At 55.9% G+C, this 57671-nt stretch carries 48 protein-coding genes, 2 tRNA genes and 1 pseudogene (2 of these 51 cut by a window edge); 30 read left to right on the top strand and 21 right to left on the bottom strand.

Going from position 1 to position 57671, the window contains the following annotated elements:
• The 5 genes and pseudogenes from B1C80_RS10370 to B1C80_RS10350 all read left to right on the top strand — a co-directional run.
• Positions 1-133 carry the final stretch of a DUF5367 family protein gene (locus B1C80_RS10370; RefSeq protein ID WP_077921017.1) on the top strand. 524 nt of this gene lie to the left of the window's left edge, so only the last 133 of its 657 coding nucleotides appear in the window; its start codon lies off the left edge, out of view; the stop codon is at positions 131-133.
• 4 nt (positions 134-137) lie between these two features.
• Positions 138-1268 (top strand): sensor histidine kinase, encoded by a 1131-nt coding sequence (locus tag B1C80_RS10365; RefSeq protein WP_077921016.1) that lies wholly within the window; start codon positions 138-140, stop codon positions 1266-1268.
• On the top strand, positions 1265-2026 hold the full coding sequence (locus B1C80_RS10360; RefSeq protein WP_077921015.1) for a LytTR family DNA-binding domain-containing protein: 762 nt from the start codon (positions 1265-1267) through the stop codon (positions 2024-2026). The genes B1C80_RS10365 and B1C80_RS10360 overlap by 4 nt, the downstream gene beginning before the upstream one ends.
• A 121-nt stretch (positions 2027-2147) precedes the next feature.
• Positions 2148-3121, top strand: a pseudogene (locus B1C80_RS10355) (TonB-dependent receptor); the annotation flags it as partial.
• Positions 3122-3224: 103 nt separating this feature from the next.
• Positions 3225-3665, top strand: coding sequence for a glycerophosphodiester phosphodiesterase family protein (locus tag B1C80_RS10350; protein WP_317126250.1), 441 nt, complete (start codon positions 3225-3227; stop codon positions 3663-3665).
• Positions 3666-3819: 154 nt separating this feature from the next.
• On the opposite strand, the gene B1C80_RS10345 is transcribed toward B1C80_RS10350, so the two are convergent.
• Positions 3820-3901: transfer RNA gene (locus tag B1C80_RS10345), tRNA-Leu, on the bottom strand.
• A 151-nt stretch (positions 3902-4052) separates the two neighbouring features.
• Here B1C80_RS10345 and B1C80_RS10340 point away from each other — a divergent pair.
• The gene (locus B1C80_RS10340) at positions 4053-4475 is read left to right on the top strand and encodes a DUF3127 domain-containing protein (protein WP_077921014.1); all 423 of its coding nucleotides are present in this window, start codon (positions 4053-4055) and stop codon (positions 4473-4475) included.
• 70 nt (positions 4476-4545) lie between these two features.
• On the opposite strand, the gene B1C80_RS10335 is transcribed toward B1C80_RS10340, so the two are convergent.
• Positions 4546-4621: transfer RNA gene (locus tag B1C80_RS10335), tRNA-Lys, on the bottom strand.
• 118 nt (positions 4622-4739) lie between these two features.
• Here B1C80_RS10335 and B1C80_RS10330 point away from each other — a divergent pair.
• The gene (locus tag B1C80_RS10330; protein WP_129602275.1) at positions 4740-5414 is read left to right on the top strand and encodes a hypothetical protein; all 675 of its coding nucleotides are present in this window, start codon (positions 4740-4742) and stop codon (positions 5412-5414) included.
• 25 nt (positions 5415-5439) lie between these two features.
• Here the strand turns inward: B1C80_RS10330 and B1C80_RS10325 are convergent, their stop codons facing one another.
• Both B1C80_RS10325 and B1C80_RS10320 read right to left on the bottom strand, forming a co-directional pair.
• On the bottom strand, positions 5440-6249 hold the full coding sequence (locus B1C80_RS10325; RefSeq protein ID WP_077921012.1) for an SDR family oxidoreductase: 810 nt from the start codon (positions 6247-6249) through the stop codon (positions 5440-5442).
• A 28-nt stretch (positions 6250-6277) separates the two neighbouring features.
• Positions 6278-8524, bottom strand: a complete 2247-nt coding sequence (locus B1C80_RS10320; protein ID WP_077921011.1) for a gliding motility-associated C-terminal domain-containing protein — start codon at positions 8522-8524, stop codon at positions 6278-6280.
• A 70-nt stretch (positions 8525-8594) separates the two neighbouring features.
• Here B1C80_RS10320 and rlmD point away from each other — a divergent pair, with 70 nt between their 5' ends.
• A complete protein-coding gene (rlmD, locus tag B1C80_RS10315; RefSeq protein WP_077921010.1) occupies positions 8595-10028 on the top strand; it encodes a 23S rRNA (uracil(1939)-C(5))-methyltransferase RlmD in 1434 nt (477 codons plus the stop codon).
• Positions 10029-10058: 30 nt separating this feature from the next.
• Here the strand turns inward: rlmD and B1C80_RS10310 are convergent, their stop codons facing one another.
• Positions 10059-11054 (bottom strand): helix-hairpin-helix domain-containing protein, encoded by a 996-nt coding sequence (locus B1C80_RS10310; RefSeq protein WP_077921009.1) that lies wholly within the window; start codon positions 11052-11054, stop codon positions 10059-10061.
• A 224-nt stretch (positions 11055-11278) separates the two neighbouring features.
• Between B1C80_RS10310 and B1C80_RS10305 the strand changes: the two genes are divergently transcribed.
• Positions 11279-12787 (top strand): glycine--tRNA ligase, encoded by a 1509-nt coding sequence (locus B1C80_RS10305; protein WP_077921008.1) that lies wholly within the window; start codon positions 11279-11281, stop codon positions 12785-12787.
• A gap of 113 nt (positions 12788-12900) precedes the next feature.
• Here the strand turns inward: B1C80_RS10305 and B1C80_RS10300 are convergent, their stop codons facing one another.
• Positions 12901-13299, bottom strand: a complete 399-nt coding sequence (locus B1C80_RS10300; protein ID WP_077921007.1) for a LytTR family DNA-binding domain-containing protein — start codon at positions 13297-13299, stop codon at positions 12901-12903.
• Positions 13300-13500: 201 nt separating this feature from the next.
• The gene (locus tag B1C80_RS10295; RefSeq protein WP_077921006.1) at positions 13501-17493 is read right to left on the bottom strand and encodes an ATP-binding protein; all 3993 of its coding nucleotides are present in this window, start codon (positions 17491-17493) and stop codon (positions 13501-13503) included.
• A gap of 157 nt (positions 17494-17650) precedes the next feature.
• On the opposite strand from B1C80_RS10295, the gene B1C80_RS10290 reads away from it, so the two are divergent.
• The 5 genes from B1C80_RS10290 to B1C80_RS10270 all read left to right on the top strand — a co-directional run bounded on the left by B1C80_RS10290 (position 17651) and on the right by B1C80_RS10270 (position 22507).
• Positions 17651-18091, top strand: a complete 441-nt coding sequence (locus B1C80_RS10290) for a hypothetical protein (protein WP_077921005.1) — start codon at positions 17651-17653, stop codon at positions 18089-18091.
• Between the two features lie 184 nt (positions 18092-18275).
• Positions 18276-19520 carry a dicarboxylate/amino acid:cation symporter gene (locus B1C80_RS10285; protein ID WP_077921004.1) on the top strand — a complete coding sequence of 415 codons (1245 nt, stop codon included), beginning with the start codon at positions 18276-18278 and terminating at the stop codon, positions 19518-19520.
• 102 nt (positions 19521-19622) lie between these two features.
• Positions 19623-20042 (top strand): RDD family protein, encoded by a 420-nt coding sequence (locus B1C80_RS10280; protein ID WP_077921003.1) that lies wholly within the window; start codon positions 19623-19625, stop codon positions 20040-20042.
• Positions 20043-20207: 165 nt separating this feature from the next.
• Positions 20208-21119 (top strand): ABC transporter ATP-binding protein, encoded by a 912-nt coding sequence (locus B1C80_RS10275; protein ID WP_077921002.1) that lies wholly within the window; start codon positions 20208-20210, stop codon positions 21117-21119.
• A gap of 56 nt (positions 21120-21175) precedes the next feature.
• Complete coding sequence (locus B1C80_RS10270; protein ID WP_077921160.1) at positions 21176-22507, top strand: ABC transporter permease; 1332 nt, start codon at positions 21176-21178, stop codon at positions 22505-22507.
• An 80-nt stretch (positions 22508-22587) separates the two neighbouring features.
• Here B1C80_RS10270 and B1C80_RS10265 read toward each other — a convergent pair whose 3' ends face one another.
• Together B1C80_RS10265 and B1C80_RS10260 are read right to left on the bottom strand one after the other, a co-directional pair.
• The gene (locus B1C80_RS10265) at positions 22588-25536 is read right to left on the bottom strand and encodes a hypothetical protein (RefSeq protein WP_077921001.1); all 2949 of its coding nucleotides are present in this window, start codon (positions 25534-25536) and stop codon (positions 22588-22590) included.
• Positions 25537-25620: 84 nt separating this feature from the next.
• The gene (locus B1C80_RS10260; protein WP_077921000.1) at positions 25621-27051 is read right to left on the bottom strand and encodes an aldehyde dehydrogenase family protein; all 1431 of its coding nucleotides are present in this window, start codon (positions 27049-27051) and stop codon (positions 25621-25623) included.
• Positions 27052-27183: 132 nt separating this feature from the next.
• Here B1C80_RS10260 and B1C80_RS10255 point away from each other — a divergent pair, with 132 nt between their 5' ends.
• The 6 genes from B1C80_RS10255 (at position 27184) to B1C80_RS10230 (ending at position 33550) form a co-directional block, all read left to right on the top strand.
• Complete coding sequence (locus B1C80_RS10255; protein WP_077920999.1) at positions 27184-28353, top strand: helix-turn-helix transcriptional regulator; 1170 nt, start codon at positions 27184-27186, stop codon at positions 28351-28353.
• A gap of 126 nt (positions 28354-28479) precedes the next feature.
• Positions 28480-28992, top strand: coding sequence for a pyridoxamine 5'-phosphate oxidase family protein (locus B1C80_RS10250; RefSeq protein ID WP_077920998.1), 513 nt, complete (start codon positions 28480-28482; stop codon positions 28990-28992).
• Between the two features lie 93 nt (positions 28993-29085).
• Complete coding sequence (gene truA, locus B1C80_RS10245) at positions 29086-29853, top strand: tRNA pseudouridine(38-40) synthase TruA (protein WP_077920997.1); 768 nt, start codon at positions 29086-29088, stop codon at positions 29851-29853.
• Between the two features lie 110 nt (positions 29854-29963).
• Positions 29964-30569 (top strand): NTP transferase domain-containing protein, encoded by a 606-nt coding sequence (locus B1C80_RS10240; protein ID WP_077920996.1) that lies wholly within the window; start codon positions 29964-29966, stop codon positions 30567-30569.
• 69 nt (positions 30570-30638) lie between these two features.
• Entirely contained in the window at positions 30639-31229 is a 591-nt protein-coding gene (locus B1C80_RS10235; RefSeq protein ID WP_077920995.1) for a DinB family protein, read from the top strand.
• A complete protein-coding gene (locus B1C80_RS10230) occupies positions 31229-33550 on the top strand; it encodes a glycoside hydrolase family 65 protein (RefSeq protein WP_077920994.1) in 2322 nt (773 codons plus the stop codon). The genes B1C80_RS10235 and B1C80_RS10230 overlap by 1 nt, the downstream gene beginning before the upstream one ends.
• A 110-nt stretch (positions 33551-33660) precedes the next feature.
• Here B1C80_RS10230 and B1C80_RS10225 read toward each other — a convergent pair whose 3' ends face one another.
• Positions 33661-34200, bottom strand: coding sequence for a DUF3828 domain-containing protein (locus B1C80_RS10225; RefSeq protein ID WP_077920993.1), 540 nt, complete (start codon positions 34198-34200; stop codon positions 33661-33663).
• 142 nt (positions 34201-34342) lie between these two features.
• Between B1C80_RS10225 and B1C80_RS10220 the strand changes: the two genes are divergently transcribed.
• On the top strand, positions 34343-35008 hold the full coding sequence (locus B1C80_RS10220) for a trans-aconitate 2-methyltransferase (RefSeq protein WP_077920992.1): 666 nt from the start codon (positions 34343-34345) through the stop codon (positions 35006-35008).
• Between the two features lie 5 nt (positions 35009-35013).
• On the opposite strand, the gene B1C80_RS10215 is transcribed toward B1C80_RS10220, so the two are convergent.
• From B1C80_RS10215 to B1C80_RS10205, 3 genes are read right to left on the bottom strand one after another with little or no spacing between them, the layout of a single operon-like run.
• Positions 35014-35766 carry a hypothetical protein gene (locus B1C80_RS10215; protein ID WP_077920991.1) on the bottom strand — a complete coding sequence of 251 codons (753 nt, stop codon included), beginning with the start codon at positions 35764-35766 and terminating at the stop codon, positions 35014-35016.
• 26 nt (positions 35767-35792) lie between these two features.
• A complete protein-coding gene (locus B1C80_RS10210) occupies positions 35793-36872 on the bottom strand; it encodes an AMP-binding protein (protein WP_077920990.1) in 1080 nt (359 codons plus the stop codon).
• A 59-nt stretch (positions 36873-36931) separates the two neighbouring features.
• The gene (locus B1C80_RS10205) at positions 36932-37399 is read right to left on the bottom strand and encodes a ubiquinol-cytochrome c reductase iron-sulfur subunit (RefSeq protein ID WP_077921159.1); all 468 of its coding nucleotides are present in this window, start codon (positions 37397-37399) and stop codon (positions 36932-36934) included.
• A 116-nt stretch (positions 37400-37515) separates the two neighbouring features.
• Between B1C80_RS10205 and B1C80_RS10200 the strand changes: the two genes are divergently transcribed.
• Positions 37516-37974, top strand: a complete 459-nt coding sequence (locus B1C80_RS10200; RefSeq protein ID WP_077920989.1) for a DUF2452 domain-containing protein — start codon at positions 37516-37518, stop codon at positions 37972-37974.
• Between the two features lie 21 nt (positions 37975-37995).
• Entirely contained in the window at positions 37996-38820 is an 825-nt protein-coding gene (menB, locus tag B1C80_RS10195) for a 1,4-dihydroxy-2-naphthoyl-CoA synthase (protein ID WP_077920988.1), read from the top strand.
• Positions 38821-38951: 131 nt separating this feature from the next.
• Here menB and B1C80_RS10190 read toward each other — a convergent pair whose 3' ends face one another.
• The 3 genes from B1C80_RS10190 to B1C80_RS10180 are packed head-to-tail and all read right to left on the bottom strand — an operon-like array spanning position 38952 to position 41890.
• Positions 38952-39461 (bottom strand): PPC domain-containing DNA-binding protein, encoded by a 510-nt coding sequence (locus tag B1C80_RS10190; RefSeq protein ID WP_077920987.1) that lies wholly within the window; start codon positions 39459-39461, stop codon positions 38952-38954.
• 56 nt (positions 39462-39517) lie between these two features.
• Positions 39518-40525, bottom strand: coding sequence for a GRP family sugar transporter (locus B1C80_RS10185; protein ID WP_077920986.1), 1008 nt, complete (start codon positions 40523-40525; stop codon positions 39518-39520).
• 48 nt (positions 40526-40573) lie between these two features.
• Entirely contained in the window at positions 40574-41890 is a 1317-nt protein-coding gene (locus B1C80_RS10180; RefSeq protein WP_077920985.1) for a sensor histidine kinase KdpD, read from the bottom strand.
• Between the two features lie 342 nt (positions 41891-42232).
• On the opposite strand from B1C80_RS10180, the gene B1C80_RS10175 reads away from it, so the two are divergent.
• The gene (locus tag B1C80_RS10175) at positions 42233-43549 is read left to right on the top strand and encodes an aminotransferase class V-fold PLP-dependent enzyme (RefSeq protein WP_077920984.1); all 1317 of its coding nucleotides are present in this window, start codon (positions 42233-42235) and stop codon (positions 43547-43549) included.
• Here B1C80_RS10175 and B1C80_RS10170 read toward each other — a convergent pair.
• The 3 genes from B1C80_RS10170 to B1C80_RS10160 all read right to left on the bottom strand — a co-directional run bounded on the left by B1C80_RS10170 (position 43512) and on the right by B1C80_RS10160 (position 47409).
• On the bottom strand, positions 43512-44585 hold the full coding sequence (locus B1C80_RS10170; RefSeq protein WP_077920983.1) for a hypothetical protein: 1074 nt from the start codon (positions 44583-44585) through the stop codon (positions 43512-43514). The genes B1C80_RS10175 and B1C80_RS10170 overlap by 38 nt on opposite strands.
• Positions 44585-45217, bottom strand: a complete 633-nt coding sequence (locus B1C80_RS10165) for an ATP-binding cassette domain-containing protein (protein WP_077920982.1) — start codon at positions 45215-45217, stop codon at positions 44585-44587. Before B1C80_RS10165 ends, B1C80_RS10170 begins: the two co-directional genes overlap by 1 nt.
• A 65-nt stretch (positions 45218-45282) precedes the next feature.
• Entirely contained in the window at positions 45283-47409 is a 2127-nt protein-coding gene (locus B1C80_RS10160) for a TonB-dependent receptor (protein ID WP_077920981.1), read from the bottom strand.
• Between the two features lie 142 nt (positions 47410-47551).
• Here B1C80_RS10160 and B1C80_RS10155 point away from each other — a divergent pair, with 142 nt between their 5' ends.
• On the top strand, positions 47552-48157 hold the full coding sequence (locus B1C80_RS10155) for a cysteine hydrolase family protein (RefSeq protein ID WP_077920980.1): 606 nt from the start codon (positions 47552-47554) through the stop codon (positions 48155-48157).
• A 278-nt stretch (positions 48158-48435) separates the two neighbouring features.
• Positions 48436-49893, top strand: coding sequence for a DEAD/DEAH box helicase (locus B1C80_RS10150; RefSeq protein WP_077921158.1), 1458 nt, complete (start codon positions 48436-48438; stop codon positions 49891-49893).
• 62 nt (positions 49894-49955) lie between these two features.
• On the opposite strand, the gene B1C80_RS10145 is transcribed toward B1C80_RS10150, so the two are convergent.
• Positions 49956-50693: a hypothetical protein gene (locus tag B1C80_RS10145; RefSeq protein ID WP_077921157.1), complete on the bottom strand. Its 738-nt coding sequence runs from the start codon at positions 50691-50693 to the stop codon at positions 49956-49958.
• Positions 50694-50861: 168 nt separating this feature from the next.
• Between B1C80_RS10145 and B1C80_RS10140 the strand changes: the two genes are divergently transcribed.
• The 4 genes from B1C80_RS10140 to B1C80_RS10125 all read left to right on the top strand — a co-directional run bounded on the left by B1C80_RS10140 (position 50862) and on the right by B1C80_RS10125 (position 57535).
• Complete coding sequence (locus B1C80_RS10140; RefSeq protein ID WP_077920979.1) at positions 50862-53921, top strand: amidohydrolase family protein; 3060 nt, start codon at positions 50862-50864, stop codon at positions 53919-53921.
• A gap of 29 nt (positions 53922-53950) precedes the next feature.
• Positions 53951-55252, top strand: coding sequence for an amidohydrolase family protein (locus tag B1C80_RS10135; RefSeq protein ID WP_077920978.1), 1302 nt, complete (start codon positions 53951-53953; stop codon positions 55250-55252).
• A gap of 112 nt (positions 55253-55364) precedes the next feature.
• Complete coding sequence (locus B1C80_RS10130; protein WP_077920977.1) at positions 55365-56102, top strand: YqjF family protein; 738 nt, start codon at positions 55365-55367, stop codon at positions 56100-56102.
• Positions 56103-56248: 146 nt separating this feature from the next.
• Positions 56249-57535: a hypothetical protein gene (locus tag B1C80_RS10125; protein WP_077920976.1), complete on the top strand. Its 1287-nt coding sequence runs from the start codon at positions 56249-56251 to the stop codon at positions 57533-57535.
• Positions 57536-57545: 10 nt separating this feature from the next.
• On the opposite strand, the gene B1C80_RS10120 is transcribed toward B1C80_RS10125, so the two are convergent.
• On the bottom strand, positions 57546-57671 hold the final stretch of the coding sequence (locus B1C80_RS10120; RefSeq protein ID WP_077920975.1) for a peptidoglycan DD-metalloendopeptidase family protein. Its footprint extends 945 nt past the window's final position; only the last 126 of its 1071 coding nucleotides appear in the window; its start codon lies beyond the right edge, outside the window — the gene reads right to left on this strand; the stop codon is at positions 57546-57548.

Below are 57671 nucleotides of genomic sequence, written 5' to 3'. Positions count from 1 at the left end.
TTTTCCGAATATGCCCGCATCGGCGGTCCGACCCGAAGCCGATTCGCTGTTTGCCGCCTGGTTGTTTTGCGGATACAGCTTCATCATCCTTAGCGGCTTGATCACCATCAGAAAACCCAACCGACCTGCCTGATGCCATGACTTCTTTCACGAAATGGTTCCGGTTAGTGGGCACGCCTTTGTTTGGCCTGTTGCTGTACCTCATTATTTATTACATCGACCCGCAGTCGTTCAACCACGCCAGCTACCAAGGGCCCGATGCGTGGCAAACCTACTGCGTTGATATCTGCGTGGCGCTGGGTGGTGCCTATTTACTGTCGGAAAGCAGCCTTTGGACAACCCACTGGTTAAATAGACGTATGCCCTGGGACCAGAAGCCCATGCTGCGCTTTATAACCCAGTTTGTCGCGCTGGTATTCGATAGTGTACTGATTGTCGGCTTGCTCGTCTGGCTGTTGGTTTTTCTCGAAGACCCGACTTATCAATTTACGGAGGCCGACTGGCTGAGCATTCGCCAAACGGTGGTTTTTGGCAGTCTGATGGCGCTTTTCCTTAACGCCATTCATACGGGGGCCTACTTTTTCGGGCGGTGGCAGGCATCCCTGCTGGAAACGGAACGACTCAAACGGGAGTCGGTCGAGGCTCGCTACGAAGCGCTGAAAAGCCAGCTCGACCCCCATTTTCTGTTCAACAACCTGAATACGCTGACGGCTATTGTCGAAGAAAGCCCCCGGCAGGCCGTCGATTTTATCGAGAACTTATCGCTGGTGTACCGGTACGTCCTGCAAAAACGCGATCAGACGCTGGTAACCCTGGATGAAGAACTTGATCTGGCTCAGGCCTATCTGTACCTGCTCGACAAACGATTCGGGGCCAATCTACAAGCCGAGATCACGATACCGGATCGGTATCGGTCCTGGCAACTCCCGCCCATGACGCTTCAGTTGCTGCTCGAAAACGCCGTTAAACACAACATCGTCGACCGAACCCGGCCGCTGCGTATTCAACTGACAGTAACCGATGGGGGCGAACTGCTCGTTGTGAACAACAAACAAAAGCGCATGACAAGCCCAATGGCCGTTTCAGCCGGGGCTGATTCGCCCGTTGCCGACGACGTACCTGTCCCGTCAACGCTGCCCAAGGGCATGCCCTCGGGTGTTGGGTTACGCAACATTCACAACCGCTACCGGCTCTTGGGTGAAAAGCCGCCCGTTGTGACCGAGACGGACGAGTTTTTTACCGTTCAACTGTTTTTGTTCAGGCCATGACCGCACTCATTATCGAAGACGAACAACCGGCTGCCCGGCGGCTGGCCCGTCTGTTGGCCGATGCGGATTCGACGATTCTGATCGGCCCCGTACTGGAAAGTGTGACCGAGGCTGTGACCTATTTGCAAACCAGCGCCCACCCGGACCTGTTGTTCAGTGATATTCAGCTGTCCGACGGACTCAGCTTCGAGGTGTTCCGGCAGGTCGAGCCGCGCTGCCCTATCATCTTTACCACAGCCTACGATGAATATGCCGTGCAGGCGTTCAAACTCAATTCGCTGGATTACCTGCTCAAACCCATTGTGCCCCGTGAGCTGGAAGCGGCTTTGACCAAGTTCAGAAAGACAATCGGTCCGGCCGCGCCTTCAGCCCTCGACTATGGCCAGTTGGTTCAGGCACTCAACCAATCACAGCGGACGTATCGCCAGCGGTTTCTCGTTACCTACCGCGATATGTACCGAGCCATTCCGACCCGTGAAGTGGCGTACTTTTATTCGGAAAACAAGATTACCCGGCTCGTATGCCCCGATAACAAATGGTTTCCCATCCCGGAAACCCTGGAAAAACTAGTCGATCAGCTCGACCCCCGCCTGTTCTTTCGGGCCAGTCGGCAGTGCATTGTCGGTATCGAAAGCATCACCGCCATCCATAAACATTTCAACGGTCGGTTGAAACTCGACCTAACGCCCTCCGCCCCGGAAGAGGTATTTATCAGCCGCGACCGAGCCGAAGCGATAAAAGTATGGTTGAATCAATGAGCGATGAATTCAGTACCCATTTCGGCCGACTGGCAAATCAGTGACTACTATTGGGAGCACGAGCTACGGGTATACTTAACGGGGCGAGGCCTGTCAAAATGCGCGTGGTCCTGGTCTCTTCTACGTTGACCGGAACATGGTGGCCAATCCGTTTTTCCGGCTGGCTAATGAAGACAGCCGGGGCGTGTACGTGCCCCCCTGGCATCGATGCCATCGAGTGGCGTGGGCGACTGGCAGCAAGGGCGTATCAGTACCGACTGGGTCGGGTGCTGGAGCTGAACAGCGACGGCAAAGTAAGTCAGTTTGCCGTCGTGGCCGATGCTACCTGGCAGTACTTCCGCGATGGCGAAATTACGGCCAGCTACACCTGGAACGACACCCGCGACAACACGTCTTTTCACGGAAACGTGGCCAACACGGCTACGTTGGTACAACTCGTAAAAGATGATCCGCGAAACCTCGGTACCCTTACGTATTCCGACAATCACTTCCGGAACAAAGTCGTATTCTACGGCACATTGCCGTCTTTCTTCGGCATCACGCTGGGCGTTCGCTATACGGGTATTGGTGGAACGCGCTACTCGCTGCTGTCGGGTGGTAACACCAACGCCGATTTTGTGAGAACCAATGACCTGGCCTACGTTTTTGACCGCAACAGCCCGGAATTGCCGGCCAACGTGCGCGCCGACCTGCAGGCACTGCTTGATAACCCCGACGCCAGCCAGAGCCTGAAAGACTATATCAACACGTATTCGGGTCGGATTGCCCAGCGCAACGGAGGTATCAACGGTTTCTTCGGCGTAGTCGACATTCGGGCGCTGAAGCGGTTCCGGATTCACAAAACCCACGCCATCGAGGTATCGGCCGATATCTTTAACTTCGCCAACCTGCTCAACCGAAACCGGGGTACCAACCGGTCGCTGGGTTCGCAGGTCCTGTATGCACTGGGCGTTCCGGCGGCTACTGGCAATGCGGCCTTACCAGGTTTTTCTCAGGCTACCCAGCAATACAACTACCGGGTCAACAACTCGGGGGGCCGTTACGCCCTCGGGCGATCCATTCCAGGTTCAGCTGGGCGCCCGCTATAGTTTTTAGTCGTTACCTGTTACCCATTACGAATTCACCAAAGCCGTCTACCGCCCCTGACTTAGCGGCCCGGGGCGGTAGACGCTTTGACTGACGAACCAGCCAGCCAATCATGAAAACCGGATTAATTGCCAGCCTTCTTTTCTGGACAAACTTACTCTGGGCGCAGCCCAAACTCGAGCGGCAGGGGCACCGGGGCGCGCGGGGGCTCGTGCCGGAGAATACCATCCCGGCCATAAAAAAAGCCCTCGACCTGGGCGTGCAGACGCTCGAACTCGATGTCGTTATTTCGAAAGACAATCAGGTGCTCGTATCGCACGACCCCTACATGTCGGCTGATATAGCCACCAAACCTGACGGAACCCCCGTAACGGCCGGCGAGCAGAAGTCGATCAACCTGTACCAGCTTACCTACGACCAGATCAAACCGTTCGACGTGGGCAGTAAACCGCACCCGCAGTTTCCGGACCAGCAGAAAATACGAACCTACAAGCCCCTGCTGGCTGAACTGATCGACTCGGTAGAGACCTACGCGATTTCGGAAAAGAAGTAGACTCATTCACAGATCTCTAAGTAGCGTATTAACTTCATTATGCGGCTATCTATCTGAGAAAAGCGAATACAGGATTGGTCTATGCAGTTGTTGTAACCCCCTATAAACAGACAAGCACTTACAAATAAATGTAAGTGCTTGTCTGTTTACTTTGTGACCACGGGGAGACTCGAACTCCCATGCCTTGCAGCACCACCCCCTCAAGATGGCGTGTCTACCAGTTTCACCACGTGGCCAAAACGTGATTGCGGGTGCAAAGATAGCTTTTTACTAATTCGAAGCAAAAGACAGCTCTGAAAGTTTCTCTTTTTTAGGCCGATTCAAGGCATTTACCGCCTTTTTTCGTAAATTTATCCTTCTAAATCAATTGTAATCGCCTACGACATTATGGCACTTGAATTAATAGGAAAACTCGTCAAAGTCCTGCCCGAAGTAACGGGTCAGGGCAAAAATGGCCCCTGGAACAAGCAGGAATTTGTAATCGAAACCCTTGACAGCCAATATCCTAAAAAAGTATGTCTGACAGCTTGGGGAGAGAAGGCCAGCGATCTGAAGCAGTTTGCGGATGGCGATACGCTCAAGGCGACCTTCAGTGCCGAATCGCGCGAGTACAATGATCGCTGGTACACCGAATTGCGGGCTTTCCGGATCGAGTTGACCGAGGGTGATGGCGCTGGGGCGCCCGCTCCTGGTTACGCTGCTCCGGCGTCTCGCCCGGCGCAGGCGTCTCGTCCGGCTCAGCCATCCCAGCCCGCCGGTATGCCGTTCAACACCACATTCGACGACGAAAGCAACGATCTGCCCTTCTAAGTGTAGTCAAGAAAAACGGGGAGAAAAAGAAAGGAAGTCTGGACTTCCTTTCTTTTTCTCCCCGTTTTTTTGGTGATCCGGCTGGGATTCGAACCCAGGACCCATACATTAAAAGTGTATTGCTCTACCAGCTGAGCTACCAGATCGGATGCCAGAATCGACCTTGTTCGACCAACGCCTTTTCCTTTATCGCGGTGCAAAAGTATGGCCTTATTTGATTCAATACAAGCCCTGCTCCTAAAAATAAGCCTATTCCTGGCTGTAATGGCGTATTCGTGCCTGACCCGGGCCGATTCATTACACCAGGCTGATTCGCTGTTTGCCGCTGGCGATCAGGCCGCTGCGGCTGTTCAGTACGAAAGTGCGCTGGCCGATGGACACACGGCAACAGATGCCATGTTATTGAAATTAGCGAGTGCGTATGAGCAGCAACAGGACGTATCCCGGTTGTTGTACTACCTGCAGGTTTACTTTGATCGGCACCCCGACGATGCCGTTTTGCTCAAGATGAACGAAATTGCCCGGGCCAACAACCTGCATGGGTACGAGACTGACGATCTGAACTATTTTTATCTCTTCTACCGAAAATACAGTCTCTACGTCCTGCTGTTTCTGCTGGTTCCCGCCGGGTATGTGTTCGGGGTTATCCTGGTAAAGGCACTGCGTCGGCAGCCCACCCCGCAACGGCAGAAATGGGTTCTGACGGGGTATCTGTTGATACTACTGGCTTTTGTAAACCTGCCCGAAGGTGTTCAGTCGGGTATTACCAGTACCGATCGGGTATTGCTCCGGACAGCCCCGTCGGCCGCAGCTTCGGTTGCCGAAGTCATTGGGCGGGGCCATAAGGTCAACATCCTGGGGCAAAAAGATATCTACCTGCGGGTGTTCTGGAACAACCAGCTCTATTACATCCGGCGCGATAACGTCTGGATCATTTAACTGCCCGCTTTCGCGCACCACCCAGTTACTTTTTCAGGGGCGAATCTTTCTCTTTGGCCAGGGTATTGTAAACCAGCTTGTCCATTAGGCTGGGTAGCCATTTATTCAGAAATACGGTGAATTTGCCCTGGGTTGTCAGGATCAGCTCGCGCTTCCGTTGCCGGACGGCCCGCAGAATATGTTCAGCGCATTCTTCGGCGGTCATCATGCTGCCCTCATCGCGCATGGTCTCCCCAACGACCTGACCCTGAGCCCCGAGGGCGGCAAAGCGGATGTTGGACGCCGTAAAACCCGGGCAAGCCGTCAGAACATGCACCCCGGTATGTAAAAGTTCGGTACGCACGGCTTCCAGAAATCCGTTCATGGCAAACTTGGAGGCCGAATAGCCAGCGCGTACGGGCAGACCCCGGTAGCCCGCTATGGACGAGATTCCCACAATGGACCCCTTAGCCTGAATGATATGGGGAAGCGCGTAACGGGTGGCATATACAGTTCCCATGAAGTTGATGTCCATCACCTTTTGAATGACGGCCGGATCGGTATCGATCAGCATGGACCGCATCGAGATGCCCGCGTTATTAATGAGAATGTCCAGACGGCCGAGCTGGGCTATGGTCTGCTCGATGAGCCGTTTCACATCGGCTTCAACGCTAACATCGGCCACCAGGGCCAGGGTGTTGATATTCGCTTGCCGAAGCTCATCGGCCACGGCCTGGATCGCCGTATTGGTACGGGCGCAGATAACGACAGAAGCACCTTCGCGCCCGAAAGCGAAAGCGAGCGCCCGGCCAATGCCCGAAGAGGCACCGGTAATCAAGACTACAGTGTTGTTCATATACAGGGCAAAAATAGGTAATTCGCCATTACCGAATCAGCGAGAGTGGCCCTTTGAACGTACGTTTGCTGGTCTGAATGAAGTAGTAGTACGTGCCTACCGGGGCGTCGGTACCGTACCATCTGAATTTCGGATCGGTCGATGTGAAGATGGTTTTCCCCCAGCGGTTGGCAATTTCGACGGATATAAACTGCTCGCTACAGGCGTTTTGAGGCATGTCCTTGACGGCAAAAAAATCGTTGTACCCGTCACCGTTGGGCGTAAATACGTTCGGCATAACAATCGTAGCGGTCAGGGATGGGTCGAGGAGCCGAAACGTGACCGTGGTTGTGGCGGTACGATTGGGCTGACACGACCGGTCATCCGCTGCGAAGTCGACCACGTAGGTGGCTTCGGGTTTGCCGGCCAGTAGCTCGCAGGTGGGTTTCCAGTCGAACGCCGACTGTAGGGTAGGGGTACCGGTTTTGTTGGAAAAAGTCATGCCTACGGCTTTCATGTCAAAACCCCGGCCGGTGCCGGTCATGTACAGAATATCCCGATCCGGATCGGTGGCCAGCACGTCGAAGGTAGACCGGCCGGCGGTATCGCTGGGAGTCACCACCAGATCAACGACCGGCTGGTTCAGGGTTGTCCGGATGGCGGGGGGCTGGCTGGGAGTGCCCGTGGCGGTCAGCACGACGCTGACGGTATCGCTCAGGTTGCGGTTGCAGCGGGTATCCGTTACGATGAAATCGACGATATACGTATCCTGCGCCGTTTGCACACAGGTGGGTTTCCAGGTGAACGGTTGCGACACGTTACCGACACCCGACGCCGAGCCGAAGGACATGCCGGCCTGCGCCAGCGTAAACCCGCGCCCCACGGCCTGGATCGAAATATTATCATTGTCTTTATCAGTCCCGAAGGCGTTGAAAGTGAGTGAAGACCCCACTGTTACCCGGCTTTGATCGGGCCGCAGGTCGGTGCCGGCTTCGGGTCGGTTGTTGTTCGAGGGAATGATGTTGAGCCGGATGCTGAGGGTATCGCTCAGCCCCTGTGGGCAGCCTTCGTCCGTTGCCCGCACGAGCAGGGTAAACGGGCGTCCGTCGCCCCCCACGCACCGGCCGAAGCAGAACTTGGCCTGTAGCGTATCCTGCCCGGTTCGGGTGAGCAACTCCCCTGGGTTCAGTGTAAGCCCGGGCAAGGATCCGCTCATGTTGGTGATTGTAATCCGCTGATTCGGGTTGATGTCGGTAACGAACAGGCTCAGGCAGTTTGTGTCTTTTTCGGTTATCGTCAACACTGTTCCTTCTTTGTAGAACGCCGTCTGACCGTCGGGCCGAAAAAGCAACTGAGGGGCGTCATTTTTGGGGCAGTCGACGACTTTCAGCTGAAAATCGCGCCGGACGCGGCCAATCTGCCGGCCATTCCGGTACTCGGTTACCTCAACGGAGAACACATAAAGACCCTGCCGGTCGGCGGTGACGCTGAGCACTCCGGTTCTGGGGTTAACCTGCAAAGGAACTGACCCCGGAATCTGGTTTTGCTGACCAACCCCGCTGACCCACTGAACAGGCGGGTATGGCCCGGCATAGGCAATCGGCTGATTCGACAGGCCCGGGTTCGGTAGCGCCCGGGTGCTGAACCCGTTATAGGGCGTCACCATCGCATAAGCCAGGCTATCACCGTCCGGATCGCGGGCGCTGAAATCGAAGGTGAAGGGGCGGTTGATGCAGATATAGTCGCCTTTGGCCACGGTAAACACGGGCGACGAGTTGGTATAGGGAGCGTTGCCGGCGGTAAAGGGAGCCGGAAATTCGAGGTAAAAGGTTGACCCCGCCCCGCCCGGATCAACAATATTGCTGATCGTACCATTGCGACAGCAGCGCTCCCAGCTCATGTAGTACCCGCCCGCGTCGTTGAAGGTTTGCGGAAAAGTGGCGTCGGTACTGTAGCGAATCAGGCGGGTGCGCAGATCCTGGCGCGAACAGGTCGGGCTGGTGTAGTTGACAAACTGACTGGTAACCCGGAAGAGCTGTATACTTCCCTGCAGGGCGTTGTCGCGTTTCCGAAAAATATAAACGACCGCGCTTTGGTCTTCGGCCCCCACATCGCCGTTGATATCGTCGAAATACAGGTTCAGGTTAAACCGGTGACTAAAGGCGCTGTTGGGCCCCAGCTTCTGTAATTCCAGCTCGCCACCGACAATGTGCGTGGCTGAAGTCATATGGCTGACAATCAGTGATAAACCCGTAACGAACAGCACAACCCAGAAACGACAGTACAGATTCAGCATAGACAGAAACGATTCGGCAGTGAGACCGTCCGAAAACGGCTGCTTAAATTAGCAGTTTTTAAAGACATTCATGCGCAGAAAGAGTCATAAAGCACCCGAACGGTTGTACGACGTTACGATCGATTCCGTAGCCGCCGAAGGGAAATGTATTGTACGGACCGACGATGGCGTCATATTCGTAGAAAACCCCACTGGTGGCCCGGGCGTGGCCCCCGGCGACCGGGTGGACCTGCGCATCACGAACCGCAAAAAGCAGTACCGCGAAGCCGTTGCGGAGCATATTCACGAGCAGTCTGCCGTTCGGACCGAGCCGTTCTGTGAACACTTCGGTACCTGTGGTGGCTGCAAGTGGCAACACATCCGCTACGATGAGCAACTACGGTTCAAACATCAGCAGGTGGTTGATCACCTGACTCGCATCGGAAAAGTCGATTTGCCGCCTATTCTCCCTATACTGGCTGCGCATCCAACGCAATACTATAGGAACAAACTCGAGTTTACCTGTGCCGAAGGGCGCTGGCTGACCCGGGCCGAAGTCAGTACCGACGACGATATGGATCCGCGCGCGGTTGGTTTTCACGTGCCGGGCCGTTTCGACAAAGTTCTTCCGATCCGGCATTGTTACCTCCAGCCCGATCCGTCGAACGCCATCCGGCTGGCCGTGGCCGACTATGCCTATCTGCACGGCATCAGCATGTACAACCTGAAACTGCATACGGGTTTCCTCCGAACGCTCATTATCCGCACCGCCGATACTACGCAGCAGATTATGGTAACGTTGCAGGTCGCGCAGGATAACCCGGATCTGCTGAATGGTCTGATGACGCATCTGCACCGTTCGTTTCCGGAGATAACGTCCCTCAACTATATCCTCAATACCAAGAAAAACGACAGCTATCAGGATCAGACGGTGATCAACTGGGCGGGGAAGCCGTACATCGAGGAACGCATGGAAGACCTGGTATTCCGGGTAGGTCCCAAGTCGTTCTACCAGACCAACGCCCAGCAGGCGTATAATCTGTACAGCGTGGCGCGTCAGTGGGCGGGGCTTACCGGTCAGGAGCGGGTCTACGACCTGTATACCGGCACCGGTACCATTGCGCTGTTCGTGGCCCGGCAGGCTAAAGAAGTGGTTGGCGTCGAATATGTTGAAGCCTCCGTGGCCGATGCCCGCGTCAATGCCCAGGTAAACGATATCACCAACGCCAGCTTCTACGCGGGCGACATGCGCGACATTCTGACGGATGGTTTCTTCGACCAGCACGGTCGTCCCGATGTGGTCATTACCGATCCGCCCCGGGCTGGTATGGATGAGGCTGTGACGCGTCAATTGCTACGGGCAGCGCCCGCGCGGATCGTCTATGTAAGCTGCAATACAGCGACACAGGCTCGTGATCTGGGAATTCTGGACGAAGGGTACTCGGTGGCCAATGTGCAGCCGGTTGATATGTTCCCCCATACCCACCATGTAGAAAACGTCGTTTTGTTGACGAAGCGGAGCTAGTCGGGTAAAAGCTTAGCTCGTATCGGATGGCTAAAAATCCAGATAGGGAGTGAGCTTTTCGATCGTTTTGGCGTCGAGGATGCGGATGGGTCTGAGCGACTCTGCGGACGTGTAGGCTCCGTGCTGCTCGCGGTAGCTGACAATCACCTGCGCCTGCCGACGCGAGAGAAAGGGGAGTCGGTCGAGCTGTTCGGCCGTGGCCGTATTGACCGGTATCCGGCGCGGGGCAGACCGGATCTGACCCAGCCGTCGTAACTCGACCAGCGCCAGCGAGTCAAGACCGTATACGTCCTCGAACTGGCTCTGGGATATGAACCCACCCAGCGCATCGCGGTACTTAACGATACGGGCGGCCAGCGTCGGACCGATGCCTTTGAGGGCAACCAACTGGCTTGTGTCGGCGGTGTTGATGTCAAAAGGTTGAGGGGCTACCCGCGTCGGTCGGTCGGCGCGCGCCGGGTCGGTGGCGTCAGCCGGATCGGTTCGGGCAGTCTGATCCGAACGGGGCGCCGTTGGGGCCGGGTATGGGTTACCACCGGTTGTGGCCCCTGTAGTCAAAACGATATAGGGCTCCAGGTCGTCATACAGATCGGGCGGGAAATCGTAGATGCGCAACAGGTCCTCTTTCGTCCAGAATCGGCCGCCCTTGCTTCGGTACTTGTCAATCCGTTCGGCCAGCCAGCGGGGTAAGCCGAGCTGTTGCCAGCCGGCCACACTGATTGTATTGGGATCGAACCGAAACAGGGATGGTTCGCGGAACTGCTCTGTTGTGGTTGTCTCGCGCGCTCGTTGCTGGGAATAGCGGGGTTGGCGGGCCTCTTCGGCTTTCATCAGCGCCACCAGACTGTCCAGCTTTTGCTGGTCGGTGGTCGAGGTGTCTACGGGTTGCCGGTCGCTCAACAGTCGATACAGAAACGGAAGTGCCAAAAAGAGCAGGATCAGGAAAAGCAATACCAGAAAGCCACGGCTCTCTTTATGAGAGAAACCGAAATAGTCACGGACGAACGATAGGAAGCGGGTAAGCATACCGATGATGCGGACAAATACAGACGTGCCTCAGACTGTCAGTCCGGCCGTTTGTCACTCATTAACGGATGTAGGTAGCTAATCCTGGCCGCTGACGGCTGTCCGTACCGCCCCAGGCAGGGTGGGTACGCGCCCCGCGCCGACGAGTAAGCACCTGTCAGTAGATCGTCATTTGAGGGAGCAGGCGAAATAATTCGGCTGGTATTGTATTTTTGTCCCCACGTATGAATACTACTCCAGCCCGTACCGACGGACCACCAGCGACTTCGCTGCAAGACATCATCGCCCACGCCAAAGAATATGGCTTCGTATTTCCTTCGTCTGAGATTTACGACGGTCTGCAGGCCGTATATGACTACGGTCAGAACGGCGTTGAACTGAAGAATAATCTGAAAACGCTGTGGTGGAAAGCCATGACCCAGCTCCACGACAACGTGGTGGGGATCGACGCGTCAATTTTCATGCACCCCCTGACCTGGAAAGCGTCGGGTCACGTTGATTCATTCAACGATCCGATGATCGACAACCGCGACTCTAAAAAGCGGTATCGGGCCGACCAGCTGCTGGAGCTTAAAGCCGAAGCATACGCTAACGCCGGTGATGAAGCCCGCAGTACGGCGCTCCTGCAGGAGATGGGACGCCTGCTGGGCGAAAACGACCTGGAGGGCGTGCGCAACCTGATCATTGCCGAAGGCATCAAAGATCCCGTGTCGGGTACCGACAACTGGACTGAGGTTCGGCAGTTCAACCTGATGTTCTCCACCCAGGTTGGCTCGCTGGCCGAAGACGCCAGCCTGATCTACCTGCGGCCCGAAACTGCCCAGGGCATCTTCGTTAACTTCCTGAACGTGCAGAAGACGGGCCGGATGAAAGTGCCGTTTGGTATTGCCCAGATCGGGAAAGCCTTCCGGAACGAGATCGTGGCCCGGCAGTTTACGTTCCGGATGCGCGAGTTTGAACAGATGGAAATGCAGTTCTTCGTGCGGCCCGGCACCGAAATGGACTGGTACGAACGCTGGCGGGATACCCGGATGAAATTCCACCAGGCTATCGGTCTGCCGGCCGCGAAACTCAAGTTCCATATCCATGAGAAGCTGGCCCACTATGCCAACGCAGCGGTGGACATTGAATATCAGTTTCCGTTTGGTTTCCGCGAAATGGAAGGTATTCACTCCCGAACCGACTTTGACCTGAAGTCGCACCAGGAGTTGAGCCGCAAAAAGCAGCAGTATTTCGATAACGATATCGATCCGGCAACCGGCAAGCCCTACGGCAACTACATTCCGTACGTGGTTGAAACATCGGTCGGTGCCGACCGGCTGTTCCTGGCGGTATTCTGTAATGCCTTTACCAAAGAAACCGTTGGCGAAGGCGACGATCAGAAAGAGCGGACGTATCTCAAACTGCACCCGGCGCTGGCGCCCATCAAGGCGGCTGTGTTCCCGCTCGTTCGTAAGGATGGCCTGCCCGAGAAAGCCGAGCAGATCATGAAGTCGCTGCGTTCGGAGTTCCGGGTCGTTATGGAAGAGCGTGATGCTATCGGTAAGCGCTACACCCGTCAGGATCTGATAGGCACTCCTTTCTGTATTGCGGTCGACTACCAGACCCTGGAAGACGATACCGTTACCATTCGGTACCGCGATACGACCGAGCAGATTCGGGTGCCAATCAGCGAGCTGAAAAGCCGGATCGGTCAGGAAGTATCCATGGAACGTGTGCTGGAAAAAATGTAGAGACTGACTTCAGCTTCGTTCGTTGCTGATTATACGCAAAGAGCCCCGATCACGTTGATCGGGGCTCTTTGTCTGCAAGGCTGTTGGAGTAGAAGCGAAAAGCCAGAATATAATTAATTGAGATGTGGCATGTTGTGGGCCAGCTGCCGACGAACGGTGCCCCACCGACGACGGGATACGGGTAATACTTCCCCCGTCGACAGGTGAACGAGCCCGCCTGTTTCGGTACGTTCGAGCCGGTCTACGTACCGTTTGTTAACCACGCAGTTGCGGTGCAACCGGATGAACAGCTCGGTAGGCAGTTTGGGCGAATAATACTTTAACGTACGGGGCATCAGCATCCGACGTCCGTCTACCCAGTTCAGCCAGCTGTAATTAGCCACGGCCTGAAGGTATACTAGATCAGCTACAGAGAATGACTGACGACCGGTTTCGCGGAGGTACAGCTTTAAAGGAGGCCATTCGGAGGGCATGGTACGAACCGACGCTGAGGCAGACGAATAATAGGTCATGAGTATCTGGTAGAGAGGTTTTACAGATAGTTAGGATCACTACACAATACTAACTTGGATCTCTTCCAGGGACTTGCTGATTTGTAACACGCCCTATAAAATTTGTAACATGCCCTCAACTCAAGCTATAAAGCCGAGCAAATGGTCCAAAATGGCTAATTTAAAGTGAGATTAATACAAAATGAGGAAGCGAAACACCGCTTACACAACTTCCTGCCGATTCTTTTCTACAAAATCGGTTGGTGTCAGGTGATGATGTTCTTTAAAGACTTTCGAAAAATAAGCGGGCGTATCGAAACCAACCCGATCGGCCACTTCAGAAATGGAGGCCCCCGTCAGCAATAGCTCGGCAGCCCGGTTGAGCCGCACCACACGGATAAGCTCATTGGGGGTAAAGCCCGTCAGCACTTTTAGTTTCCGGTTGAGGTGCATCCGGCTGATGCCAATAGCCGATGCCAGCGATTCGACCCCGAACGTAGAATCGTCGAGTCTGCTTTCCAGTACGGTATAGACCCGGTTCATGAAGTCATCTTCCGGGTCGGCGCTCGAGTTGGGCAGATGCCCCTCGCGCAGCAGCAGTTTGCGGTGGTGCTGGCGTAGTCGTTGCTGCTGGTCGAGCCGATTGCGGATGCGCCCCAGCAGTTCATTCACATCGAACGGTTTGGCTATGTAATCGTCTGCCCCCGCTGAGAACCCTTCCGCCCGACTTTCAACGGCTGTTTTGGCGGTTAGCAGAATAACGGGAATATGGCTGGTGGCAGGATTGGCTTTCACCTGGCGGCACAGTTCGTAGCCATTCAGTTCGGGCATCAGTACGTCGCTGATGATCACATCGGGCGTGTCAGCCAGGGCGGCTTCAACCCCGGCCTGTCCGTTGCCAACCCGCTTCACGAGCCAGTGTTCGCTTAAGATGTCAGCCAGGTAACCGGCTATTTCGTCGTTATCCTCGACCAGTAATAGCTGGTAGGTATGCGCATCTATGGCAGTACTGCGGCCAGCTTGCTGACCGGTTAGGCCAGGATTAGTTGCCGGAACAGGTGATGCGGCTAAGCGGGCGGGGAGGCAGGGGAGCTCGACTACAAACGTGGTGCCCACCGATGGTTTGCTCGATACACTGACAGAGCCCTGCATGATTTCGACCAGTTCTTTCGTCAGCGCCAGGCCAATACCGGAGCCGGTCACCGATTGGTCGGACGACGGGCTGGCCTGATAGAACCGGTTAAAAATATAGGGAAGCTTATCTGGGTCGATGCCTTTACCGCTGTCGCTGACCGTGAGTCGAACCCGTTCGTAGGCAACCGTCGACGGTCCTGCCGACTCCAACAGGCTTTGTGCAGGCTGGGCCAGTTCGAGCAGGACCGAGATGGAGCCGCCGGGGTTCGTGAATTTAAAGGCGTTGGCCAGCAGGTTGCTAAGGATTTTATCCAGTTTGTCACTGTCGAACCAGTAGTGCGGTTGTAAAATGGTTGACTTCACCCGCAGGCTAACCCGTTTGCGTCGGGCTTCCTCGTCAAAGACCGACACCGTTCGCTCGACAAACTCGGCCAGATCGCCCGGTACATTGGTAACGGTTAGAGTTCCAGCTTCCAGCTTAGCCAGATCAAGCAACTCGTTGATGAGCCGCAGAAGCCGGTTGGCACTCCGGTACACCATGGAGAGCCGGTTGTGATGCTGCGGGTCCGTTATCTCCTCCAGAAGTTGATCTAACGGTGTTAGAATTAAAGTCAGTGGTGTGCGCAGTTCGTGGGTAATGTTGGCAAAGAAGCGGGATTTGACTTCATCCAGTTGTTTGAGCTGCGCCGACTCCTGCTCCCGAAGTTCGATCCGGCTGCGGAGCTGAATCCGGTTGATGCGAACCCGCAGGAACAGTACAATAGCGCCAATCAGCAGCAGTACATACCCGGTATAGGCCCACCAGGTTGCCCAGACAGGCGGGTTGATAACGATCCTGACCTTCCGCACGTGCGGACTCCAGATGCCGGAGGTATTGGACGCGTTAACGACGAATGTATAGGTGCCGGGAGGGAGGTTGGTGTAGGTAGCGGTGGTCAGGTTACCGCTGTAAATCCAGTCTTTGTCCAGCCCGGTTAACTTGTAGCGATACTGATTCTTGCCGCTCTTGTTAAACTGGAGTGCCGAAAAATCAAACGCCAGGAAGTTCTGGTCGTGGTTGAGGTCAATATCCGTGGTCTGGTCGATGTCCTGCGCAAGCGGAGAGCCGGGGGTTGTGGCCCGCACGGGCTGGTTGTTGATGCGAAGGGCGGTCAGGGCAACCTGCGGTTTGTAGGCATCGTCGCTCACCTGTCCGGGTTGAAAGACAGTATACCCACCAATGCCGCCAAAGATCAGCCGTCCGTCGGGTAAGGCAACGTCGTGATACCGGTTAAACTCCTCGCTGGGCAAACCGTCGTCGGTGGTGTAGTTGCGGACCTCAAACGTACGACTGTCAAATCGGCAAAGCCCCCGGTTTGTACTGAGCCAGAGGTGGCCCTGTCCATCGGGACGAATGGCATAGATCACATTGTTGGGTAAGCTCTGGCCCACGCCAAAGCGCCGTATCTGCCCCGTTAGCTTATCGAGTCGACAAAGGCCGCTTCCAAACGTGCCGATCCATAAATAGTTATACTGCCCCGGATCCTGCGCCAGACACAGCAGCGCGTTGTTGGGAATCGACTGGCGGTCTGATGCCTGAGCGTACCAGCGTACCAGTCGCTGAGTCGATAAATCGGCCCGAAGCAAGCCATGGCTTTGCGTCGCCAGATAGATTCGGCCACCGTCTACCAGCATACCCATGATGGTGTAGGGGTTGTTGGCGGGGAGGGGGAGTGGGAAGGCGGTAAATGTGCGAAGGGTGGGATTATACCGGACAACGGCCCGGTTGTCGGGCCCCAGCAACCCCCAGATTTCACCCGACGGCCCCGTAGCCAGAGCGGTCATGCGAAACGATCCGCCCGGTAACCAGCGGGCTTCGATGCCCGTTGGGGGTACCGCTTCGAATACCTTCTGGCTGGGGTTATAGCGGTATAGAGGGGTTACGGCACTGCTGAGCCACAGGTTTTTTTGCCGGTCGAACTGGTACCTGAGCGCATCGGGCCGCTGCTGCCGGATCAGGGGAGGGATCGAGCTGAGCGGAATACCCGCCTGCTGGGTCATCCAGTCCGTCGAGAACGAGCTGGTGTAGGGCCAGGCCGTAAACGGGCGTTTGTTCAGATCATATTTGATGACCCCGTCGCCGTCGAGTCCGATCCAGAGCACATTGGACCGGTCGACCAGCATGGACAGGGCCGAGAAACGGCTAAGCTTTGCGTCGGCCGGTAAGGGCTGTAAACCGGTTTCATCCGTGTAGCGGTGCTGGTTGATGTAGTCGATTCCCCGTGTATCGCTGGCGTAAAGCGGGATCTGGTTCGGCGATCCGGGGAGGGATAACGTCTTCATGGCCCGCCCAACTGCGGGGTCGAAAAAGACGGCCTTACCCGGAAAACCCAGCACGAAAGTACCGCCCGGGCGTTCGTAGAGGCTGAACACATCGTTCTGGGGTAAGCCCTGAGCAATTCGAAAGGCGGCAAACTGCTTTGATTGCGGGTTATAGCGAAAGAGTCCCAGGTTGGTGCCCAGCCAGAGATTACCACCTTTGTCGAGGAGCAGCGATCGAATCAACGGCTGGGTCTCGTGGCTGGCCGCCCAGTGATGATGGGATACCGACCCGTTTGCATTCAGCCGGAAAAAGCCGTTTGTTTGCGTTGTTACCCAGACATTGCCAGACGGGTCGGGCCAGATGCCGGTGAGCTGGTGGCGGCCCAGGACTTGCCGAAAGGCGGGGGAGTTGGACGGGTGATTGGTTTTTTCGGTTACAGGATCGAAGCAGTCGATGTGGTTATTCTCGGTACGGATCCAGATACGGCCGGCTTTATCTTCCCGCAGGCCGGTCAGGCTGCTAAAAGCGAGTGAGCCTGGCTGTTGGGGATCGTGGTTATAGACCTGAAACCGGGTGCCATCGTAGCGGCAGAGACCATCGCGCGTGGCCAGCCAGATAAAGCCACGCTGATCCTGAAGCATGGCGCTTATGAAACCCTGGGGAAGACCATTCCGTACAGTCAGATACTCCGAAACCGGGCCAGTAGCCTTGGACGGGGTAGCTTGAGTCAGCAATCCGACAACGACTAACCTGACAAACCACCACTCGAACCGATGCATAAACCGAGTTTAAAATTGCTTTGGTCGACCTGGAGATGGCCGATTATGACTGGTCAAATTGGCTAAATTCGGCGTCTTTATCAATTTTACGGTAGTAAGATTTATTAAGCGGCATAGAAACCTTATCGGATATACAGTCTTTGATACAAATCACTACATGCATATTATTCTCGAAACCGTAGTACAGGCGGCCCTCCCCGACGTCTGGTCTGGGTTTGATCGTAAGCTGTTCGATCAGCTCAGCCCACCTTTTCCGCCCGTTGAGGTAGTTCGTTTCGATGGTTGTTTACGGGGAGATGTGGTTCTCCTGCGGTTGAATTTTCTGGTGTTTCGTCAGGACTGGGAAAGCCTGATCACCGATCAGCAAACCACGACTAATGAAATTTACTTCATCGACGAAGGAGTCCGTCTGCCGTTTTTCTTACGATATTGGCGACATCGGCACCGGCTGGTCAGACACGAGTCGGGCGGAACCGTCGTTATCGACGATATTACGTTCAGAACCCCGTTTCGGCTGCTTGATTACCTGATGTATCCGCTCCTGTGGGCGCAGTTTGCGTACCGAAAACCCATATACAAACGGGTATTTAAAGCCTGAACGATTACCGACCCGATTACCCGGCCGAGCTGACAGGCCAGCATCAGCGGGCGGGTAAGATCTCGGGCTGCCCCCGTTCCAGATAGCCTTTTGAGCGCTTTGGCCTCTACTTCTGTGCGGCTCCGGTTTTCTCAACTGCTCCGATTACGTTACTTTTGTTCATACTGGCTTTCAACCTGACTGCATGAAACTCCCTAACTTGACTACGCGTATCTTTCTGGGCATGGTGCTCGGTATCCTGATTGGTTACTTGTTTCCGGCAACTGACTCAGGATTTTCGGGAACGGACCTGAATATACTTTCCAAAATTTTTCTTCGGCTGATTAAGATGATCATCGGGCCGCTGGTATTTGCCACCCTGGTCGTGGGTATCGCTAAACTGGGCGACTTTGGCACCGTTGGTCGGATCGGACTCAAGACGCTGGCTTACTTTTATTTCGCCACCATACTGTCGCTGGTTGTTGGGCTGCTGGTGGTAAACATCCTGAAACCAGGCGAGGTAATGAGCCTGCCCCTGCCTCCCAAGGGAACCGATACGGGGGTTGAAGTGCCTAAGATGACTTTTGAGAACTTCATTACCCACATTGTACCAACGAGCTTTATCGATGCCATGGCCACCAACGAAATACTACAGATCGTGGTCTTCAGTATTTTCTTCGGTATTGCGGTCGGGTCCATTGGAGCCCAGGGAAAAATCGTGATCAAAGCCCTCGACGCTTTGTCGCATGTCATGTTTAAAGTGACAGGGTATGTGATGTCGTTTGCACCGTTTGGGGTGCTGGGTGCCATTGCGGCCGTAGTAGCGCAGCAGGGGCTCGGTATACTGGCGGGCTATGCCTACCTGATCCTTTGCTTCTTTGGCGGGCTGCTCTTCTTCGTTTTTGTCGTTCTGTGGGTAATCTGTCTGGTCGTGCGGATTCCCTATCTGGCGCTGCTGGCCGAAATCAAGAATGCGATCATCCTGTCGTTCAGTACGGCCAGTTCGGAGGCTTCGTTTCCGCAAACCATTGAGGCTCTACGGCGATTTGGCTGCTCAGAACGAATCATCTCGTTCGTACTGCCCCTGGGATATTCGTTCAACCTCGACGGGTCAATGCTCTACATGACCTTCGCAACGGCTTTTATTGCCCAGGCCTACGGCGTACCGCTAAGCATTGAACAGCAGATTACGATGATGCTGACGCTGATGATCACGTCTAAGGGAATTGCCGGGGTACCGCGGGCGTCGCTGGTCGTTATTGCGGGCACCATGTCCCTGTTCAATTTACCCATCGAAGGGCTGGCTCTGTTGTTGGGTATCGACCAGGTTCTGGATATGGGGCGCAGCGCCACGAGCGTGGCCGGCAACGCGGTAGCCACCTGTGTAGTCTCTAAATGGGAAGGCGAATTCCGCACTCATCCTATTGATTCTGAAGAGATTACCGCTTAGTAAAGATTGCGCCCGTAGCTGAACAGAAATGCAGAACGTTGCCGGGGATTTTGTAGGTTAGATGGGAATATTAAAAAACCGTTTTACCTAAACCCGTATACTGTGGAATCGTCCTTCACCTCGCTCAGCACCCAGGTCAAAGCCAGTGCCGGTGTGCGTTTTATTGCGTATCTTATCGATGTCGTCGTGGCTTACGTGCCGCTATTGATTCTGGGCGTCATTAGCTACAGGCTTTCCTTCATCGGAATGATTTTCGCTCTTGTTTACTTTCTCGTTAAAGATGCGCTGCCCGAAGTGGGCGGTTTCCTGGGCGGACAAAGCATCGGAAAAAAGCTGATGGGTATCAAAGCGGTCCGGGAAGATACCGGCGCCGGTCTGCTGGGCGATTACGGCACGGCCATCACCCGGCAGGTGTCGCTCATGATCCCGGTTTTTAACATCATTGACGCCCTGATGGTATTAAGCGATGAGAAAAAACGCTTTGGCGACAAATGGGCCAAAACGATTGTTGTCAAGGCCTGACCGGTTGTTTTCATCACAAAAACCACAGTCCCGACCGGGGGCTGTGGTTTTTTTATACCGTCTATATACCGCAATGGCAGTTCATCCGTAAATTGGTTGTTGATTCAGTGCAGGCCCTGTTCATTTGTCTGTTCATTAGACAACCTAAACGATATACCAAACTCTGTGAATATTCTCGAAACCCACCACATCGTCAAACAGTATGCCGAGCATCGGGCACTGGACGATGTCAGCCTCCATGTACCCAAAGGCAGTATTTTTGGGCTGCTTGGGCCCAATGGCGCCGGTAAAACCTCGCTAATCCGTATTATTAATCAGATCACCGCTCCCGATTCGGGGGAGGTCATCCTGGATGGTGAGCGGCTCAAGCCGGATCATATCAAGCGTATTGGCTACCTGCCCGAAGAACGCGGCCTTTATAAAAAAATGAAGGTTGGTGAACAATTGCTTTACCTGGCTCAACTGAAAGGGCTGACCGAGAAAGAAGCCATGGAAAAGCTCAAAATCTGGTTTGTGAAGTTCGATATCAAGACCTGGTGGACCAAGCAGGTAGAAGATTTGTCGAAGGGTATGCAGCAGAAGGTGCAGTTCGTGGCCACGGTCATGCACGAACCCGATCTGATCATACTCGACGAGCCGTTTTCCGGCTTTGACCCCATCAACGCCAATCTGATCAAGGATGAAATTCTCGAACTACGCGACAGAGGGAAGACCATCATCTTCTCGACCCACCGCATGGAATCGGTTGAAGAACTCTGTGATCACATCGCGCTCATAAACCGATCTCACAAAGTGCTCGATGGACCTAAACGAGCCATCAAAGAGCAGTTTAAAACCCATACCTACCATGTCGAGTACCAGGGAACGCTTGACGACCTGCCGCCTGCCTTCGAAGTACTGACCACCACCGCTACCGACGATAACTTTCAGCGAACGGATATCCGGATTCCGCCCGACGCTGCCGTCAACGAACTGATCCGTCACCTGCTCGATCGAGTGGCGGTTCGGTCATTTGGCGAGAATATTCCCAGCATGAACGATATCTTCATCCAGGCCGTCGGCGAAACCAACGATTAATGCCGGCCTGTGCTGCCGGATCGTGTACCGTCAAAGCCTATTCACTTATCAAGTCCATGCATACAATTTTCCTGATTATCAAACGCGAATACCTGGTCAGGGTGCGTAAACGGTCGTTCGTGATCATGACCATCCTGGGGCCATTGCTGATCTTCGCCTTCTATGCTATCATCGGCTGGGCGGCCGTAAGCTCCATCGACCAGAAAAAAGTCGCCGTCGTCGACGAAAGCGGCCGGTTCACCAACCAGTTCAAAAATGATGAAGAAACGACCTACTCCTACGAAAAACAACCGTTGAGCGTCGCCAAGAAATCGTTTGTCAAGCAAGGGTACGATGCGCTGGTGTTTATTCCGAAAGATGTCATCGAGAGGCCCAAAACCGTGCAGATTTTTGCCCAGAAGAGCGTCAGTCTTGATTTGCAGAACAATATCGAACGCGCTATTGGCAAGGAGATCGAAACCATCAAACTAAGCGAAGCCGGCATTACCCAGAAGGTAATCGAAGACGCTAAAGTCAACGTCGATGCGCAGACGATCAACCTGAGCGATGCGGGTGAGAAGAACAGCAACGCCATTGCCACCACCATTATCGGGTATTTCTGCGCTTTCCTGATTTACATTTCGGTATTTATCTACGGCACTCAGGTTATGCGGGGCGTCATGGAAGAAAAAACCAACCGGATCGTTGAGGTGATTATCTCGTCCGTAAAGCCTTTTCAGCTGATGCTCGGGAAAATCATCGGCGTGGCTCTGGTTGGTCTGACCCAGTTCCTGCTCTGGATCACCCTCACCATTGGCCTCTTTACCATTGGCGGTACCATCATGGGCGACAAGGTGGACCGGGGGCGGCAGGCTATGCAAACATCCGGAGCCGCCGGGGCCATGGCTCAGGGACCGGCTTCGGCTGAGGTGAAAAAGACGCAGGAGAGTGCCGTTGCCAGCGTGATGCGTGCCATCGATACGCTCAATATTCCCTTGATCGTAGCCTGTTTTCTGTTCTATTTCCTGGGTGGTTACCTCATTTACAGTGCCTTGTTTGGAGCCATTGGCGCGGCAGTCGACAACGAGACAGAAACGCAGCAGTTTATGTTTCCGATTACCCTGCCCATCATTGGCGCCATTGCAGTAGCCCAGTTCGTGATTCGGGATCCTGATGGGCCGCTGGCCTTCTGGACGTCGATCTTCCCGCTGACCTCGCCCGTGGTCATGATGGTACGGGTACCATTTGGGGTGCCGGGCTGGGAGCTGGCCCTGTCTATGGTGTTGCTGATCCTGGGCTTTATGGGTACCACCTGGCTGGCTGCCCGCATCTACCGGGTGGGTATTCTGATGTACGGCAAACAAGTGTCGTACAAAGAACTGTCGAAATGGGTGTTTTATAAGGGCTAAACCCCATAGAACAGAAGAGGCCCGCTGATCACAGGTTACAACTTGTGGTCAGCGGGCTTCTTTCATTCAAGGAAACCGGGTTAGAAGCCGATGTCAACCACCAGGGGCTGAACGAGCCATTGACCGGTAGTCAGGTTGTAAACGCCACGGGCACCTACCTCAAAAGGAGTGCGCAGGCGCAGGGCGTTTACGATGAACGATACGTCGACGCCCGCGGTCTGGTATTGATTGGTTCGGGTCTGATATCCGCGCAACTGCCCCGTGGCCGTTCGAACCTCAAGTCGGCTTTGTCCCTGGGCGGCATCCAGAAAACCGGCAGCTTTGATCCGCTGTACATACAGCCACCGCCCCAGCGACCAGTGCGTATCGGCAATCGGCAACCGGTATTCAGCGCTCCCGGCCAGGATCTGATCATCGCTGACGTAGGCCTGACCGCGTGGGTAAAATACAACCGGCGCAAACCGGTACGTACCCCGCGACTGTTGCTGGAAACCGCCCCGCAGCCGTAACGAATGGTGTTTACCAAGACCCGGCACGAACAAATTTCCCTGAACGCCCCATTGCTCGGCCTGTAGTCGACCCCCGAAGGGCGTGTGTCGGTAAGTGGCCGAAAGCGTCTGTCCCCAGCGCGGAGCCACGTCGCGCTTACTTTGCCGCAACAACCGACTATAGCTCAGCGCGTAGCTGAGCGCATTCAGGGAACCCGTTCCGCCTACCTCGGTAATACTGCGGAAGGGAAGGTCATAATCGGTAACGGCCAGGTAGTTATAATAGGCAGACATCGACGCGGCCTGGCTGTATTTCGACTGGGTGAACTGGAGGGGAAGCCGAAACCCGGCCGTGAGCTGGTTATACTGCCACCGATCCGAGCGCAGACTGTCGACCGGAGCGGCCCTGTCAATGTACAGTGAGGTGTTGCGGTTACCGCGCTGAAAGCTGACATCGATGATCGGGTAGAGTCCCTGGTAGCTAAGCAGCGCATACGCATTGCCGACGCGTTCTGCCTGGTTATAGGTATAGCCAATGCTAACCTGGGTGGTGCTGAGCAGATCCTGCGAGCTTAACCCTACATTGAGCGCCTGGCCGGTGCTGCTCACGATCGGCCCCCAGTTGTAGACGTTGAGCGCATGGGCCAGCCGCCGGAAGCGCGTGGGCGTATAAACCTGGGTGGGGGCCAGTGAGTCGTTGAGAATCTGCCGGCCCAGGGCGGCACCCGGTTCGAGCTGGGGCAGGGCACCAAAATACCGTACCAGCTCGGCCGGATTGCCAGCCGGGGCAGAAGCCGACAGCGCAGTCCAGCGGGAAGGAGCCAGGGGCATGTCAACAATCCGGTAGCCATCGGCCGTAAATTCTTCGACGGCTAGTTTACCCCCCGAAGGAGATACAGCCACATGATAAGCCGCCAGAGGCCGGGACGTAACCTGGAAAACCTCCTTCGTCTTGGTGTTGACGGCATACACGTTGTCGATTCCCGAACGGGGCGAGTTATAGAAAACATAGTCGGACCACGGCTGCGGATGGCTAATGTTTTCCCGGGCAGCCGGTAGTAAGTCGGTACTGAGTCCCGTTCGGGTATCAACAGCCTGTAACGTCTTATAGCCGTTTTTCAGTTTTACCGTCACGATGGTTTGGTTATCGGCAGCCCAGCGTGGGTGCAGGTAGAAAGCATCGTCGGGGTTGGGAAGGGTGGCCAGCTGCCGTCCGGTCTGCGCGTCGAGCACATGCAGGCGGGTTTTGTAGTTGTCCGTATTCTCAACCACGATGAGTTTCTGGTTATCGGGCGATAAGGCAACGGCGGTGTAGCGGGTGCGGTGGGTCAGGCGGGTGAGCTGGCGGGAAGCCAGGTCGAGGAGCCGGATGTTCGAATAAACGCGCTGGCCCCAGCGCGGATCATAGCCGTATTCGATCCAGCAGACCCGCTGTGCCGTAGCCGACAGCATGGCCGGATCGTTCGGGAAGCCCTGTACATGAACGAGCTGTTCAGATCCGTTTTTGCTGAGCAGAACCAGCCGGGGCGTATCGCCCAGGCCGCTTTTGACGGCAATAACCGATGAGTCAGTAATGAACTGCGGATACCGGTAGCTGGTAAAAACGGGTCGATCCTGCCCCGCTTTTTCTGGTGGCGCGATGGCGTAGGGCGAAACGGGGGAGAGGGTCAGGTTTTTCTGCTGCGTGCGCCAGGTTTCGGTCAGGTCGTCCATCGTTTTCCTGTACAGATCATCCACACGCAAACCGGTCTGATCTTTAACACTGGCCGAAAATGCAAAGGGCCAGGGTACGCGCCGGTAGTTACGGTTCAGGATGTCGCTCCAGGCCTCGGGGCCGTTGGCCCGTTTGAGGTAGGTCGTCATGAAATAACCCAGCACATAATGGTTCGGCACGTTATCCCGGAACGAGCCACTCACGGCCTTGGCGTAGGGAAACTGTCGTCCGGCCAGCAGGTTGGCCCGCATACCCAGGTCGAAGTTGGGAATCCGACCCCGACCGCCAGTACTCAGCAGCGTTTCGGTACTGACAGCGTCGCCCTCGGCAAACCAGTCCGGAACGGTCAGATAAGCACTCGTCAGTCCCGCATTGCCAAACAGGGCAAACAGCACTCGTCCATAGTGTTGAAGAGCTTTTTCGGCCTGAACAACGTGCCTGTATTCATGCACGGCCAGCAGGTCGAGCCAGTCGAGGGTACCCAGCAGCCCCGGGTCCTGGGGCGGAGAGGTAAAGAATTCGGACCGGCGGGGGAGCAGCGTCACAAACCCGTTGCTGACGGTCGTTTGGTTTTGCAGCAGCACCGACACCCGCCGGGGCCGCCGGTTCAGTGACGCGCTGACCGGTTCGTATAACTGCTCGAGCCGCTGGGCCGTGCGTTGGGCGGTGGTGTCGAAGCCGGCGGGATATAATACCCGAAAATGCGGTGTGGAGAGTCGATACCAGCGTAGCGAAGTCGGGTTCTGATCAAGGATTGGCAGCGTTTGGGAAGCGGCCGGAAAACAGAATAGCAGGCTAAGCCCTGCGAGCAGACGAAGTCGTACCATAGAATGTCAATGATACGAAGTTTTTGGCTAAACAAAACGCCCCTTACATGACGTGCTGAGCGGTTTGTTTAACCAAATGGGTGTTTAAGAGAATTTCACCGCCCAGTTAATGAGTTTCTTCACCCGGTCGGTATAGGGCGGAAATATGAATTTCATGGTGCCGAAGTCGCGCTGCATAACCCCCCGCTGATTCGAGAATTCCTGAAAACTGAAGAACCCGTTCGATTTACCCAGCCCGCTATTGTTGACCCCGCCAAACGGCAACTCGACATTCCCGAACTGAAGGAGTGTATCGTTAACGACGGTGTCGCCGGCCGAGGTGCGGTCCAGAATGTATTGGGTATGTTCGCGGTTACGGCTGTGGATGTACAGAGCCAGGGGTTTATCCCGCTGGTTAACCCGGCTTAGGGCCTCATCGAGGGTGCGGTACGTCACGACCGGCAGCACGGGACCAAAAATTTCTTCCTGCATAATCCGCATACCATCCGTAACCTGCTCAAGTACAGTTGGCTCAATGAAGTTCTCGGCTTCGTTCATCCGGCCGCCTATGCTGACGGTAGCTCCCTGCTGAACAGCCTCGTCGACCAGCGACCGGATTCGCTGAAAATGCTGCTGATTAACGATGCGGGCGTAGCTGGCCGAAGCTTCGACGGGCTGACCGTCTGGACTGTACATGCGTTTCAGACAGTCGCGCATGGCTTCCAGAAAGGGTTCGCGGATCGACTCGTGCACCAGTACATAGTCGGGAGCGATGCAGGTCTGGCCGTTGTTCAGGCATTTGCCCCAGGTTAGCTGCTCGGCCGCCTGCCGGATATTGGCTGAGTCATCGACAATAGCGGGCGACTTGCCGCCCAGTTCAAGCGTTACCGACGCGAGGTGCCTGGCCGCAGCCGTCATTACGATCCGTCCTACTGCCGGACTGCCGGTAAAAAAGATATGGTTGAAAGGCAGGTCGAGCAGCGCCTTCGACACGTCGGCATCCCCTTCGAATACGGCTACTTCATCAATCGGAAATAACTCCCGAACCATGCGGCTGATCAACGCTGCTGTATGGGGCGTCATTTCGGAAGGCTTCAGCATACATACGTTCCCCGCGGCAATGGCCGAAACCAGCGGTTTGGCAATCAGCGCGAACGGATAGTTCCAGGGCGCTATGATCAGCACGTTCCCCTTGGGTTCGTGACGGATATGACTTTTAGTCCCGATCAGACTGAGGGGCGTGGGAAGCCGCTGGGGACGCATCCACCGGTTCAGGTTTTTAACGATGTGCTTGATTTCCGCATTGACCGACATCAGCTCCCCCAGCGCTACCTCCGCGCTGGGCTTCCGGAAATCGTTGTACATCGCCGTTTCGAGCTCCGACTGATGGCTCAGCATCCAGTCCTGGACCCGTTTGATCCGTTCGATCCGCTCCTGGGAGGTGGTCAGAGCCATCTTGGGCGCAAACCGGCGTTGCCGGTCAAAAATCGATGTTATCTCATCTCGCAGGTCAGTGGTGGCTTGTAACGGTTGCATAGGCAGGTTAAGTCGTGTTGATTAGATTCAAATGGATAGGGTAAAAGTACAAAAAATCCCGGCAATCCACTGGCTTTAGTATTTCAAACCGGAATCGTATATCTTAGCAACACCTTAGTAAACCCGAACCGAATGACACTTGTCAGCGAAAACATTCGTTATCTGCGCAAACTGAATGGTCTGACGCAGGAACAATTCTCCCGAAAAATAAATATAAAGCGTTCTTTATTAGGGGCTTATGAAGAGGGGCGCGCAAACCCAAACCAACAGAATATACAGGCCATTGCCCGGGCCTTCAACACAACCGTTGAATTGCTAACGCGGCAGGACCTGCGCAAACTCCGCGAAACGCCCAACCTTAGCATACCGCTCGGGCAACCCGCCCGTCCTGCCGACGTCCGTATACGGACCGACAACATCCGGTCAGATGGCAAGATCAACCCAGCCGAGGATGACCCGTTCGAGCATCCGGATTTTCCGGACATCTTCGCCGATACATCCCGACCTGTTACGCCGGAACCGCAGCCGCTCTCGGCCGTTCTGAACAAATACTACCGGCCAGACGAGCAGCCCCAGCCCGCCCCCAGACCGGCACCCGTTCCGCCGGTCATTACCCCACCGGTCCGACCCGACCAGGTAGCCGCTGAGCGGCCGGCCCCGGTTGCCTATCAGCCCGCACCGCCCGCGTCGCCGGTAGATCGTTTGTTTGGGCAGACCCCGCCCGCTCCGCCATTCAGGCCTGTCGAGCATCGCTCCGTTGACGTGCTTACCTTCAACAATGTGTACGAGGGGCCGGGGGCAGCCAGCCCGGCCAGTGCACCCGCTCAGGCCGTTGCCCCGACCATAGCGGTGGTCATGCAGGCGCGGTACGCGGAGTACGGTCAACGCTATCAGCAGCCTGATTTTCTGCGGCAGCTACCGGCTATGCACCTGCCTACCTTACCCGAAGGACACTACCGCGCCTTTGAAGCTGGCGATGATTTTGCTTTTCCGGGTGCGTTGCTGGTTGGCCAGTTTGTACGAAACTGGTTCGACATCGCCGACGGAAAACTGTACGTTCTCCTGACCAGCCGCGACGGAATCAGCAGCCGGCGGGCCTATAACCAGGTGAAGGCCAAGGGAACGCTGCTGCTCACGGCCGATCAGGCCGACATCCCCAATCGCGAAGTTGCCCTGAAAGAGGTGCTGGAGGTCTGGGAAATTCAGGCTTTCGTCAGCCAGCAGCTCCCACCGCCCCGGGCCGACTCGACCCGCCTGCGCCAGCTGGCCGACGAACTTCGGTTCGAGATTGACCGGCTGTAGAACCGGTTCCGGATGGGTTGCCGATGATCGGAAGCCCGCTGGCTCGACTTTCTGCTTTACCCGTGTCTGAATAAAACTCTATTTGATAAGTAGGGTTGTGACTGTGTACAATCAATCACAACCCCTATGCAGGCGCAACAGACACTGAATGCCATGGAGCTGGACAAGCTCAAAGACAGGATTAAGGATATCCGGATTGCTATGCTGACCACGCTGGAGTCGGATGGCGATTTTCACACCCGCCCCATGGCCACCCACGAGATCGACGAGGACGGCAGCATGTGGTTTTTTACCTATGACAACTCGACGAAGGTAGCCGAGATTCAGCAGGACCAGCGCGTCAGCGTCGCTTTTTCGGATCCCGGCAGCGAGGTGTACGTCACAACAACCGGGCGGGCCGACGTGGTCAGGGATCGGGCAAAAATCGATGAGCTTTGGAGCGACTTCCTGAAAACCTGGTTTCCCAACGGGAAAGAAGACCCGCACATTGCTTTGTTGAAAGTTACGATCCACGGAGGTGAATACTGGGACCGGCCCGGCGGGAAAATGGTCAAGCTGTTCGAAATGGCGAAGGGCGCCCTGACCGGCGATGCCGACAAAACCGGTCGGAACGAGAAGTTTGGCGACGTGCCGAAGTAAATTGCGGGTGTTTTGCGGTCTTAAACCCGATAAAAGGCAATTTGTGACGCAGAAAGACGGAACTTTGGTCCGCAAAACACCCACAATTCCTGAATGCGTTATTTCCTTGAACTGGCCTACCGGGGCACCAACTACCACGGCTGGCAACGGCAACCCAACGGGCTGAGTGTGCAGGAGGTGCTCGAAACGGCCCTTACAACGATTATCCGGCAACCCATTGGTATTGTCGGCAGTGGCCGAACCGACGCGGGCGTTCACGCAGCCCAGCAATTTGCGCACTTCGAACTTGAATCGCCCCTGCCCGCCCATCTGCTTCGTTCGGTCAACAAACTGATCCCAAGCGACATTGTCGTCTACGATTGCTTTCCGGTAGGCCCGCGCGATCATGCCCGCTATACCGCTACCTATCGCTACTACCAGTACAGCATAATTCGACGTAAGGACCCATTTCGCGATGGGCTGGCCTGCGTGTTCTTTCTGCCGCTTAACGTTGACCGGATGAACGAAGCCGCCAGCCGCCTGCTGCTGCATACCGACTTTCAGAGTTTCAGTAAGGTTAAGACGGATGTTAAAACCTTTAACTGCCGGATTGACTTTGCGTACTGGAAGCGCCAGAACAACGACGAGCTGATGTTCCATATTCGTGCCGATCGATTTCTGCGGGGTATGGTACGGGCCATTGTCGGTACGCTTCTCATGGTGGGGCAGGAGCGGATGAGTGTCGATGAATTTGAGCAGATCATCCTGGCCCGCGATCGTCAGGCCGCCGGGCGGGCGGCTCCGGCCGAGGGGTTGTCGCTGGTTGAAGTGGGCTACCCGGCCGAGGTGTTTGCGCAACGGCAGAACCGACCCACCGTATAGGGTGTTTATCTCGCAGAACTGAATCAGTTCAGACGTCATGGACGAGCCGCTGACGTGTATTCACCATGGAATGTCGGGTAGGCAGCTAACTCCATGTAACAAAAAGCATCTTGAAAATCGGAACTATTATTCTGGCCGCCGGCGATTCGTCGCGGATGGGCGGAGAGCCGAAGCAACTGCTGACCTACAAAGGGCAGTCGTTGATTCGGCGCATAACAGAAACAGCCCTGGCGCTACAACGTGGGCCCGTTGTGGTCGTACTAGGGGCCAATCGAGAACGGATCGTGCCGGAGCTGCAGGGGTTACCGGTTACGCTGGTCGATAACGCCAGCTGGCCAACCGGTCAGGCTTCGTCACTCAAAACGGGACTGGCTGCTTTATACATTACCCATAAGGATATTGACAGAGTGCTGGTGCTGCATACAGACCAGCCGCTGGTGTCGCTGGGCTTGTTGCTGCATATGGTCGAAGTCGGGAAAGACGATCAGAAAGGGATCATTGCCTGTCGGTACGATACCCAGCTGAGCGTACCTGCCTTATTCAGCCGCGACTACATTAGCGATCTGCTTGGTCTTGAGGGGGATAAAGGCGTAAAATGGGTCATCGGCAAACACCGGGACGACTGCTCGGAAGTGCCCTTCGAGGCTGGGGCCATCGACCTTGACTCCCGCCGGGATATTGAATTTTTTCATCAGGTATTGGCACAGGTCCAATGACATCCGTATAATTGAGCCCGACTCCGACGAGTCGGGCTTTCTTTATGTTGCTCCACGGAAACGCTACTCATGCAAAAACTCGCTACTGCCCGTACGCTGCAAACGCGGCTGACAACTATCCTAAAAACCGTGGAGAGCGAATTCGGACACCTGTCTGACGAGCAGCTCCGCTGGAAACCGGCTCCCGGTTCGTGGAGCATAATCGAATGTCTTCAGCACCTTAACCTGGCCGAACGGTACTACATCCGCAACCTTCAGCACAAAGTCGATCAGCTGGGCCTCGTACAAACGATGCCGACCGATCAGATCCTGGCGTCTGATCTGGTAGGGCGGACCCTGAACTGGATCGTCAACCCGGAAACCAAACTGAAAATTCCGGCGCCGGGAATTATCAAACCCCGCTCGTCTGTCGATCTGCATCCGGCCAATGTGCTGGCCCAGTTTCTGGAAATTCAGTACCTGCTTCGCGACCTGCTCGACAAAGCCGTTTACCTCGACTGGAACGCCGACAAGCTGTCCACTATTTTCGGCAACTGGCTCAAAATCCGGGTAGGCGACGCCCTACAGATGCTGGTATCGCATTCAGAGCGGCATCTGAACCAGGCCATGCGCGTAAAGAAGGAAATGGATACCTTTGCGGCTACGAACAATAACCTCTAATGAAACAATACATTACACAGGACCCCTGGTCCATTGTCGAAACTGATTTCCACCGCGACTATAATGAAATCACCGAAAGTCTGATGAGCCTGGGCAATGGCCGGCTCGGACAACGGGGGAATTTCGAGGAGAAGTTTACCGGTAAAACCCTGCAAGGCAACTATGTGGCCGGCGTCTATTACCCGGATAAAACCCGCGTAGGCTGGTGGAAGAATGGCTATCCCGAGTATTTCGCCAAAGTGCTCAATGCGGCAAACTGGGCCGGCATTGATATCGATATCGAGTACGAAAGCCTTGACCTGGCTACCTGCGACGTGCGCGATTTCCGGCGTGAGCTGAATATGCGGGAAGGGTACCTCGAACGGTCATTCGTGGCGGTGCTGAAAAGCGGGAAAGAGGTCAAGGTCAATGCCAAACGCTTCTGTTCCATCGTCGATGATGACGCCGGTGCCATTCGTTACAGCCTGACCCCGCTCAACTTCGACGCCAAGATCACCGTAACGCCCTACATTGATGGGGCTATCCGGAACCGGGATGCGAACTATGACGAGACCTTCTGGGACGAAGTGCGCAAGGAGACCGGCTACGGCGAAGCCTATATCGAGCTGCGGACCCGAAAAACCGGATTCCATGTCACGACCGGCATGTGCGTGGAAATCGAACAGGACGGTCAGAAGATGGATTACCAGTCGCAGCCGATCAAATACGAGAAGTACGTGGCCAACCGGATGACTCTCGACTGTCAGCAGGGCCAGGAAACGGTTATCTATAAATACGCCGTGAACCTGTCCTCGCTCAACCACGACTCCGATGAGCTGATGCGCCTGGCTCACGAGGCCATTGCCCGGGTATCCCGCAAGGGATTCGACCGGATGCTGTTCGAACAGAAGCAGGCCTGGGCCGACAAGTGGAAAATGAACGATATCGTCATTGACGGTGACGTAGCCGCCCAGCAGGGTATCCGGTTTAATATTTTTCAGTTGAACCAGACCTATACCGGCGAGGACGAACGACTCAATATCGGTCCTAAAGGGTTTACCGGCGAAAAATACGGGGGGAGCACCTACTGGGATACCGAAGCGTACTGTCTGCCCTTTTACCTGGCTACTGCCGACCAGAAAGTAGCCCGTAATCTGCTGATATACCGGTACAAACATCTGCAGAAAGCCATCGAGAATGCCCGGAAGCTGGGCTTCCGGGCGGGGGCTGCGCTCTACCCAATGGTGACGATGAACGGCGAAGAATGCCACAACGAATGGGAAATTACCTTCGAGGAAATTCATCGAAACGGGGCCATTGCCTACGCCATCTACGATTACGTGCGGTATACCGGCGATGAATCGTACCTGACCGATTACGGCCTGGAAGTCCTGATTGCCATCAGCCGGTTCTGGAGCCAGCGGGTGAACTGGTCGGCCGCCAAAAAGCAGTACGTCATGCTGGGCGTTACCGGACCAAATGAGTACGAAAACAACGTCAACAACAACTGGTACACCAACTACATTGCCGCCTGGACGCTGCGGTACACCATCGAAGCGGTTGGCAAAGTAAAGGCGTTGAACCCCGAGAAATACGCTGACCTGTGTGAACGCATCCACTTCCGCGAAGAAAAGGAAGTTCAGAACGCCCAGCATATCGTCGACAATATGCACTATCCGTACGATCCCGAACGGCAGGTTTTCCTCCAGCAGAGCGACTTCCTCGACAAGGATCTCATGCCGGTGTCGGATATTCCCAAAGGCCAGCGTCCGTTGAACCAGAACTGGTCCTGGGATCGGATTCTGCGGTCGTGTTTTATCAAACAGGCCGACGTACTGCAGGGGCTCTATTTCTTCGAGGATGAATTCGATACCGACACGCTCCGCCGAAACTACGCGTTTTATGAGCCCATGACGGTTCATGAATCATCGCTCTCGCCCTGCGTCCACAGCATTCAGGCGTCGAAGCTGGGTATGAAAGAAAAAGCCTACGAAATGTACCTCCGTACTGCTCGTCTCGACCTCGACGACTACAACAACGATACCGAGGACGGCTGTCACATAACGAGTATGGCCGGAACCTGGCTGGCGGTGGTGAAAGGCTTCGGCGGTATGCGGGTCGATGCCGAGGGGCTATCGTTCAGTCCGTACTGTCCGGAAAACTGGCAGGGTCTGGCCTTTAAAATCCGGTACCGGGGCGCCTTGTTACAGATTACCACCACCCAGCAGGATGTAACGGTACAGAATTTTTCCGTGCAACCCGTTACGCTGCGGGTACATGGCGAAACGGTGACCATTGCGGGTGAAAGTAAGCAGACGGTCACGATACCAGTACTGGCGTAAAACGGATTCGGCCCGCGGGCGCGACTTTATTACAATACCCTACTAAAAGGCCCATCAGACTGCTGTTTGATGGGCCTTTTACAAAAATGCTGTCCCAGCAGTAAGCGGTTTCAGGGCATTTCTTCATCCGGGCCGCTCAGTAGCTGATACAGCTGGCTGCCGTCGGGGTATATAATATCCGCAATTCGCCACTTGCCCCGCAGCTGGATCATGCGGCACCGGATTTCCTGTTGCTCACCAAAATTTTCGAAAGTAACCCGTACTTCAGTCGCCCCATCCCGTTCGGCAGCCGGATGAACGTTAAACTTTTTGATGTCGATATCCTGCGCATTATACAACGGATCGGCGTCAAGCATGCTCTCGCCCGCTTCGGTGGTTGTCATATCGGCCCAGATCAGGTCAGCCAACTCCCCGTCAAAATAGCGGCTCAGCAGCGGCCTGTCGTCAGTCTGAAAAAACGGTCCGTTGCCCGCGTCATGCTGCCTGTACAATTCCCGGACAAGTGCGTCGGGTGTCGATGGTTTTTTTACCCGGGAAGCCGTAACGGGCGATGCCTGATTGGGTGGTGTATCCTGCTGGGTATCCTGGATCGTACAGGCGTACGTACCTGCGAATAAGCCGATGATAAGCAGTAGCTTCGTAGCGTACATGGGGCATGGTAAGAGTGGTGGATAGGGTAAAGCTACAGATTATTATGGTAAACGCTTTTTAGACAGTTACTTAATGGTAGTTTTGGTTGCCCGGGCAGATCATGGTGGCTGCCAGTGAGCTCATCAACGAACATAGCCTCTCATGGGATTTGACTGGATTGAACCGGTATACGATATACTGGCGAAGATTGTTTTTGGGTCGCGGCTACAGCGGGCTCAACTCCGCTTTATCGATCAGATTCACCGCCAGCAAACGAGCCGCGAACCGGCCGATTCATCCGTCCTGTCGACGCCGGTTTCGGTACTGCTCCTTGGGGGCGGAACGGGCTGGTTGCTGCAACAGATCTTACAGCGATGCCAGCCCGTTCGGGTGCTGTACCTGGAAGCATCGAGCCAGATGCTGGCCCGCGCCACCCGCCGTATCCTGCATCAACCGTTCTCCATTGAGGTCCGATTCCAGACCGGTGACGAGCAGACGATACCGGCCGATGAGCAGTTTGATGTGATTATCACCCCGTTTGTTCTCGACCTGTTTACCAGGGCTACCCTCCAGCATCGAATGATTCCGCGCTTACTGGAAGCGCTCCGGCCGGGGGGGATCTGGCTGGTAACGGATTTTGTGCCCGCTCAGGGCTGGTGGCAGCGGGTGTTGCTATGGAGCATGATCCGGTTCTTCAGGCTAACCGCCGGCATAGAAGCCCGTCAACTACCCGACTGGCAGCTGCTGATGAGCCAGGCCGGGCTGGTCTGTCGAGACCGACAGTCGGCCGTGGGAGGAATGGTGTCGGCGGAGGTGTGGGAGCGGTAGGAAGTCTACAGGTGTTCCAGGGTTTCGCTGACCTCCGTATAGTCGGCAATATCGTACCAGTCGTCAGTACCCAGGTTCAGCCAGCGTCCATCGGTTCTGGGGCGTTTGGTTTGGGCTTCAGCCGGATCGTAATCGTAGGCATAAACGGTACTCATAACCCGCTGCAGGGTAGACCAGGGCAAGGTCCGGGTCCGTTCGCGTCGGTCGTGCAGGGTCAGAATCTGAACATTCCGGGCTACAAACGAGGCCGTCATGCGCAGCTCCATACCCTCCTGTCGACCGTTGATCCGCAGGTAGGTGAGCTCAAAAGGTCGTTCGCGCCCCATCGACTCGTAAGCGGCCTGAATCAGTTCCTGAACCAGATACTGCCAATCGTCGGGACTGCTATTGGGCCGCTGTTCCGGACGACCCTGGCGCACTGGACCCGCTGTGGGTTCGAGTTTAATATCCCAGAAATCGTCGTCTTCGTCCAGCTGCTCTTCGTCAACGCGCTGAAGTTTGGTTTTTTCTGCCAGCGAAATCAGGGTTTGTCGCCAGGTTTGCGGCAGGCGCCCTGTCCAGCCGAAATCGTCGTCGCGGGTGTAGCCCTCGGCAATCAGCTCGTCCTCGTCGATATCATCGCGGTCGGGGTAGGTGATGGCCAGGTCGACGCTAATTTCGCCAACGAGTGGGGTAAGCGTCAGGGTATAGAAATAAGCGTAGGGCGCCGGTAACGATCGGGCTGTCTGGTAGCGAATCTGAATAGACTTAAACGACATGGGTGCAAAGTAGTTGGCCCGCCATCCTACACGATGCGGGCAATGGTAGCCTGCCGATCTAGTTTACCGGTGGGCGTTTCGGCAAAGTTGGCAACAATACGCCATTCTTTTGGTACGGCATACGGGCCAATGGCAGTCCGGATGGCCAGTTGAAGGGGCTCCCAGTGCAAATGCCAGTCGGGAAACGGTTCACTAACGAGCGTTACCCGCTGCCCGAGCCGCTCATCGGGTATGCCCGCCACAAATAAACGGGGTACGGGTCCAGATTTGGCCAACTCCTCCTGAATCAGGCGTTCTACTGGTTCGGGTTGTATTTTTACGCCACCCGTATTGATGATGGTATCGGCGCGGCCCAGCAGCCGGAACCGATTATCGGGCAGTAGCGTAACGACGTCGTTGGTCTGGATGCGCTGCTGGTTGGTGGCCGCCGACGTAATGTGCAGACAACCCCGCTCGTCGGTGCCGAGCGTTACCCCGTCGAGAGCCGTAAACCAGTCGCTCCGTTCCGGGCCATTCAGTCGCCGGAGGGCTATGTGCGAAACGCTTTCGGTCATGCCGTAGGTGGCGTAGACGGGGGCACGTATGGCTTGTATAGCCTCTTCCAGAGCCGGGCTGGTAGCGGCACCACCTACCAGAATTGCTTTCATCGAATCGAGCAGGTCGACTTGCGCAGGTTGCCCCGTATCCGGATCGATCGTGTCCAAAATGGTCTGTAGCTGCAGCGGAACCAGGGCCGCAAAGGCAAACTGGTCTGCGGGGGCATGGAAACCCGCCAGGGGATTGCTGACGGGTTCGATGATCGTCATGGGCAACTTCAGTTCGAGGCCCCGAACGAGCATCATGACCCCGGCCACATACCGGATGTTCAGACAAACCAGGGCCGGATCGCCGGGTTGGAGCCCCAGGGTTTGGCCAGTAAGCCGAGCGCTGGCTTTCATCTGGGCGCGCGTGAGCCGGATTGGTTTGGGCGTACCGGTCGAGCCGGAGGTGTGTAGGGTAAATTCGTCCTGACCGCTCAACCAGGCCGTGCAGAAAGCCAGCGCTTCGGCTTCGTAGGGGGTATGTGCGTCCGGCCAGGTAGCCGGATCGGGGAACGCAAGCACCATAGAATCAGGGCGCAGCGTACCGGTTATCTCCCCCGGCAGAGGCCGCCTGGCTAACAGGATTACTCGAATACCCGAACCGTACGGGCAATGAGGTCGGGAGTCACTTTGTATTGTTTGAGCGGAAGCGAAGCCGGGCCGACCAGCACCTTACCGCTGGTATCGAAACGGGACAGGTGCAGGGGGCAGTAAAACTGATCGCTGGCCGACTTAAACGTCAGCTTTGTACCGGCATGTGTACACTCGGCCGATACAGCTACGAAGTTGCCGTCTTTGGTTCGGGCAACAATGACATCGTTGGCAATGACATAGCCGCCGTTTACGTTCAGATTTTCGTTGCTTTTATCGTCCAGGCGTAGGGTGAAATCCAGCTTTTCGGTGGCGGGGCGGATGGGGTCATCATTTCCCTGAGCCGCGCAGCCGGCCAGGCATCGATTCAGCAGGATAGCGCCGATGCCGGTGCCCACCAGCCGGAAGAAATGTTGTCTGTCGATCGGTCGTTTATCCGGAGCCAGTGAGCTGGTTTGCATGGTGTTTTGTTGTACTTTTACGGCCATAAGCCGGGTTTTTGGCGAAAATACGCAATATTTCTGTCATTCCACGACAGCGAACAAAGTCGTTCGCCGGGCGGTTATCCGAAGTACATATGGAAGAAGCGAAAGTAATCATCAATCCGATTTCGCCGGATAAAGTAGCCGAATCACCGGGCCTCCTGGCATACGCGCATACGGCGGGCGGTGCCGTTATCCGCCCCGAAGACAAAGGTAAGATTACGGGACGGGCCGTGTCGGCCATGCGCGAGCAGACGGACATGCAGCTTAGTCAGCTCTACAAACAGATGCAGCTGCTGGCCGACCAGGCTACGGCCATTCGTCACCGGGTCGAAGTGTCTGAACGGATCTATGCGGCCCAGATGAATTTTGAGCCGGTAGTTGGGCATACCTACTATTTCTATACCCGCCGGAACGGAACGGATGTGCTGTCGATGATCGGCCCGACGGAGTGGGGGCGTACGTTTCCGTTCGAGCGTTGCCTGGCCACCGTTCGTATGATGGCTGATCACACGTGGGATGTTCAGTATCATGATGTTTCATATAATGAGTAGTTTATACTCACCCAATGCACTATGCAAAGCAATTTCCCCTGGGAACCCATAAAAGAATATCAGGAGATTCTGTTCTCGTATTACGACGGTATCGCTAAAATCAGCATCAACCGCCCGCATAAGCGTAATGCCTTTACGCCCTTAACGGTCAAAGAAATGTCGGAAGCCATGGAACTGGCCCGGCAGGACGAGCGGGTAGGGGTCGTTATCCTCACCGGCGAATGGGGCGAAGCGTTCTGCTCAGGGGGTGACCAGTCGATCCGGGGCCATGGTGGCTATATCGGCGACGATCAGGTACCCCGGCTCAACGTGCTGGACCTCCAGATGCAGATTCGGCGGATACCCAAGCCTGTTGTGGCTATGGTGGCCGGCTATGCCATTGGGGGCGGTCACGTGCTGCACGTAGTCTGTGACCTGAGCATCGCGGCCGACAATGCCCGCTTTGGGCAGACCGGTCCTAAAGTCGGCTCGTTCGACGGTGGGTTTGGCGCCAGTTACCTGGCCCGGGTCGTGGGCCAGAAAAAAGCCCGCGAGATCTGGTTCCTCTGCGATCAGTACAATGCGCAGGAAGCGCTGGATATGGGGCTGGTCAACAAGGTGGTCCCCCTCGATCAGCTGGAAGAGACGACCGTGGCCTGGTGCCGCAAAATGCTCGAGAAAAGCCCGATTGCCCTCCGGATGCTGAAAGCGTCGTTCAATGCCGAACTGGATGGGCAGGCCGGTATCCAGCAGCTGGCGGGTGATGCCACGCTCCTGTACTACCTGTCGGACGAAGCCAAAGAAGGAAAAGATGCTTTCCTCGAAAAGCGCAAACCCGACTTCAGTAAGTTTCCGAAGTTCCCATAGCGGACATAACTGGTATAAGAAGGCGACGGATCAATGGCAAACAGGCTGTTGATCCGTCGCTTTTTTGAGTGTCGAAAAATCAAAACGGCCATAGAGGGGCGCGTTGGGCATACGTTGCCCTGACGAACCAGCTACCGGTTGGGAATTTGTAAAACGGCTGCTCCCGTTTTGGAATCGATCTCCCGAACGAGCCGATCCGGGTGCCGGATAATCATGATTTCTACCGAGCCCGTGCCCACCTCCAGGGCCAGAATGTGCCCTCCGGTTATTTTGAACTCTTTGTCGGCAACCACACCGTGCAGATGAAGGGCCGGTTTGTTGTCCTGCCAGGCAATGCTACCCGTCAGGCTAACCAGCTCGGTGTCGCGCAACGCTCTCGGATCGTAGGTTTTGGTAGCTGCGTTCCAGAAGCCGAACGTCGGATGAACAAAACCCAGCCCGGTAATACTGGCGCTGGGAATGGCCTCCTGCCGGGTAAGCTGTTCAAGTTCCTGAAGCACATTGTCGCCCTGCTGTAATACCACCAGGTAACCCGTTGGCGTAGTCATGTAGTTTCTGGTTTGTTTTTTGGCTGGTTGCGCCTGCCCCGCACTGACAAAAACAGTGCAGAATGCCAGTAGTATAAACAAGGTAATACGCATGACTGGGTCAATTAAGTGAATTGGAATACGGTCGGTTTATTCATTACCCATGCCGGTCAGGAGCGGGCCAGGATAATCAGGACAAGGCCAGCTAGGTACGCCCCGCCCATCAGCCATAAGTATCGATTGGCTGTCGACGGGGCCTCTTTGAACTCGTGCCAGGCGAATAACCCCCACAGAACCGAGACAACGGTAGCCCCCTGGCTAAGCCCGTACGAGACCGCGTCGCCGGCCTGTTTGGAACCGAGCAGGAGCGCAATCATACCGATCCCCCAAATGAAACCACCCCCGATGCCTGCCAGATGAGTACGGAATGGAGTTTGCCCGTACGTCGGCTGGCCAGATTCGTCGGTCAGGATGAACCGGCGGACCAGGTATTCGACCAGTGAGTTGCTGATGAGGATACCAAGGGCAAAAAACAGCAAACCTGTATACGGGGTGAGCAAACCCGGTTCGGGCGACGTATGGTCGGTAACCAGCGCGCTCGATATCAGCCGGAAAAAGAAGCCCGCAACCAGTCCGCCCGCCAGCGCGATCCAGATCCCGCGGGTGTCGTCGGGTGTTTTTCCGGTATCGGCCTTTTTCTGCTTTTTCTGATAGGCCAGTGCACTGAACACCATGGCCCCCAATATGGCTGCCCCGCCCAGGGCCAGCAACCAGACGCTCCCCTGTGGTTCGGCGAGGTAGTTGACGACCAGCCCGATGGCTAGGGATAAGCCCGTTCCAACCGGCATGGCGATCGATATACCAGCCATGCTGATGCCGACTGTCAGTAAGGTGTTGCCGATATTGAAAACCAGCCCGCCCGCCACCGCCAGCAGCAGGGCCTTTGTCGTTGCCTGGCCCATATCGTCGAACAGTGACCTGCCCTCTTCGCCGAAACTGCCCAGCGTAAACCCCAGGGCCAGGGCAGTCAGGAAAATGCCGTACACGTAGTCGCGATAAAAGACGTAAAGCGGGGCTGACTGGGTCACGTATTTCTGGGCATTTGACCAGGAGCCCCAGAGCAGCATGGTCAGCAGGCAGAGAATGATGGCTACGGTCGGTTGGTTCGTACTAAACATGGGCTGTACAGGAAGAGTGGTGGACTAGACTACGACCCGGGTTGCGAGTTAATCGAACTGCTGAACGAGCATCCGCACCCGAAACAGGGTGCCTCGTCCCTTGATACTCTCTATTTCCAGACTGGCACCCACCAGTTCACAGAGTCGTTTAACAATCTGTAAACCAACGCCTTCGCCTTTTTCGGTTGAGCGGGCCATCAGCTGGCCGAGCGGTTGCCCGGTCGGTACCTGATGGTCATCGTTGGGGGGCATGGGCGTCGGCTGGCCTTCTTCGGGAGCCAGCACGCTGGTTTCTTCAACAGTCGGTTTAAGCTGTTTATGGAACAGCTCCATCAGATCGTCGGGTAGACCCGGGCCCGAATCCTGAACACTGAATCCCCACCGCCAGTCATTCTCTGCCGACCAGGATATAGACACCATGCCGGGGCGATCCGGGCTGGAGGGGGTGTAGGTCAGTGCATTCAGGATGAGGTTCTGCGCAATCCGGTAGATCTTAACCCGGTCAGACTTAACCTTCAGACTTTCCGGCCCGTCGGCCCGTATGATCAGGCCCCGTTCTGCCACCATTGGGCTTACGCTGGCAACCAGGTCGCCTAAAAGAGCGGCTGCATCGAACTCTTCCAGCTGCAGGGGCTCCTGACCCGCTTCCAGGCGAGCCAGATCCATCAGGTTGGTCAGCATCGACTGCACATGGGTCAGATTGCGGTTGAGCATATCCATGAACTGTTGGCGTTCTTCCGGACTCAGATCGTCCATCCGGAGAAAGTAAGCGGCCCCCATGCTCAACCCCAGCCCACTCCGCAAATCATGGGATGATTTACGGAGGAGATCGCCACGCTGGCGCGACAGCTCTTCCATCTCATGCAGGGCCTGCTCCAGGCTCGAAGCCCGGTTGGCAGCCTGAAGCCGCTGTAATTCATCGTGTTTGGTGACGCTGCCCCGTATGGTCTCGTTCATCAAAACCAGAATCTGCTGCTGGGCCTGTAGTACCAGATCCGGATCAACATGCGGGAACAACTCCCGAAACAGTTTCAGCTCATCGAACAGGATAACCGACAGGTGGTTCAGCTCCCGCAGCAGTTCCGGCAGGGCCAATGATTTTTGCCAGCGATGGAGTCCGTGCGACTTGGCCGCAATAATGGGGTCGTTATCGGGCACTTTACCCAGCAGCTGTTGCTCCAGAATGTCGAGTATAATCGGCATCAGGTTATTGAACTCCTCGCGCGCTAGCACCGTGATCTTGCGAAGAGAAGGGTCCGACTCGCAGGCAGAGCGCCAGTTGTTAAGCAGCGTTTCCCGTCGATTGAACAGAAAAGCCGTTAGCTCGGAGATTGCGTTTGGCTGATCAGCAGGGCGTGCGTTCATACAATGGAATTCGTCAGGACTACATGCCGGACCGGTACCAACAAACTGGCGCCGGGACATGCAGTCGTACAGGCAGTATTGCCCTTAGTTGACTGGTAAACATGCCAAAAGGTTTTGCGTGGGTGAGAGACTGGCCACGGGAAGACTTCCAGACCGCCAGAATTGGCCGATTAGCCCACACAGTACAACACCGACAGTTGAAGAAGTGGTTACTTCTATAAGATTTGGCATTATGAATAGAATTCAATAAAATATAAGGCAAAATGGGGATTTTTTCTAGGAAGACAACGTAAAAAGGGTAGTTTTGCCTTAGATCGTCTAGTCTAATCCATACGGCCTGTTATGTCAACCCGTCGCACTTTTTTTCGTCAGTCGGCCGCTGCGGCCAGCGCTGCGCTTACACTCCCGACGTTTCTCCCCGACACGTTTGCCAACCCAATGCCTGCACCCGGTACAGCGCTGAAGTCGGCCGCGGAATGGGCGCAGGATGAGGATTTCTGGGCGTGGGTGAAGTCCGAGTACACGGTTTCGCCCAATCTCCTGAATCTGAACAACGGGGGCGTTTGTCCGCAACCAAAAGTTGTGCAGGACGCCCATATCCGGTTCTATCAGTACGCCAACGAAGCGCCATCCTACTACATGTGGCGGATTCTGGATCAGGGTCGCGAAGCCCTCCGCAGCAAACTGGCCGATCTGGCGGGCTGTTCGTCGGAAGAGATCGCCATCAATCGAAACGCTACCGAGGGTCTGAACACTGTTATTTTCGGATTAAATCTGAAAGCCGGTGACGAGGTAGTGCTTACCAAACAGGACTATCCGAACATGCTCAATGCCTGGAAGCAGCGCGAGAAACGGGACGGGATCAAACTCGTGTACCTGAACCTCGACCTGCCCAGCGAAGATGACGACGCGCTGGCTCAGCAGTACATCCGAGCCTTTACGCCCCGAACCAAAGTGGTTCATATCACCCATATGATCAACTGGATAGGGCAGGTGATGCCGGTACGGAAAATCGCTGACGAAGCCCACAAGCGGGGAATTGAGGTCATCGCCGACGGGGCTCATTCCTTCGCGCTCTTCGATTTCAAAATACCTGACCTGGGGTGCGACTACTTTGCCAGCAGCCTGCACAAATGGTTGTGTGCGCCCTTCGGCAGCGGCATGCTTTATGTGCGGCAAAACAAGATCAAAAACGTATGGGCGCTGCTCTCCAACAATGAACCTGACGGGCCTGATATCCGGAAGTTCGAGAGCTTGGGTACGCGTTCGTTTGCGTCAGAAATGGCCATTGGTACCGCCGTTGACTTCCATAACAGCATTGGCTCCGCGCGTAAGTTTGCCCGGGCGCACTACCTCAAAAACTACTGGATGGAGCGGGTCCGTGAGCTGCCGGGTGTTCGTATTCATACGTCGCTCAAGCCCGAGTATGCCGGTGCGGTAGCCCTGTTCTCGATCGATGGGATGAAACCCGCCGAGATTGATGGTCAGCTGCTAAACCAGTATAAGATCCATACGGTAGGGATCGAATGGGAAAATATTCGCGGGGTTCGGGTAACGCCCCATATCTATCATTCGCCCAAAGATCTGGATCGTCTGGTAGCGGCTATCGAAGCCATTGCCGCTAAACAAACCCTGGCCGGTAAGCAGAAGAAAAGCTGATACCTGCCGCCCCCAGCCAGCCTATAGCCAGCCAGACGCCCACCGGTACACTGAACATGATGGCCAGCAGACCCAGGATAAAGGCCCAGAAAACAGCGGTTTGCCAACGCTCCGGCGATACCTCGCGCCCGTAGGCCAGCCCATGCATCAGGAGTAGCCATCCCCAGCCGGTCAGCCCGAGCCAGACCATATAATCGACCCCGACAGTGGCGGGTTGGTTTTTGAACAAAATCAGCCAGTCGGGTAGCCAGATCAACCCGTAGATCAGCGTATAACGACGCAGCCGATCGAGCCAGGTGAAGGGCATATTGGGCAGCAGGATCAGGTAACGGTGTTCAAACGTGCTCAGTTGCCGCGCCACCTGCGAATGGGTAATCAGAGCCAGCATCAACCCGATCAGGAGGAGCCGTTCGTCATAATCGTCGGTCGGGTAAAGCCGGCATACGCCCACCAGCAGCAGCCCGGATAGTAGCTTGGTCAGCAGTAAAGACAAGGGTTCATGCCGAAGCCAGTAGGCTGGGAAGAACAGCCAGTAGGGGAGCCTGACGCTCAGCGTCGGCAGCCGCAGCGAGCCCGCCGGATGATGGCGAAGTCGGTGGTCGGCCCCGGCAGCGCCAACGACCAGCAAACCGGCCATGGTCAGCAGAATGACCGCAAACGACCCCCAGGCCTGGTAATGAACAGCCCGAGCCAGCATCCAGATCGCGTAACCGCCGACCGGAACGAGCAGCTGAGCAACCAGTAAAAGCCACAACGACCAGCGAATTCGCACGGGAACGAGCCGGAAAGTCTGAAGAAACAGATGGTCGGGTGCGGCCAGTGCTTTTCTGACAAAGCCGACCGTCCGCAGCGTGTACACCAGCCAGAGGAGTATAACCCCGGTCAGGAGCGCGGGTGAGCCCAGGGCGGCCGTGATCAGTGCTTCGTGGTCCATCGGGCGCATGAAGCCGAACGCCAGCAGAACCACGACCAGAAAAGTACCGGCGTTGCGAACGTAGAAAGGCAGGACGAGGGTACGGTAAAGAACAGTATACATCAGTTTATTACGGAACTGATTTCGCCATTACCCACCTGCCACATACTTGTCAGTGAAAGTCCCGTCAGGCTAACATCCTGGTGCGAGGTCAGACAAAACGAAACCGACTGGCGCGTGTGAAGCTGCCGAATGTAATCGAACAGCCGGGCGGCCGTGGCTACATCGAGCGTCGTGAGCGGCTCATCGAGCAGCACCAGAGCCGGCTCGCCGAGCAGGGCCAGCAGCAGCGACAATTTTTTCAGCATGCCGCTCGAAAAGGTACCCGTCGGTTGCGTCCAGAACGCATGCACGCCCAGTAAGTCGGCCAGTTCGTTGACCTGACCCGCCGGTGCTCGTTTGGCTTTCCCTACAAAACCCGCCAGATCGCGGGGTGTCAGGAAGTCGGGGTAGAGGGGTTCGGCATAGTTGACCCGCAGCCGAAACGCCACCGGATGGCGGTTGAGGTCGTACGCTTCGTTGAGCACGATCTGCCCCGAAAAGGGGAGCAGTCCGGCCACCGTCCGGAAAAAGGTGGTTTTGCCGGAGCCGTTGCTACCCCGAAAGTAATGAATGCCGACGGGCAACCGCAACGACGGTACCGTCAGTACGGGCTGACCCGAATAGGCTTTGCTAAGGTTGGTGACAGTGAGCAAGGAATAAGGGCATTTTCGTCTGGCCAAAAATAGCGATAGATTATACGTTGCCCTAGTTCATTCATCTACCACAACCAGCTCACGCGTATACCCGCCAGGGCATTGCGGGTGGGCGATCCGTTATAAAACCGGTTCCCTACGGCATTGAGGTCATAGCCCAGCGAATAGGTCTGATTCAGGAGGTTGTCGCCACTGACGTATCCATCCAGCGTCCAGTGCCGGCCAACGGGTTTACGGAAGCCCAGGGTGGCCTGCAGGAGCCGGGTTGGATCAGACAGGGCCGTGTTGGCGTCGTTGAGCGGGAACGGGTTCAGAAACTGATAGGTCAGGTGGGCATATACCCCCGCTTTCAGTTCCAGATCCAGGCCCGACACGAGCGTTACCGGAGCCACTCCCGGAATCCGATTGTTCGACAGGTCGGCCGTGCCCTGCTGGTAGCTGCGAAAGCGGTAGTCGGTCAGGGTGGCATTCTGCCAGATTCTCAGCAGAGAAACGACCGCATTTGACGCGCCCGAAAATCCAGTCGGGGCTACCAGGTCGTAGCTCGCCTGGGCTTCAAGGCCCCGCTGGTCAGTACGGCCCGCGTTCACGAAAAATTCGGCCCCGGCCGCGTTAGACCGACGTACAATGGTTTCGCGCAGACCGAATTGGTAGGCCGCCACATCGAAGCGAAGTCTCGACTGAAGCGCTGAACCGCGAATGCCAACTTCGTAGCTGGTGCCCCGCTCGGGATTCAGGGTTGTGTTGAAGCCACCTGCCGAGGGGCGAACCTCATCGCGGGTGGGCGCTGAATAGCCGGTGCTGATGCTGGCAAAGGCTGACAACGTCTGGCCGAAGGTGCGAAGCAGTGCCACACGGGGTAACCAGACAGGCGTAAAGTTGCGGGTAAGCAGCTCAGCCGGCAAGGCACCGGCCGCCCGGGTCGGGAAGCGGGTAAAGCCATAGCGAACATCGTTGCGACTCAACCCCATCGTAAGCCGGAAGCGGGCCGGGAGTTCGGTTTCGGCCTGCGCGAACAGGCTGGTTTGCCGGGCAACCAGCTCTTCGTCGGTCTGGATCGTATCGGGCGTACCGGCGCGGTTGCCAAAGTTGCGGATAACGGTAAAGGTGCGCAGCAGCTCGGCCCCAACTGTAAAGGTAGTGGGCAGCGGCCCGCTGGGCAGCCGGAACTGAGTGACGGTTCGCCCGCCCAGGCCCTGGTCGGCGCTCTTCTGGTAATTGGTGATAAACGGGTTGGCAAAGTCCGTCGTTGACCCGTACAGGACCGTTGTATTCTGAATCCGATCGCTCCAGCGGTACTCGTGCGAGACGCCCAGGTAGCCATACTTCTGATAAATACCGGCCCGCTGGTCGGCACTGCCGGGCAGGGTTCGGGTAGCGGGTCTGGAGGCTCGCGGATCGGCCCGATACTGGGCTTCGGTCAGGCCGCCGGGTGTCTGATAGTGCAGGTCTGAATAGAGTCCCAGCACGGAAATCGTTCGTTTGTCACTGACATTGAACGAGCCCGCCAGCGTCAGGTTGTCCCGCACCAGCGCACTGTGGTTTCGGTATCCGTCACTTTGCAGGTGATTGTAGCTAAGGGTAATCGCCGAGTTTTGCTGGCCCGTCTGAACCGCAATGCCGTTTCCGTATAAACCGTAGCTACCGCCCAGCGCCGACAGCTCCACGTTGGTTTTGCCCGCCGGGACCGCCAGGCCACTGAACAGGAGCGTGCCGCCCGTTCCGGCGCCGTAGAGGCTGCCGGCCGGGCCTTTGATAACTTCGATACGGCCCAGCGACCGCACATCGAGCGCGTTGAGCGGGGTGTTGCCGCCGGCGTCGGTCAGCGGCAGTTCGTTCCAGTATGCTTTCACATTACGTACCCCAAACGGCGACCGGATCGCGCTGCCCCGAATGGCCAGTCGGTAGCTGCCCGGCGATCGTTCGTCGGCCCGGACACCGGGCAGGGTATTCAGGGCCGGTATGAGGGTTGGGGTTCCGTAACGCTGGTTCAGGTCCCGCCGGGTCAGCAGGCCGATCGATGCGCCTGTCTCGAGCAGCCGCCGGTTCGATGCGTACCCGCGAACCACTACCTCGTTCAGTTGCAGGGTATCGTCCAGAGATGAAGCGGTAGGCGCAGGGGGCTGAGCCAGGCTGCCAACATGATAGCCAAGCACCAGGAAAAGAGTAAATCGTACGGAGAACTGAACCATGAGGCAACGAGTACTGATTGGGGAATTGATGCAGATAAAAGAGCGAATGACGCGCTTTTGTTGTTATACAACTACGATTCTTTAGCCGATCTGTCGGCTGGGGTCGAAGATAGTTCATTAATCCATTACCCTTTAGCCGCTCATGGCCAACACAAGTGACGATTTACACGGCAATGCGCCCGACTCCGCCCCGGTAGCGCTGCTGATTATCGATATGATCAACGATCTGGAATTCCCTGAGGGACCGGACTTTCTGGCGCCAACCCTGGCTGCTGCGGATCGGATCGCCCGACTCAAACAGCGGTGTAAAGACGCCAGCATTCCGGTTGTTTACATCAACGATAACTTTGGTCGATGGCGGTCCGACTTTAGGGAAGTGCTGGATCACTGTCTGCACGATGGGGTGCGCGGGCAGCCGCTGGCCGAACGGTTATTGCCCGACGACGATGATTATTCGGTCCTTAAACCCAAGCACTCGGCTTTTTTTGCGACGACGCTGGAAACGCTGCTGGCGTATCTGAAAGCAAAAACGCTGATCCTAACGGGTATCAGTGCCGATGCCTGCGTTTTGTTCACGGCCAGCGATGCCTACGTACGCGACTTCTCGCTGTACATCCCGTCCGACTGCGTGGTGGCTGGCTCGCCGGTTCATACCGAAGAAGCCCTGGCGTTTATGAAGCGGGTACTGAAGGCCGACATAACCCCCGCCGATGAGATCGATCTGGCAAAACTGCTGGATGAATCCTGAACCGCGAGCCTGCGAGCACGAACTACCAGCCGTGGGGTACTGGTTTCCTGGTAATCCGGAGCCGATACGCGGGCGACGGCTCCTTATTTTAAAAGAAACCACGGGTGTCAGGCGCGAAAACTGCCTGATTGAGCCGTTTTTTGTGTATATTTGGTTCCAAATCAAGCGGTTTTGCTGACCGGGAACGAAGGGTCAGCGTTTTATCACTTTTACAAGCTGTCACCTTGACATTTTCCGAATTCAATCTCCACGACGACCTGCTGGCTGGCGTGGACGCCATGAACTACCTGAAGGCCACACCTATTCAGGAAATGGCCATCCCTAAAATTCTCGATGGGCGCGACCTGATCGCCAGTGCCCAGACCGGTACCGGTAAAACGGCCGCCTACCTCATTCCACTGCTCGACAAAATCTCGCATGCCGACCACGACCATACCAGTACGCTTATTCTGGTGCCCACCCGTGAACTGGCCAAGCAGATCGACGAACAGGTAGAAGGATTCGGCTACTTCGTACAAGCCAACAGCATCGCTATCTACGGCGGGGGCAAAGGAGACGACTGGGACAAGCAGCGTAAGGCTCTGGAAACCGGCGCCGATATTATTATCGCCACCCCCGGCCGACTCATTGCGCACATGCAGCTGGGTTACGTCAAATTCGACAAGATCGATTACCTGGTTCTCGACGAAGCGGACAAAATGCTCGACATGGGCTTCTCCGATGACATCCTGAACATTGTCGATAAGATTCCGGCCAAGCGTCAGACCCTGCTGTTCTCGGCCACGATGCCCAACAAAATCAGGGAGTTTGCCAAACGGATCCTGACCGAGCCGGAAGAAATCAGACTGGCCGTTTCGAAACCGGCGGCTGGTATCGATCAGCAGTTTTACCTCGCCTACGACAATCAGAAACTGCCGCTGCTGGCTCACCTGATCAAGAATAGTGAGAAGCCCGTTCAGAGCATGGTGCTGTTCACGTCCAAAAAGTCGGAAGTGAACGGTATTGTACGGGCGCTCAGCAAGCTGGGCTACGAAGCACGGGGCATCAGCTCTGATCTCGAACAGGACGACCGGGAAGTGGTGTTGCGCGATTTTAAGAATAAAGCATTTCCGATTCTGGTAGCCACCGACGTACTCTCACGCGGTATCGACATCGACAACCTGACCCACGTGGTCAACTACGATACGCCCCGCGACGCCGAAGATTATGTACACCGCATCGGCCGGACGGCGCGGGCCGCTACGACCGGTACGGCCATTACGTTCATCAGCGATCAGGAGCAGAATCGTATCGTTAACATCGAAAAGCTGATCGAGCGCGAGATCGACAAACGATCCATAACCGAAGAACTCGGCATGGGCAAGTCGCCGGTGTTCGACCCCAAGCGGTTTGGCCGTCGTAAAGACGGAGGCCGTGGCGACAACCGGGGCGGACGCGATGGGCGCCGACCCAATGACCAGCGTCCATCCGGTACCGGATCGGGTGAAGCCCGCTCGGACCGTTCCGGAAAAGGTCGGCGCGACCGGCGGGATAAACCGGTGCCGCAGCCGGCAGGCGAGGGTGTTGCCATGGCTACTGATTCGGCAGAACCGGCGCTACCGCTTTCGGCTACCCATGTGAATGGGCAACCCGCCGATAAGCCTAAGCGACGCAAAAAGCGTCGGCGGGGGCCGCGGGGTGAAAAACGCGAAAACGGCCAGGAGCAAAGCCCGTCCCCCGCCCCAGCAGCCGAGTAACCGAAACTATACAAAAAGCCCAGACGTCAGTTTGGGCTTTTTTTGGCTCATCTGCGAGCCGGTCACAACCGATTATAGAACGTGAACAGCGCTACGAGTCCTGCCCGCGATTTCAGATCCGGCTTTTCGGCCTGTAAATAAGCTTCAACCTGCTCCTTCCTATCGGCCATCAGCTCCAGAACCGCTTTTTTGCCGGGCGAAAACTTGACAGCCTGCCCTTGCCGACCAATATACCAGTCGGCTTTTTTAAGCAGTTGATCGTCTTTACTACCGGTATTGAGGGCCGGGTTGTAGGTGCTTTTTTTTACGGAGATAAACGGGTGGAGTAGGAGCTCGACCCGGCCGGTAACCAGCTGTTCGAAAAAGCCGTTGATCGCATCTGCGTCGCCCCGGTACTCGAGCACATTGACGAAATGGCTGACTCCACCCAGCTTGCTGTTCATGGCAAACCGCTTTACGCTGTGACCCTTGGCAACGCGTATGTCGGCCGGGCTGGCCTGTATCTCTACTTCGTTGGCCATCAAATCAAGTCGGACCGGCACACCGGCTAGCGTGTCACTCTGACCGATGCGGCCATAAAACCGGATGGTACCGGCCTGAAACGTGGTGTCCAGGTAGGCGTCGCCGAGAATCTGGCCCGGCGGTCCGTCGACGCCAAACAAAACGCCATTCGCCGGTATTTTGAGGCCACTGAAATTGATTCGGTCGCGGGTGGTTTGCTGCATCGAGTTGTCCGGGCTTGTCTGGGCAAAACCATATACCGGAAGCAGCAGCAGGAGGGGGAGGCAGCTAAATCGCATAGTGAAGGACGTTACGGTGAAGAGGCTGTAAAGAAACGTATAATCTCCAAAGGTAGATGCATTGGCATTCAGCGAATAACGCAAAATGTTATATGGCCTATCATTAGACAGTGGCGCTATTTCCGTACATTTAACCGTTTATGACCAATTTATACAACCTCTAACTTCATGACGAAACCTCTGCTGATGGGGTTGCTGGCGCTGGGTCTGATTCAGTCGGCCACTGCCCAGACAACCTTTCCGCGTAATGGCGTGTACGACGAACGACCCGGCCTGTACGCATTCACCAACGCTACCATTGTGGTTGATCCGCAAACGACATTAGCCAATGCTACGCTACTGATCCGAAACGGTCGTATCGAAGCGGTGGGGGCCAACGTGAGCCTGCCCGCCGGTGCGGTGGTCGCCGATCTGAAAGGGAAACGAATCTACCCGGCCCTGATCGATATCGATTCGGACTACGGAATGCCGGAGGTGAAAACCGAGCGCCGGTCGTTCAATTCGCTGCCTCAGCTCGAGTCGAACAAGAAAGGGGCCTACTACTGGAACCAGGCCATCCAGCCCGAAAATGATGCCAGTCTGCTTTTCAAAGCGGATGCTAAAAAAGCAGACGAACTTCGTAAGATGGGATTCGGTTCGGTACTGGCCCACGCCCACGATGGTATAGCCCGCGGCACCGGTGCGCTGGTAACGCTGGCCGACGAGCGCGAAAACGCACTGGTCCTGAAACCGAACGCCACGGCTCATTACTCGTTCAGCAAGGGAAGCTCCACCCAAACCTCTCCCAACTCAATGATGGGTTCGGTGGCTGTACTTCGGCAGGCTTTGTACGACGCCGACTGGTACAAACGCGCTGGTAACAAAGAGCAGGCCAACCTCTCGCTCGACGCGCTGAATCGTATTCAGGGTCTGCCCGCCATCTTCGAAGTCAATGACAAGCTGGGCGTGCTGCGGGCCGATAAAATCGGTGATGAGTTTGGTATGCAGTACATTATCCGGACCTCTGGCGACGAATACCAGCGGATCGATGAGATAAAGGCTACGGGCGCGTCGCTGATTGTTCCCCTCAATTTTCCGCAGCCCTACGATGTCGAGGACCCCTGGGATGCCGACAATGTGTCTCTGGCCGAGATGAAACACTGGGAAATGGCACCGATGAACGCCGGTCGACTGGCTACTGCCAATATTCCGTTTGCGCTGACAACGGCGGGGCTGCGTAACAAGTCGGAGTTCTGGGCCAACCTGCGCAAAGCCATCGAGAACGGACTGCCCGAGCAGCGGGCGCTGGAAGCGCTGACCACGCTACCCGCCCGGCTCATTCGTGCCGAGAATCAGGTGGGTACGCTCAAAAAAGGGAACGTAGCCAATTTTATCATTACCTCGGGTAATCTGTTCAGTGCCGACAATGTAATCTACGAAAACTGGATTCAGGGTAAGCAGTACATTGTGAACCCGAAAGATGGTACCGACCTGCGCGGCAGATGGCGCCTGGTTATCGGTAATCAGCCGCCTGTTCAGCTGACCATTACGGGTAAGTCGGCCGAAAAGCCCGAGTATCAGATTCAGGTCGATACCACCAAAATCACTCCGAAAGTGTCGGTAAGCGGTGACCTGATTACGATGCAGATCCAGCTCGACAAAAAGAAACCCGGCACCACCCGCCTGACGGGGTACCGCACCAGCCCATCCAACCTGGCGGGCGATGGCGAAACCCCCGATGGTAAAGCCATCAGCTGGTCGGCCGCCCGGGCTGTCGACACGCCCACGTCGACTACCGCTACCAGTGCTAGCACCACCGCGGGCCGCTCTGCTACCAGCACTGCCGGCACCACGCTTCTCTATCCGTTTGCGGGCATGGGTAACCTCAGCAAGCCGCAGCCGCAAACCATGCTGATCCGGAACGCTACGGTATGGACCAATGAGAAAGAAGGGATCGTTCAGGCCACCGACGTACTGGTTCAGAATGGAAAAATTGCCCAGGTCGGTAAAGGGCTGACGGCTCCGGCCAACGCCACCGTAATTGACGGAACCGGTAAGCACCTGACCAATGGGATTATCGATGAGCACTCACACATTGCGTTGTTGTCCGTGAACGAAGGCTCTCAGTCCAGTACGGCCGAAGTGCGTATGGCCGACGTGGTCAACTCGGAAGATGTCGACATATACCGCCAGCTGGCGGGTGGGGTTACGACCTCCCAGCTTCTGCACGGGTCGGCAAACGCCATCGGTGGCCAGTCGGCGCTGATCAAGCTGAAATGGGGTGAGTCGCCGGAAGGATTGCTGGTAAAAGGGGCCGATGGGTTCATTAAGTTTGCCCTGGGCGAGAACGTAAAACAATCGAACCGGAGCGACGGTACCGGTATTCGGTTCCCGCAGAGCCGGATGGGGGTTGAGCAGGTGTACATGGATCATTTCATGCGGGCCAAGGAATATGCCAAGAGCTGGGACACGTATAACCGACTCAGCACCAAGGAGAAAGCGTCGGCGCTGGTACCTCGCCGGGATATTGAGCTGGACGCTCTGTCGGAGATCCTGGCCAAAAAGCGGTTCATCACCTGCCACTCCTACGTTCAGTCGGAAATCAACATGCTGCTGAAAGTAGCCGATTCGCTGGGCTTCAAAGTGAATACCTTCACCCACATTCTGGAAGGGTACAAGCTGGCCGACAAGATGGCGCAGCACGGTGTAGGCGGATCGTCGTTTGCCGACTGGTGGGCCTACAAGATGGAAGTGAAAGATGCCATTCCCTATAATGCCGCGCTCATGCACCGGCAGGGAGTGACGGTATCGATCAACTCCGATGATGCCGAAATGGCCCGTCGACTGAACCAGGAAGCCGCCAAAACGGTCGAGTATGGCGGTATGACAGAAGAAGACGCCTGGAAGATGGTAACACTCAACCCGGCCAAACTGCTGCACCTCGACAATCGGATGGGGAGCATCCGGGCTGGTAAGGATGCGGATCTGGTTCTCTGGAATACGAACCCGCTGGCGATCTACGCCCGTCCCGAAAAAACGATCATCGACGGCGCGATCTATTTCGATTTGCAGACCGAAGACGCCAGACGGGATGCCATGCAGGCCGAACGCGCCCGCATCATTCAGAAGATGCTGACCGCCAAATCCAGCGGCTCGTCAACGACCCGTCCGACCCCCCGTCGGTCACGGATGTGGCATTGCGAAGATGTGGAAGGGGTGATGGCCGAAGGTGAGGAAGACGGCAAATAAGGACCAGAAACGGTATACCGAACAAACAGATGAAACGATTACTTACAACTATACTTTCGCTGGCGTCGCTTACGGGCATGGCGCAGAACCCCGCTCCCGCTAAACCGCAGACCCGGCCTATAGCCCTCCTGAATGCCACCGTCCACATCGGGAACGGGCAGGTCATCCAGAACGGGGTGGTGGTGTTCGACAAGGGTATCATTACCACCGTGGCCGATGCCACCACAATCCGGCTCAACACCAACGAGATGGAGGTGATCAACGTGGCTGGTAAACATGTGTATCCGGGCTTCATATCCCCCGCATCGACGGTGGGTTTGCAGGAAATCGGAGCCGTGCGGGCCACCGTCGATAAACAGGAAATAGGCATATTGAATCCCAACATTCGGGCGTTGATTGCCTACAACACCGATTCGGAAATTATTCCAACCATCCGCAATAACGGCGTCTTGCTCACCCAGGCCATGCCGCAGGGCGGTACCGTATCGGGTAGCTCCAGTGTGATGATGGCCGACGGCTGGAACTGGGAAGATGCGGTGCTGAAAAAGGATGATGGCCTGTGGCTCAACTGGCCCGGCTACTTTGCGCGCTCGTTCGATCTGGCCGATTTCACCACCGTTGTCAAGAAAAACGAACGGCGCGACGAAGTGATCAGCTCATTACGGTCCACCTTCGCGGATGCCAAAGCATATGCGGCTCTGCCCAGCCCAACCCCCATGAATCTTAAGCTGGAGGCTATGCGGGGTTTATTCTCGGGCCGCCAGAACCTCTACATCCGGGCCGACTATGGTAAAGACATCATCGAAGCGGTTCAGTTTGCCCGCTCGGCGGGTGTGCCTAAGGTGGTTATTGTCGGGGGCGAAGAAGCCCATCGGGTTGCCGGATTCCTTAAGGAACAGAACATTCCGATTATCCTGAGCGCGCTTCACCGCCTGCCCAACCGCGACGATGAGGATGTCGACCTGCCGTATCGTATGCCGGCTATCCTGCAAAAAGCGGGTGTACTGGTAAGCCTGAGTTATGCCGATGCGTGGTGGCGTACCCGAAATCTGCCGTTCCTGGCTGGTACGGCGGTAGGATTTGGGGTCACCGATCGCGAGGAAGCCCTGAAAATGATCACCTCCAATACCGCCAGGATTATGGGTATCGATAACCTGGTCGGTACACTGGAACGGGGCAAACAGGCCACTCTGTTCGTCTCGGCCGGCGATGCGCTCGATATGCGGACCAACGTAGTAGAGCACGTATTCATCCAGGGTAAAAAAGTAAACCTGGACGATCGGCACAAGCGGCTTTACAATACCTACAAAGAAAAATACCAGCAGAAATAAGCTGGTTGACAAACCCGGGTTAACGCGGGGATGACACAGTCATTCCCGCGTTTTCTTTTACAAACCATTGGGCGCACAAGCCGTTGTGGTGTAAACTATAGCGATAATCACCGTGGCTTTTACTTTCCTGACTGCCGAATGGCGGAACCTTATATTTGCAAACTACGCCATCGATCCTGAGGTGCTGAAACCGCTGGTTCCGTACGGTACCGAACTGGATGCGTACAATGGCATCTGCTACGGGAGCCTGGTGGGTTTTTACTTTAAGCGGGTCAGGTTGTTCGGGGCCGTAGCGGTGCCCTTTCACCAGGAGTTCGAAGAGTTCAACCTGCGCTTTTACGTTCGTCGCAAACACCAGACCGGCTGGCGGAGAGGAGTGGTGTTCGTCAAGGAAATTATTCCGAAGCCAGCTATTTCACTCGTGGCCAATACCTTATACGGCGAGCCGTATGCTACCCATCCGATGCGGCATGAGTGGCGAACCGATGCGGACCAGCAGTACACCCGGTATGAATGGAAGGTCAACGGGGCCTGGAACCACATTCAGGTACGGGCCGATCAGAGGGGGCACGCGCTGGTACCCGACAGCGAAGAAGCGTTTATCACCGAACATTACTGGGGGTATACCAACCGGTCGTCTTCAGGTACGAAAGCTGGACGAACCTCCGAGTACGAGGTCGTTCACCCCGCCTGGTCGATTTTTCCGGTAACGGATTATTCGGTTCATTGTGACGTGACTACGCTGTACGGCAGTCGTTTCGCTCCGTTTTTTGAGGAGCCTCCGCGGTCTATATTCCTGGCCGATGGTTCCGCGGTAGCGATCAGGTCCGGCGAAACAATAAGCAGGTAACCTGCAGATCGGAATAGGAAAAAAAGAAGTAAAAATATAAATAATATATAAAATATATGGGCAAAGAGGGGTCAAGTCTATTTTTGTTGTTAACTCCAGCGCAATTGTAGGCTAATGGAGTTAGCTGACTTCCTCTCATCGCGCTTATGTCAGAAAAAAAAGGTATTCTGGTTCCTCTTATTCTGTTCGTAGTCATACTGGTTTATTATACTCTTGTTGGTATTTTCAGCCAGAACATACCCTATGCCGATGATCTCAGCCTGCTGGCCAGCTTATACGATCTATCCAATCAGGGTAGTGTGTCGGCAACGCTTTCTATCCTGTTTTCCTTTCACAATGAGCACCGGTTGCTGCTGCCCCGGTTAGCAACGATAGGACTGACAGCTTTAAACGGCGGTGTTATCGATTTTCGGTGGTGGGTCTGGCTGGGGAACGCATTTCTGCTCGTGCCGCTGGCTGTCTTTTATCAGGTCCTGGCCGGAAGAAAGATCTCGGCAGCCTATCTGGTACCCATTGCTCTGTTGCTATTCCAGCCGTTGCATACCGAGTTGGTGTACTGGGGTATGGCTTCGTTGCAGAATCTGGGCGTGCTGGCGCTGGCGGTTGTCACGCTGTATCTGGCAGCCGGACCTCTATCCTTTACCCGTTTAGCCCTGGTACTCGGTCTAACCCTGTTAAGCATGTTGACGGGGGCGAATGGTATGCTGCTCATTCCGGCTGTTGCCTTTGTCTGGCTGCTCCGGCGTCAGTACTGGCTGGTAGCGGGCTGGCTGATCATAGGCAGCCTGGCGATCGGGTTATACTGGTGGGGGTTCGACCCGGCCATACAGTCGGGTATCGGGGCTGAACAGGCATCGACCCTTTTCGAAAAGGCGCAGACGCTGCTAGGCCTGTTGGGAGCACTCGTAGAGTCTCAGCGGTACCAGGAAATTACGATGGCAACCGGGTTGCTGTTAGTACTTGCCTTTGGTATTCCAGCAGCACGTATAGTACAACGGGTATGGACCCAGTCCGTACCGTCGGCAGATCGGGGCGCGCTGTTTATGGTGGCTTTGGGGGGTTTTCTGCTGATGACCATGGCCGCCATTGCCGTGAGCCGTCAGCTGGATGCTGCTCTCTTCGTGACGCGTTACAAAATATACCCGTTGCTCCTGCTCATCTGCGTGTATCTGATGATGGTACTGACCAGCATGACACCTGCCCGCTGGATGTTACCCGCCTGCGTCGTCGTTGGCCTGGCCATAAACGTGATCGGTTACTGGCGGTCGCTGCCCAGGCTTGAAAAGCATCAGGCTTATATGAACGAGCAGCTGATAAACTGGGAACGTTATCATCGGGTTGACGCGCCAACGCCGTTTATGCGCCACTACTACCAGCAGCGCTGGACAGCTGCCCACCGGGAGGGCTTGTATCTGCCGCCCGCCATTCGATAAGTCAGGTTCGTTAGTGTACCCGCAGCTTTTGACCGGGGCGCAACCGCGACCGCGACGACAAGTGATTCTTACGTGTCAGTGCCGACACCGACATCCCGTATCGACTGGCAATCGAGCTGAGCGTTTCACCCGACCG

The sequence above is a fragment of the Spirosoma sp. 209 genome (assembly GCF_002006735.1).
In the GTDB taxonomy this organism is placed as follows: domain Bacteria; phylum Bacteroidota; class Bacteroidia; order Cytophagales; family Spirosomataceae; genus Spirosoma; species Spirosoma sordidisoli.
Note: the sequence above shows the minus strand (reverse complement) of the source record. Positions and strands in the feature narration are given on the sequence as shown.

What these genes read in the sequence shown, in the direction of transcription:
- B1C80_RS10170 (WP_077920983.1), bottom strand. Translation starts at nt 44,585, where the DNA reads ATGTATACTGTTCTTTACCGTACCCTCGTCCTGCCTTTCTACGTTCGC.
- B1C80_RS10210 (WP_077920990.1), bottom strand. Translation starts at nt 36,872, where the DNA reads ATGGTGCTTGCGTTCCCCGATCCGGCTACCTGGCCGGACGCACATACC.
- B1C80_RS10340 (WP_077921014.1), top strand. Translation starts at nt 4,053, where the DNA reads ATGGCACTTGAATTAATAGGAAAACTCGTCAAAGTCCTGCCCGAAGTA.
- B1C80_RS10215 (WP_077920991.1), bottom strand. Translation starts at nt 35,766, where the DNA reads ATGTCGTTTAAGTCTATTCAGATTCGCTACCAGACAGCCCGATCGTTA.
- rlmD (WP_077921010.1), top strand. Translation starts at nt 8,595, where the DNA reads ATGCGCAGAAAGAGTCATAAAGCACCCGAACGGTTGTACGACGTTACG.
- B1C80_RS10350 (WP_317126250.1), top strand. Translation starts at nt 3,225, where the DNA reads ATGAAAACCGGATTAATTGCCAGCCTTCTTTTCTGGACAAACTTACTC.
- B1C80_RS10160 (WP_077920981.1), bottom strand. Translation starts at nt 47,409, where the DNA reads ATGGTTCAGTTCTCCGTACGATTTACTCTTTTCCTGGTGCTTGGCTAT.
- B1C80_RS10365 (WP_077921016.1), top strand. Translation starts at nt 138, where the DNA reads ATGACTTCTTTCACGAAATGGTTCCGGTTAGTGGGCACGCCTTTGTTT.
- B1C80_RS10125 (WP_077920976.1), top strand. Translation starts at nt 56,249, where the DNA reads ATGTCAGAAAAAAAAGGTATTCTGGTTCCTCTTATTCTGTTCGTAGTC.
- B1C80_RS10290 (WP_077921005.1), top strand. Translation starts at nt 17,651, where the DNA reads ATGCATATTATTCTCGAAACCGTAGTACAGGCGGCCCTCCCCGACGTC.
- B1C80_RS10360 (WP_077921015.1), top strand. Translation starts at nt 1,265, where the DNA reads ATGACCGCACTCATTATCGAAGACGAACAACCGGCTGCCCGGCGGCTG.
- B1C80_RS10225 (WP_077920993.1), bottom strand. Translation starts at nt 34,200, where the DNA reads ATGTACGCTACGAAGCTACTGCTTATCATCGGCTTATTCGCAGGTACG.
- B1C80_RS10230 (WP_077920994.1), top strand. Translation starts at nt 31,229, where the DNA reads ATGAAACAATACATTACACAGGACCCCTGGTCCATTGTCGAAACTGAT.
- B1C80_RS10200 (WP_077920989.1), top strand. Translation starts at nt 37,516, where the DNA reads ATGGAAGAAGCGAAAGTAATCATCAATCCGATTTCGCCGGATAAAGTA.
- B1C80_RS10270 (WP_077921160.1), top strand. Translation starts at nt 21,176, where the DNA reads ATGCATACAATTTTCCTGATTATCAAACGCGAATACCTGGTCAGGGTG.
- B1C80_RS10295 (WP_077921006.1), bottom strand. Translation starts at nt 17,493, where the DNA reads ATGCATCGGTTCGAGTGGTGGTTTGTCAGGTTAGTCGTTGTCGGATTG.
- B1C80_RS10285 (WP_077921004.1), top strand. Translation starts at nt 18,276, where the DNA reads ATGAAACTCCCTAACTTGACTACGCGTATCTTTCTGGGCATGGTGCTC.
- B1C80_RS10305 (WP_077921008.1), top strand. Translation starts at nt 11,279, where the DNA reads ATGAATACTACTCCAGCCCGTACCGACGGACCACCAGCGACTTCGCTG.
- B1C80_RS10185 (WP_077920986.1), bottom strand. Translation starts at nt 40,525, where the DNA reads ATGTTTAGTACGAACCAACCGACCGTAGCCATCATTCTCTGCCTGCTG.
- B1C80_RS10330 (WP_129602275.1), top strand. Translation starts at nt 4,740, where the DNA reads ATGGCGTATTCGTGCCTGACCCGGGCCGATTCATTACACCAGGCTGAT.
- B1C80_RS10300 (WP_077921007.1), bottom strand. Translation starts at nt 13,299, where the DNA reads ATGACCTATTATTCGTCTGCCTCAGCGTCGGTTCGTACCATGCCCTCC.
- B1C80_RS10260 (WP_077921000.1), bottom strand. Translation starts at nt 27,051, where the DNA reads ATGCAACCGTTACAAGCCACCACTGACCTGCGAGATGAGATAACATCG.
- menB (WP_077920988.1), top strand. Translation starts at nt 37,996, where the DNA reads ATGCAAAGCAATTTCCCCTGGGAACCCATAAAAGAATATCAGGAGATT.
- B1C80_RS10310 (WP_077921009.1), bottom strand. Translation starts at nt 11,054, where the DNA reads ATGCTTACCCGCTTCCTATCGTTCGTCCGTGACTATTTCGGTTTCTCT.
- B1C80_RS10180 (WP_077920985.1), bottom strand. Translation starts at nt 41,890, where the DNA reads ATGAACGCACGCCCTGCTGATCAGCCAAACGCAATCTCCGAGCTAACG.
- B1C80_RS10325 (WP_077921012.1), bottom strand. Translation starts at nt 6,249, where the DNA reads ATGAACAACACTGTAGTCTTGATTACCGGTGCCTCTTCGGGCATTGGC.
- B1C80_RS10150 (WP_077921158.1), top strand. Translation starts at nt 48,436, where the DNA reads ATGAACTACCTGAAGGCCACACCTATTCAGGAAATGGCCATCCCTAAA.
- B1C80_RS10235 (WP_077920995.1), top strand. Translation starts at nt 30,639, where the DNA reads ATGCAAAAACTCGCTACTGCCCGTACGCTGCAAACGCGGCTGACAACT.
- B1C80_RS10220 (WP_077920992.1), top strand. Translation starts at nt 34,343, where the DNA reads ATGGGATTTGACTGGATTGAACCGGTATACGATATACTGGCGAAGATT.
- B1C80_RS10155 (WP_077920980.1), top strand. Translation starts at nt 47,552, where the DNA reads ATGGCCAACACAAGTGACGATTTACACGGCAATGCGCCCGACTCCGCC.
- B1C80_RS10205 (WP_077921159.1), bottom strand. Translation starts at nt 37,399, where the DNA reads ATGCAAACCAGCTCACTGGCTCCGGATAAACGACCGATCGACAGACAA.
- B1C80_RS10250 (WP_077920998.1), top strand. Translation starts at nt 28,480, where the DNA reads ATGCAGGCGCAACAGACACTGAATGCCATGGAGCTGGACAAGCTCAAA.
- B1C80_RS10190 (WP_077920987.1), bottom strand. Translation starts at nt 39,461, where the DNA reads ATGCGTATTACCTTGTTTATACTACTGGCATTCTGCACTGTTTTTGTC.
- B1C80_RS10145 (WP_077921157.1), bottom strand. Translation starts at nt 50,693, where the DNA reads ATGCGATTTAGCTGCCTCCCCCTCCTGCTGCTGCTTCCGGTATATGGT.
- B1C80_RS10265 (WP_077921001.1), bottom strand. Translation starts at nt 25,536, where the DNA reads ATGGTACGACTTCGTCTGCTCGCAGGGCTTAGCCTGCTATTCTGTTTT.
- B1C80_RS10135 (WP_077920978.1), top strand. Translation starts at nt 53,951, where the DNA reads ATGAAACGATTACTTACAACTATACTTTCGCTGGCGTCGCTTACGGGC.
- B1C80_RS10255 (WP_077920999.1), top strand. Translation starts at nt 27,184, where the DNA reads ATGACACTTGTCAGCGAAAACATTCGTTATCTGCGCAAACTGAATGGT.
- truA (WP_077920997.1), top strand. Translation starts at nt 29,086, where the DNA reads ATGCGTTATTTCCTTGAACTGGCCTACCGGGGCACCAACTACCACGGC.
- B1C80_RS10175 (WP_077920984.1), top strand. Translation starts at nt 42,233, where the DNA reads ATGTCAACCCGTCGCACTTTTTTTCGTCAGTCGGCCGCTGCGGCCAGC.
- B1C80_RS10320 (WP_077921011.1), bottom strand. Translation starts at nt 8,524, where the DNA reads ATGCTGAATCTGTACTGTCGTTTCTGGGTTGTGCTGTTCGTTACGGGT.
- B1C80_RS10140 (WP_077920979.1), top strand. Translation starts at nt 50,862, where the DNA reads ATGACGAAACCTCTGCTGATGGGGTTGCTGGCGCTGGGTCTGATTCAG.